This is a genomic window from Streptomyces sp. NPDC002537 (assembly GCF_053594975.1).
Genome location: NZ_JBSFWT010000019.1, coordinates 7,468 through 65,138, shown reverse-complemented (window position 1 = coordinate 65,138; position 57,671 = coordinate 7,468). Strand labels below are relative to the sequence as shown.

48 protein-coding genes (1 of these 48 running past the window's edge) are annotated in these 57,671 nt (G+C 70.4%); 30 read left to right on the top strand and 18 right to left on the bottom strand.

The window, feature by feature from the left end; translation table 11 throughout:
* Positions 1-1,126, top strand: partial view of an ATP-binding cassette domain-containing protein gene (locus tag ACWD4A_RS11750; RefSeq protein WP_451192540.1) — the end only. 1,187 nt of this gene lie to the left of the window's left edge; 1,126 of the gene's 2,313 nt are visible here — the last part of the coding sequence; its start codon lies beyond the left edge, outside the window; it ends in the stop codon at positions 1,124-1,126.
* An 89-nt stretch (positions 1,127-1,215) separates the two neighbouring features.
* On the opposite strand, the gene ACWD4A_RS11745 is transcribed toward ACWD4A_RS11750, so the two are convergent.
* The 3 genes from ACWD4A_RS11745 to ACWD4A_RS11735 form a co-directional block, all read right to left on the bottom strand.
* Positions 1,216-2,043 carry a VOC family protein gene (locus ACWD4A_RS11745; RefSeq protein ID WP_451192538.1) on the bottom strand — a complete coding sequence of 276 codons (828 nt, stop codon included), beginning with the start codon at positions 2,041-2,043 and terminating at the stop codon, positions 1,216-1,218.
* 15 nt (positions 2,044-2,058) lie between these two features.
* Entirely contained in the window at positions 2,059-3,765 is a 1,707-nt protein-coding gene (locus ACWD4A_RS11740; protein WP_451192535.1) for an MFS transporter, read from the bottom strand.
* Positions 3,766-3,839: 74 nt separating this feature from the next.
* A complete protein-coding gene (locus ACWD4A_RS11735) occupies positions 3,840-4,280 on the bottom strand; it encodes a VOC family protein (protein WP_451192531.1) in 441 nt (146 codons plus the stop codon).
* Between the two features lie 212 nt (positions 4,281-4,492).
* Between ACWD4A_RS11735 and ACWD4A_RS11730 the strand changes: the two genes are divergently transcribed.
* Together ACWD4A_RS11730 and ACWD4A_RS11725 are read left to right on the top strand one after the other, a co-directional pair.
* Positions 4,493-5,473, top strand: coding sequence for a helix-turn-helix transcriptional regulator (locus ACWD4A_RS11730; RefSeq protein ID WP_451192528.1), 981 nt, complete (start codon positions 4,493-4,495; stop codon positions 5,471-5,473).
* On the top strand, positions 5,470-6,459 hold the full coding sequence (locus ACWD4A_RS11725; RefSeq protein ID WP_451192525.1) for a radical SAM protein: 990 nt from the start codon (positions 5,470-5,472) through the stop codon (positions 6,457-6,459). The genes ACWD4A_RS11730 and ACWD4A_RS11725 overlap by 4 nt, the downstream gene beginning before the upstream one ends.
* A 29-nt stretch (positions 6,460-6,488) precedes the next feature.
* On the opposite strand, the gene ACWD4A_RS11720 is transcribed toward ACWD4A_RS11725, so the two are convergent.
* A complete protein-coding gene (locus tag ACWD4A_RS11720; RefSeq protein WP_451192521.1) occupies positions 6,489-6,947 on the bottom strand; it encodes a VOC family protein in 459 nt (152 codons plus the stop codon).
* A gap of 810 nt (positions 6,948-7,757) precedes the next feature.
* On the opposite strand from ACWD4A_RS11720, the gene ACWD4A_RS11715 reads away from it, so the two are divergent.
* The 21 genes from ACWD4A_RS11715 (at position 7,758) to ACWD4A_RS11615 (ending at position 35,382) form a co-directional block, all read left to right on the top strand.
* Positions 7,758-9,242, top strand: a complete 1,485-nt coding sequence (locus tag ACWD4A_RS11715) for a sugar transferase (protein WP_451192615.1) — start codon at positions 7,758-7,760, stop codon at positions 9,240-9,242.
* Between the two features lie 73 nt (positions 9,243-9,315).
* Positions 9,316-10,632 (top strand): nucleotide sugar dehydrogenase, encoded by a 1,317-nt coding sequence (locus ACWD4A_RS11710; RefSeq protein WP_451192518.1) that lies wholly within the window; start codon positions 9,316-9,318, stop codon positions 10,630-10,632.
* Positions 10,622-11,887, top strand: a complete 1,266-nt coding sequence (locus ACWD4A_RS11705) for a glycosyltransferase family 4 protein (RefSeq protein ID WP_451192516.1) — start codon at positions 10,622-10,624, stop codon at positions 11,885-11,887. The genes ACWD4A_RS11710 and ACWD4A_RS11705 overlap by 11 nt, the downstream gene beginning before the upstream one ends.
* Positions 11,884-13,251, top strand: a complete 1,368-nt coding sequence (locus ACWD4A_RS11700) for a Wzz/FepE/Etk N-terminal domain-containing protein (protein WP_451192513.1) — start codon at positions 11,884-11,886, stop codon at positions 13,249-13,251. The genes ACWD4A_RS11705 and ACWD4A_RS11700 overlap by 4 nt, the downstream gene beginning before the upstream one ends.
* Positions 13,248-14,774 carry a Wzz/FepE/Etk N-terminal domain-containing protein gene (locus tag ACWD4A_RS11695; protein WP_451192510.1) on the top strand — a complete coding sequence of 509 codons (1,527 nt, stop codon included), beginning with the start codon at positions 13,248-13,250 and terminating at the stop codon, positions 14,772-14,774. The genes ACWD4A_RS11700 and ACWD4A_RS11695 overlap by 4 nt, the downstream gene beginning before the upstream one ends.
* A gap of 3 nt (positions 14,775-14,777) precedes the next feature.
* Positions 14,778-16,700, top strand: a complete 1,923-nt coding sequence (asnB, locus tag ACWD4A_RS11690) for an asparagine synthase (glutamine-hydrolyzing) (protein WP_451192507.1) — start codon at positions 14,778-14,780, stop codon at positions 16,698-16,700.
* 25 nt (positions 16,701-16,725) lie between these two features.
* Entirely contained in the window at positions 16,726-18,912 is a 2,187-nt protein-coding gene (locus ACWD4A_RS11685) for a bi-domain-containing oxidoreductase (protein ID WP_451192504.1), read from the top strand.
* A complete protein-coding gene (locus ACWD4A_RS11680; RefSeq protein WP_451192502.1) occupies positions 18,909-20,885 on the top strand; it encodes an alginate lyase family protein in 1,977 nt (658 codons plus the stop codon). The genes ACWD4A_RS11685 and ACWD4A_RS11680 overlap by 4 nt, the downstream gene beginning before the upstream one ends.
* An 8-nt stretch (positions 20,886-20,893) precedes the next feature.
* Positions 20,894-22,432, top strand: coding sequence for a right-handed parallel beta-helix repeat-containing protein (locus ACWD4A_RS11675; RefSeq protein ID WP_451192499.1), 1,539 nt, complete (start codon positions 20,894-20,896; stop codon positions 22,430-22,432).
* A gap of 121 nt (positions 22,433-22,553) precedes the next feature.
* The gene (locus ACWD4A_RS11670) at positions 22,554-23,753 is read left to right on the top strand and encodes an O-antigen ligase domain-containing protein (protein WP_451192497.1); all 1,200 of its coding nucleotides are present in this window, start codon (positions 22,554-22,556) and stop codon (positions 23,751-23,753) included.
* 2 nt (positions 23,754-23,755) lie between these two features.
* Positions 23,756-25,030: a glycosyltransferase gene (locus ACWD4A_RS11665; RefSeq protein WP_451192494.1), complete on the top strand. Its 1,275-nt coding sequence runs from the start codon at positions 23,756-23,758 to the stop codon at positions 25,028-25,030.
* Positions 25,027-26,301: a class I SAM-dependent methyltransferase gene (locus ACWD4A_RS11660; protein WP_451192492.1), complete on the top strand. Its 1,275-nt coding sequence runs from the start codon at positions 25,027-25,029 to the stop codon at positions 26,299-26,301. The genes ACWD4A_RS11665 and ACWD4A_RS11660 overlap by 4 nt, the downstream gene beginning before the upstream one ends.
* A complete protein-coding gene (locus tag ACWD4A_RS11655; protein WP_451192490.1) occupies positions 26,298-27,092 on the top strand; it encodes a glucose-1-phosphate cytidylyltransferase in 795 nt (264 codons plus the stop codon). Before ACWD4A_RS11660 ends, ACWD4A_RS11655 begins: the two co-directional genes overlap by 4 nt.
* The gene (locus tag ACWD4A_RS11650; protein ID WP_451192488.1) at positions 27,089-27,736 is read left to right on the top strand and encodes a PIG-L deacetylase family protein; all 648 of its coding nucleotides are present in this window, start codon (positions 27,089-27,091) and stop codon (positions 27,734-27,736) included. Before ACWD4A_RS11655 ends, ACWD4A_RS11650 begins: the two co-directional genes overlap by 4 nt.
* 3 nt (positions 27,737-27,739) lie before the next feature.
* Entirely contained in the window at positions 27,740-28,765 is a 1,026-nt protein-coding gene (locus tag ACWD4A_RS11645; RefSeq protein ID WP_451192485.1) for an NAD-dependent epimerase/dehydratase family protein, read from the top strand.
* Positions 28,753-30,036, top strand: a complete 1,284-nt coding sequence (locus ACWD4A_RS11640) for a DUF4910 domain-containing protein (protein WP_451192481.1) — start codon at positions 28,753-28,755, stop codon at positions 30,034-30,036. The genes ACWD4A_RS11645 and ACWD4A_RS11640 overlap by 13 nt, the downstream gene beginning before the upstream one ends.
* Positions 30,037-30,041: 5 nt before the next feature.
* Positions 30,042-31,346, top strand: a complete 1,305-nt coding sequence (locus tag ACWD4A_RS11635; RefSeq protein WP_451192479.1) for a hypothetical protein — start codon at positions 30,042-30,044, stop codon at positions 31,344-31,346.
* The gene (locus ACWD4A_RS11630; protein WP_451192476.1) at positions 31,343-32,290 is read left to right on the top strand and encodes a glycosyltransferase family 2 protein; all 948 of its coding nucleotides are present in this window, start codon (positions 31,343-31,345) and stop codon (positions 32,288-32,290) included. The genes ACWD4A_RS11635 and ACWD4A_RS11630 overlap by 4 nt, the downstream gene beginning before the upstream one ends.
* Positions 32,287-33,501: a polysaccharide pyruvyl transferase family protein gene (locus ACWD4A_RS11625; RefSeq protein WP_451192474.1), complete on the top strand. Its 1,215-nt coding sequence runs from the start codon at positions 32,287-32,289 to the stop codon at positions 33,499-33,501. The genes ACWD4A_RS11630 and ACWD4A_RS11625 overlap by 4 nt, the downstream gene beginning before the upstream one ends.
* The gene (rfbC, locus tag ACWD4A_RS11620) at positions 33,498-34,049 is read left to right on the top strand and encodes a dTDP-4-dehydrorhamnose 3,5-epimerase (RefSeq protein ID WP_451192472.1); all 552 of its coding nucleotides are present in this window, start codon (positions 33,498-33,500) and stop codon (positions 34,047-34,049) included. The genes ACWD4A_RS11625 and rfbC overlap by 4 nt, the downstream gene beginning before the upstream one ends.
* A 7-nt stretch (positions 34,050-34,056) precedes the next feature.
* A complete protein-coding gene (locus ACWD4A_RS11615) occupies positions 34,057-35,382 on the top strand; it encodes a glutamate-1-semialdehyde 2,1-aminomutase (RefSeq protein ID WP_451192469.1) in 1,326 nt (441 codons plus the stop codon).
* Between the two features lie 7 nt (positions 35,383-35,389).
* Here the strand turns inward: ACWD4A_RS11615 and ACWD4A_RS11610 are convergent, their stop codons facing one another.
* From ACWD4A_RS11610 to ACWD4A_RS11565, 10 genes are all read right to left on the bottom strand, one after another.
* Complete coding sequence (locus tag ACWD4A_RS11610) at positions 35,390-36,052, bottom strand: phosphatase PAP2 family protein (RefSeq protein ID WP_451192466.1); 663 nt, start codon at positions 36,050-36,052, stop codon at positions 35,390-35,392.
* Positions 36,053-36,351: 299 nt separating this feature from the next.
* Positions 36,352-37,221 (bottom strand): geranyl diphosphate 2-C-methyltransferase, encoded by an 870-nt coding sequence (locus tag ACWD4A_RS11605; protein WP_451192463.1) that lies wholly within the window; start codon positions 37,219-37,221, stop codon positions 36,352-36,354.
* A gap of 14 nt (positions 37,222-37,235) precedes the next feature.
* Entirely contained in the window at positions 37,236-38,495 is a 1,260-nt protein-coding gene (locus ACWD4A_RS11600; protein ID WP_451192460.1) for a family 2 encapsulin nanocompartment cargo protein terpene cyclase, read from the bottom strand.
* A gap of 38 nt (positions 38,496-38,533) precedes the next feature.
* Positions 38,534-39,955: a family 2B encapsulin nanocompartment shell protein gene (locus ACWD4A_RS11595; RefSeq protein WP_451192457.1), complete on the bottom strand. Its 1,422-nt coding sequence runs from the start codon at positions 39,953-39,955 to the stop codon at positions 38,534-38,536.
* A gap of 349 nt (positions 39,956-40,304) precedes the next feature.
* Complete coding sequence (locus ACWD4A_RS11590; protein WP_451192455.1) at positions 40,305-40,862, bottom strand: hypothetical protein; 558 nt, start codon at positions 40,860-40,862, stop codon at positions 40,305-40,307.
* An 8-nt stretch (positions 40,863-40,870) separates the two neighbouring features.
* Positions 40,871-41,989, bottom strand: coding sequence for an ROK family glucokinase (locus tag ACWD4A_RS11585; protein ID WP_116214548.1), 1,119 nt, complete (start codon positions 41,987-41,989; stop codon positions 40,871-40,873).
* Positions 41,990-42,176: 187 nt separating this feature from the next.
* Positions 42,177-42,965: an ATP-binding cassette domain-containing protein gene (locus ACWD4A_RS11580; RefSeq protein ID WP_451192452.1), complete on the bottom strand. Its 789-nt coding sequence runs from the start codon at positions 42,963-42,965 to the stop codon at positions 42,177-42,179.
* Complete coding sequence (locus ACWD4A_RS11575) at positions 42,966-44,003, bottom strand: ABC transporter permease (protein ID WP_451192449.1); 1,038 nt, start codon at positions 44,001-44,003, stop codon at positions 42,966-42,968.
* Positions 44,000-45,010: a sugar ABC transporter substrate-binding protein gene (locus ACWD4A_RS11570; protein ID WP_451192446.1), complete on the bottom strand. Its 1,011-nt coding sequence runs from the start codon at positions 45,008-45,010 to the stop codon at positions 44,000-44,002. Before ACWD4A_RS11570 ends, ACWD4A_RS11575 begins: the two co-directional genes overlap by 4 nt.
* 208 nt (positions 45,011-45,218) lie before the next feature.
* Positions 45,219-45,938, bottom strand: coding sequence for a GntR family transcriptional regulator (locus ACWD4A_RS11565; protein WP_451192613.1), 720 nt, complete (start codon positions 45,936-45,938; stop codon positions 45,219-45,221).
* Positions 45,939-46,193: 255 nt separating this feature from the next.
* On the opposite strand from ACWD4A_RS11565, the gene ACWD4A_RS11560 reads away from it, so the two are divergent.
* Positions 46,194-46,823 (top strand): LysE family translocator, encoded by a 630-nt coding sequence (locus ACWD4A_RS11560; protein WP_451192444.1) that lies wholly within the window; start codon positions 46,194-46,196, stop codon positions 46,821-46,823.
* A 130-nt stretch (positions 46,824-46,953) separates the two neighbouring features.
* On the top strand, positions 46,954-47,616 hold the full coding sequence (locus tag ACWD4A_RS11555) for a DUF6875 domain-containing protein (RefSeq protein WP_451192442.1): 663 nt from the start codon (positions 46,954-46,956) through the stop codon (positions 47,614-47,616).
* Positions 47,617-47,626: 10 nt separating this feature from the next.
* Here the strand turns inward: ACWD4A_RS11555 and ACWD4A_RS11550 are convergent, their stop codons facing one another.
* Together ACWD4A_RS11550 and ACWD4A_RS11545 are read right to left on the bottom strand one after the other, a co-directional pair.
* Positions 47,627-47,818 (bottom strand): hypothetical protein, encoded by a 192-nt coding sequence (locus tag ACWD4A_RS11550; RefSeq protein ID WP_451192439.1) that lies wholly within the window; start codon positions 47,816-47,818, stop codon positions 47,627-47,629.
* A gap of 11 nt (positions 47,819-47,829) precedes the next feature.
* The gene (locus ACWD4A_RS11545) at positions 47,830-48,681 is read right to left on the bottom strand and encodes a helix-turn-helix domain-containing protein (protein WP_451192436.1); all 852 of its coding nucleotides are present in this window, start codon (positions 48,679-48,681) and stop codon (positions 47,830-47,832) included.
* Between the two features lie 284 nt (positions 48,682-48,965).
* Between ACWD4A_RS11545 and ACWD4A_RS11540 the strand changes: the two genes are divergently transcribed.
* Positions 48,966-49,472: an ATP-binding protein gene (locus ACWD4A_RS11540; protein ID WP_451192433.1), complete on the top strand. Its 507-nt coding sequence runs from the start codon at positions 48,966-48,968 to the stop codon at positions 49,470-49,472.
* 412 nt (positions 49,473-49,884) lie between these two features.
* Here the strand turns inward: ACWD4A_RS11540 and ACWD4A_RS11535 are convergent, their stop codons facing one another.
* Together ACWD4A_RS11535 and ACWD4A_RS11530 are read right to left on the bottom strand one after the other, a co-directional pair.
* Positions 49,885-50,286, bottom strand: coding sequence for an SCO4402 family protein (locus ACWD4A_RS11535; protein WP_451192431.1), 402 nt, complete (start codon positions 50,284-50,286; stop codon positions 49,885-49,887).
* The gene (locus ACWD4A_RS11530; RefSeq protein ID WP_451192611.1) at positions 50,262-53,681 is read right to left on the bottom strand and encodes a colicin E3/pyocin S6 family cytotoxin; all 3,420 of its coding nucleotides are present in this window, start codon (positions 53,679-53,681) and stop codon (positions 50,262-50,264) included. Before ACWD4A_RS11530 ends, ACWD4A_RS11535 begins: the two co-directional genes overlap by 25 nt.
* Positions 53,682-54,185: 504 nt before the next feature.
* Here ACWD4A_RS11530 and ACWD4A_RS11525 point away from each other — a divergent pair.
* The 3 genes from ACWD4A_RS11525 to ACWD4A_RS11515 all read left to right on the top strand — a co-directional run.
* Positions 54,186-54,689, top strand: coding sequence for a hypothetical protein (locus tag ACWD4A_RS11525; RefSeq protein ID WP_451192429.1), 504 nt, complete (start codon positions 54,186-54,188; stop codon positions 54,687-54,689).
* A gap of 83 nt (positions 54,690-54,772) precedes the next feature.
* Positions 54,773-56,362, top strand: a complete 1,590-nt coding sequence (locus ACWD4A_RS11520; RefSeq protein WP_451192426.1) for a S1 family peptidase — start codon at positions 54,773-54,775, stop codon at positions 56,360-56,362.
* Positions 56,363-56,558: 196 nt separating this feature from the next.
* Positions 56,559-57,671 (top strand): GDSL-type esterase/lipase family protein (locus ACWD4A_RS11515; RefSeq protein WP_451192423.1); only part of this gene is annotated, 1,113 nt, incomplete at its 3' end.

Below are 57,671 nucleotides of genomic sequence, written 5' to 3'. Positions count from 1 at the left end.
GGGCAACACGCTGCTGATCGTCGAGCACGACCGGGACGTCATCGCGCTGGCCGACCACGTCGTCGACATGGGGCCCGGCGCGGGGACGCACGGCGGGCGGGTGGTCTTCGAGGGGAGTGTGGCCCGGCTGCGGAGGGCCGGTACGCTCACCGGCCGGCACCTGGGCCGCACGCTGCCGCTGAAGACCGAGGTCCGTACCCCCACCGGGCACCTGTCCGTCACCGGCGCGCGCCGGCACAACCTCAAGGACGTCCGCGTGGACGTTCCCACCGGTGTGCTGGTCGCGGTCACGGGCGTGGCGGGCTCCGGCAAGTCCACCCTGATATCCGAGGTGTTCACCGAACAGCACCCCGAGGCCGTCGTCATCGACCAGAGCGCCATCGGGGCCAACTCCCGTTCCACGCCCGCCACCTGGCTGGGGATCATGGATACGGTGCGCAAGCTCTTCGCCGACGCGGGCGGCGTGCCCGCCGGGCTGTTCAGCTTCAACTCGACCGGCGCGTGCCCCGCGTGCGGCGGGAAGGGCAGCGTCACGGCGGACATGGCCTTCGCCGACCCGGTCACCACGGTGTGCGAGACGTGCCGCGGCCTGCGTTACAGCGCCGAGGCGCTCGCCCACACCCTGCGCGGCAGGACGATCACCGACATCCTCGCACTGACCGCCGAGGAAGCCCGCGAGTTCTTCACCGGACGGGGAGAGAAGAGTGTGCGGGCGGCGCTGGAGACCCTCGTGGAGGTCGGGCTCGGCTACCTCACGCTCGGGCAACCCCTGTCGACCCTGTCCGGAGGCGAACGCCAACGGCTCAAGCTCGCCGGGTGTCTCGGCAGTCGCAGCGCCGTCTACGTCATGGACGAGCCCACCACCGGCCTGCACATGGCGGACATCGAAACCCTTCAACGGCTGCTGGACCGGCTCGTCGACGACGGCAACACGGTCATCGTCATCGAGCACAACCTCGATGTCGTCAAGCGAGCCGACTGGGTCCTCGACATGGGCCCGGAGGGCGGTCGGCACGGCGGGCAGGTCCTGTTCACCGGCACGCCCGCCCAGTTGCTCGGGCACCGCACGTCCCACACCGCGCGGGCGCTGCGGCAGGACCTGCGGGGCCGCACGAGGAACAACTGACGCCTCCGGGGCCCGGCTCAGGGCACGGGACGCCGGGGGCGGGTGGCCCGGTGGTCACCCACCGGGCCACCCGCCCCCGTACGCGGTGGTCAGTCCTGTGCGGGCGCGGCGGGCAGGGCGAAGAGGCCGAAGCGGTTGCCGTCGGGGTCCTTCAGCCGGGCGAAGACGAGGCCGTCGGGGTTGCCGTCCGGGCCGTGCTCGACCGCGGCGCCGCCGGCCGTGGCCCCGGTGACCGTGGCGGGAACATCGGTGACCAGGAAGGACGGCATGACGTAGTCGGCGCCGCCCGGGCCGGAGGAGTGGTCGTACATGCCGCCCGAGGGGAACGGGTTGCCGGTGAAGACGTTGAAGTACGGCTTGTCGCCGGTGCTTTCGTCCCTCTCGAACCGCCAGCCGAACGCGGCCTCGTAGAACTCGCGGGTGGCCTGCGGGTCGGTGGTACCGATCTCGAACCAGGCGAAGCTGCCCGGGGCGGGCGCGTAGGCGGCCTGCTCGATGTGCTCCTCCGTCGACGCCGCTCTCTCTTCCAGTTCCTGCGAGGTGGTACGGGAGAAGAGGGCGAAGGCGTTGCCGAGCGGGTCGCGGAGCCGGGCGAAGACGGTGACGTCGCCGACCGCGGTGGGCGGGACGATGACGGTCGCGCCCAGCTTCTCCAGGCGCTCGACGTCATCGTGGACGTCGGCGGACAGCACGGACAGGTTGATGACCTCGCCGCCGCTGCCGCCCTGTTCGATCGCGCCCATGGGCCACGGTGCGCCGGGGGCGATGATGCGGGTGTAGGTACGTCCGCCGGTGGAGGAGTCGGGGTCGACCTCGAAGTCCCAGCCGAGCAGGGGACCGTAGAAGTCCTGTACGGCGTGGGAGTCGGCGGTGCCGATCTCGAACCAGACGACGGATCCGGGGGACATGAAGCTCATGACGATCTCCTCGATTCAGGCCGTGGTGACGGCGGTCGTGGGGGTGGTCTCCTGTTGGTCCGCCACGGGCTCCGGCGTACGAACCTTGCGGGGCAGGGCGAACATCAGGAGGAGGGCGGCAGCGACGAGTCCGGCGACGTACAGGACGGTCTCGCCGACCGTGTCGGTGTAGGTGTGGGCATTGGCCTGCGCTCCCGCCTTCCGCAGGGCGTCCGCGGCGCGCGGGTCCGGCTGCGCGGAGGCGAGTGCCGCACAACTGGCCGGGTTACTGCCGGGATCGGTCCGGGAGGCGCGGTCCCGGTGGCACACCGAGAACGCGGTCACCGTGCGGTCGGCCCGGTCGGGGGCGAGGGAGGTGGCGGCCAGGTCCTCGCGGAGCCGGTCGGTGACGTCCTCGTTCGTGGTGTGGCCGGGGAGCAGGCCGAAGAAGACGACGGCGACCAGGGCCGCGCCGAAGGCGCTGCCGAGCTGTCCGGCGGTGGCGGTGACGCCGGAGGCGGCGCCCGCGTCGCGGGCGGGGACGTCGGTGAGGACGGTGTCGGTGAGCGGGGCGACGATCATTCCCATGCCGAGGCCGAAAACGGCCATCGGCCAGGCCATCTGCCAGTAGCCGATCGCCGGCCCGGCCGCGCCGGTCTGCCAGGCGAAGAGCAGCAGCCCCGCGACCATCAGGACGGCGCCGGCCTGCAGGACCGTACGGCCGAACCTCGGCACGAGCGCGTCCATCGCCAGCCCGGCACCGATCATGACGGCGGCGGAGAACGGCAGTCCGGCGAGTCCCGCGCGCAGGGCGCTGTACCCGAGGCCGATCTGCAGGTAGAGCATCCAGGCCAGGAAGAACACGCTCAGGCTGAGCGTGATCAGCAGCTGCACGCCGATACCGGCGCTGAAGCTGCGGGCCGCGAACAGGCCGGTGGGCATCAACGGGCTGTCGTCACAGCGGGTCTTGGCCCGCTGGTGCACGACGAAGACGGCGAGCACGGCCGCACCCGCCGCCATCGTCACGAAGCCCCACACCGGCCAGTCCAGCGAACGGCCTTCGGTGAGCGGGTAGATGACCATCAGCAGACCCAGCACGGCCAGGCCCATGCCGACGAGGTCCAGGCGCGGCGCCCGTTCGGCCTTCGACTCGCCCATCGCGCGGGCGGCGACGATCAGGGCGGCCAGGCCGATGGGCAGGTTGATCAGGAAGATCGGCCGCCAGGACAGGCCGAACAGGTCGGCCTGGACGAGGACACCGCCGAGCACCGGGCCCAGGATCGTACCGACGGCGGTGATCGCACCGTGGATGCCGAAGACCTTGGCCCGCTCGCCCTTGGGGAAGGCGACGTGCACGGTGGCCAGGACCTGCGGCACCATCAGCCCCGCCATCGCGCCCTGCGCGACACGGGAGGCGATGAGCATCGGCGCGTTGACAGCAAGGCCGCAGAGCAGCGAGGCCGCGGTGAACCCGGCGATGCCCAGCAGGAACAGACGCTTGCGGCCGAAGATGTCGCCGAGCCGCCCGCCGGTGATCAGCAGCAGGGCGAAGGTCAGCGCGTAGCCGGCGACCGTCCACTGCACGGCGGTGTAGGAGGCGCCGAGGTCCTCCTGGAGGTGCGGGATGGCGACGTTGACGATGGTGACGTCGATGACGTCCATCAGCGTGCCGGCCAGCAGGGCGGTCAGGGCGAGCCAGCGGCGGGGGTCAGGGGGTGCGTGGGTGGTGGCAGGGGAATTCATCGGGGTGCTCCTGAAGGGGTGACGCTGACGGCTGCGCGGGCGCGGGGACCTCACGTCCCCGCGCGTCGACGGGCTCAGCCGGTGCAGCAGTTCATCTCCCAGATCACGCCGAAGCGGTCCTGGACGATGCCGTAGACCGCGCCCCAGGGCTTGGGCTCCAGCGCCTCGTGGACGGTGCCGCCCTCGGCGAGCTTGCCGAACGCCGCCTTCTGCTCGGCGAGTTCGGTGTGCTGGAGGCCGATGTGGAGGTTGTTGCCGGTGACCGGGCCGTTCTTGGCGGTCGGGTCGCCGAAGCGGTCGGCGACGTTCAGGCCGCTGCCGTCGGGGAACCGCAGGGCGGAGTAGACGACGGTGCGGTCCATGCCCGGGACGTCCGCCAGGCCGGGGAGGTGCGCGGCCAGCATGCGGCGCTCGGTGAGCTCCTCGGCACCGAGGGCGTCCACGTAGAAGGCGAGGGCGTCGAGCGCGTTGTCGCAGTAGATCATCGGGGTGGTGAAGAGGGTCTGCTCGGTCATGACGGGCTCCAGGTCGTATCGGGGGGATCCCCCGGGAATCGGTACGGGCCTCAGGGGGCTCTCCGGGGGGCTCCGGGGGGCTCCGGGGGTATGTCACGACCATAGGAAGCCAATAGGTCAATTCATGACCTATTGGGCAAAATGGCTGTTCAGCGGCCCGACTCCGGGTTTTAGGCCAGGAAATGTCCTATTGAGCTGGGATGCTCCCGGGCATGAGTGACACTCCCGGCCGCCTGCTGCGACTGCTCTCCCTGCTGCAGTCCCCGCGCGAATGGCCCGGCCACGAGCTCGCCGAGCGCCTGGGCGTCAGCCCGCGCACCATCCGCCGCGACGTCGACCGGCTGCGCGAACTCGGCTACCCCGTGCACGCCACGCAGGGCAACACCGGCGGCTACCGCCTCACCGCCGGCACCGCCATACCGCCTCTCCTCCTGGACGACGACGAGGCCGTCGCCATCGCGATCGGCCTGCGCACCGCCGCCGCGGGCTCGGTCACCGGCATCGAGGAGACCTCCGTACGTGCCCTGGCCAAACTGGAACAGGTCCTCCCCTCCCGGCTGCGCCGCCGCGTGACCGTCCTCCAGGAGGCCGCGGTCGCCGTCCCGCAGGGCGGGCCGAGCGCCGACGCCGAACACCTCGCCCTCCTCGCGGCCGCCTGCGTCACCCACGAGAAGGTCCGCTTCACCTACCGCGCCGCCGACGGGCAGGAGACCCGCCGCCTGGCCGAGCCCCACAGCCTCGTCGCCGCCGGGCGCCGCTGGTACCTGGTCGCCCACGACTGCGACCGCGCCGACTGGCGCACCTTCCGCCTCGACCGCCTCACCGACCCGCTGCGTACCGGCGCCCGCGTCCCGGCCCGCGAACTGCCCGGCGGCGTGGACGCCGCCACCTGGGTCTCGACCACCCTCAGCGGCACCGCAGGACACCGCGCCCTGCTCCTCGTCCACGCCCCCGCCGAGCAGGTCGCCGACCGCGTCCCCGCCACCCTCGGCGTCATCGAGCCCGTCGACGACCACACCTGCCGCCTGCTCACCGGCGCCGACTCCCTGGAATACCTCGCCTACCGCATCGCCGTCCTCGGCTTCGACTTCGACGTCCTCGACCCGCCCGGACTCGGCCCGCACCTGCGGACGTTGGGAGAGCGCGTCCTGCGCGCCGCGCGCACCGCCGAGCAGGCGGGGGACGCCGGATGAACAGCCAGCCCGGTCTCTTCGACGCGGCCGAGGTGACTCCGCCGCCCGCACCGGTCCCCGGATTCCGGGACATCACCTTCCACGAACAGCGCGCCCGCACCCTGCTCAACAAGATCCCCGGCGCCCGCCCGGGCGGCATGGCCTGGACCCTCAACCCCTACCGCGGCTGCACCCACGCCTGCACCTACTGCTTCGCCCGCGACAGCCACGCCCATCTCGGCCTCGGCACCGGAGAAGGCTTCAACACCCGGATCGTCGTCAAGACCAACGCCGCCGACGTCCTGCGCCGCGAGCTGCGCGGCGGGAAGACCGGCGACGACTGGGTCATGGTCGGCACCTCCACCGACTGCTACCAACGCGCCGAAGGCCACTACCGGTTGATGCCCGGCATCCTGGGCGCGCTCACGGAGTACCGCGTCAACTTCACCACCACGACGAAGAGCGCCCTCCTGCGCCGTGACATCCCCCTCTTCGCCGAAGCCGCCCGCGTCGCGAACGTCCTGGTCATGACCTCGCTCGGCTCCCTCGACGAACGCGTCTGGCGCGCCTTCGAACCCGGCGCCGCACCCCCGCGCGCCCGCCTCGCCACCGTCGCCGCCCTCCGCGCCGCCGGAGTCCCCGCGGGCGTCCTCATCGCCCCCGTCATCCCCCACGCCGGCGACCGGCCCGCCGCCCTGGACGCCCTCGTCGACGCCTGCGCCGAGGCCGGAGCCGTCACCGTCTACCCCGACGTCATGCGCATCAGCCCCGGCGCTCGCGACTGGTTCCTCCGGCAGTCCGCCGCCCACCTGCCGCCCCGCCTCCACGAGCGCCTGGCCGCCTCCTATGCCAACAGCCGCTCCATGCCAGCCCGTTACGTCCGCGAGGTCACCGCCCACCTCCACGCCCGAGCCGCCCACCACGGACTGCCGCGCTGGGAGGACTACATACGCGAGGCCGGCCGCCGCACCCCGGGCAGCGCGAACCCCCGCCTCCGGGACCGCTGAACGGTTCCGGAGGCGGGGGCATCGGTCGGTCAGCCCTGCTTCAGGTAGCAGTTGGACTCCCAGATCACGCCGTAGCGGTCCTGGACGATGCCGAAGACGGTGCCCCAAAACTTCTCCTCCAGCGGCTCCATGACCGTCCCGCCCTCGGCGAGCCTGTCGAACTCCGCCTTCTGGACGGCCGTGTCGGTGTGCTGGAGACCGACGTGGATGTTGTTGCCGACGACCGCGCCGCCGTCCTTCGCGTAGACGCCCTCGTCGGACAGCTCGGCCACGTTCAGACCACTGCCGTCGGCGAACTGCAGCTTGGAGTACACCACCGTACGGTCCGCACCGGGAACCTTGTCCATGCCCGGAACCTGCGACAGCAGCATGGTGCGCTCGGCGATCTCCTCGACACCGAAGACCTCCCCGTAGAACGCGACGGCCTCGTAGCTGCTGTTGACGTACAGCATCGGGGTGAACCGCTGCATCGTTTCCTTCTGGGCCATGACTGGCTCCTTTCCCTTGCCGGTTTCCTTTGCCGGCAAAGCCGTTGATCACGGGATGAGCAGAGAGGCTTCCCTGCGACGTGACCCACGCTAGATGTCCAATAGGCCAATAGATGTCCTATTGGTCGGGGATCGACATAAGGACATCACCAGCCACTGCCGACACATCAACAACTCAGGCAACTAGGGCCCGCCCGGCGGAACTTGCCGGACCCCGCGCCACCCGGCACGCGCCCTCGCCGCGCGATTCCACCGGACAAATGGCTCCGCCACATGCCCTGCGGGCGGCCCGGTCGGCAAATGCCGGGGCACCTCGGGGAGCCGGCGACGGCAGCCCGGTGGGCTCCCGTCGTCACAGGTCACAAGGCACGCCCTCGTCTTCAAGGCACCTGCGGGCAGCCGCCGTTCGGCGGATCCTGCTTCAAAGCTTGAGCACAAGTTGCACACATCCCCCTCTCCAGACGGGCCCCAATGGTCTACATTGACCCTCGCTTCGCACGTTTGAACACGAAGCGAAACAGCGATCTACAAGTCCGGCGTTACGGACGGCCAGCAGCCGCGTCCCCGGCGCCGGACGTGGGGGTGATCAATTCTTGGAGCGAGCCCGCCGCCGCCTGGGCGGGACGTTCACGTAGCACTGCGACAGCCGCTATGCCATTCGCGGGGGCGGGGGCCTCCGGAGGGAGGAACAGCGCGGCGCGGGGGGCGGGGGCCTTCCGAGGCGAAGACAGTGCGGGGGGCGCGGGCCTCCCGGGGGGAGGAACCGTGTGGAGCAGACACGCCGAGTCCACTGACGACCTGGGGGGAGCTGTGCGGCAGGGGGAAGGGGAATTAGCCGGCCCGTTCCTATCGGCGCGCGGGCGTCCGGTGAACGGGGCGACCGACCAGCCCGCGATCGACTGGGAGCAGCGGTACCGCCGTACCGTGATCACCAGCGATACCGTGGCCACCGCCTTCGTGGTGGCGACGATCGGCATCTTCTTCGGGGCCCGGGACTCGGCCAACTGGCACGAGAAGTGGGGAATTCTCGCCTTCGGCACCGAGCTGCTGGTGCTGGGAGCGCTCGCGGTGAGCCGGTCGTGGGCTCCGGCCGTGCTCGGCCAGGGCGCCGAGGAATTCCGCCGGCTCGGACGCTCACTGTTCACGGCGGCCGTCGTACTGGCGCTCGGCGGGATCGCCCTCACCTCGCACAACATCAAGCTCTGGATCTTCGTCGCGATCCCCGCGATCTCGCTCGTCACCATGACCGAGCGGTATCTGCTGCGCCTCTGGCTGCACAGGCAGCGGAAGGAAGGGCGGTGCCTGCGCCCGGTGCTCGCCGCCGGGAGCCCGGCCACCGTGCGCGACCTGATCACCCGGACCCGCAAGTTCCCGCACCTCGGCTGGCGGGTGGAGGCGGTGTGCACGCCGGACGGTCTCGGGCTCGACGGTGACCGGCTGGACGGAGTGCCGGTCGTCGGCCGGCTGACGGACGTCGCGGGCCACGTCCGCCGCGACGGCTACCGTGTCGTCGCGGTCACACCGGACCCGCACTGGTCACCGGACCGGCTGCAGCGGCTGGCCTGGAACCTCGAGGGCAGCGATGCCGAGATGGTCGTGGCCCCCGTGCTGATGGAGGTGGCCGGCCCTCGGCTGCACGTCGACGCGGTGCTCGGGATCCCGCTGCTGCGGGTCAGCATGCCGATCTTCACCGGGGGCCGCCGGGCGGTCAAGGAGGTCGTCGACCGGCTGGGCGCGGCGGTCCTGCTGATGCTGTTCGCGCCGCTGATGGCGCTCGTCGGGCTGCTCGTGCTGGTGGACAGCCGGGGCGGGGCGGTCTACCGCCAGCGCAGAGTCGGCAAGGACGGCCGCGAGTTCACCATTTTCAAGTTCCGCACCATGGTCGCCGGGGCCGACCGGGCACGTGCCGAGCTGGCCGACCGCAACGAGGGCGCCGGCCTGCTGTTCAAGCTCCACCGGGATCCGCGGGTGACCCGGGTGGGATCGGTGCTGCGCCGGTACTCGATCGACGAGCTCCCGCAGCTTTTCAACGTGCTCACCGGATCGATGTCGCTCGTCGGCCCGCGGCCTCCGTTGCCGGAGGAGTCCGCCGCGTACGGCCCGGACATCCGGCGGCGGCTGCTCGTCAAACCCGGGCTCACCGGCCTGTGGCAGATCAGCGGGCGCAGCGACCTGCCGTGGGAGGAAGCGGTCCGGCTGGACCTGCGGTACGTGGAGGACTGGTCGCTCGCCCTGGACACAGTGATCTTGTGGAAGACGCTGCGTGCGGTGCTCCAGGGGCAGGGGGCCTACTGATGTGCGGGGAGCGTCGCCCGGTCGACGTGCGGACGGCAGGCCGGAAGGGCCTGCCCGGGGGGAGGAACGGGTCATGAGGATAAGCGTCCTGGGGCTCGGCTACGTGGGCTGCGTGTCGGCCGCGTGCCTGGCCGGTCTGGGTCACGAGGTCATCGGGGTGGACGTGAACCAGGTGAAGGTCGACCTGGTCAACGACGGCAAGGCCCCGGTGGTCGAGGAGCGGATCGGCGAACTCGTCGCCGAGGTCGTGCGGACCGGGGCGTTACGCGCCACCGGCGACGTCCGCGAGGCGATCATGGACAGCGAGGTCTCGCTGGTCTGCGTGGGCACGCCGTCGGAGCCCAACGGCAGCCTGTGCACGACGTACTTGGAGCGGGTCACCGAGCAGATCGGCGCGGCGCTGGCCGAGCGGGGCGGGCGGCACACCGTCGTGTTCCGCAGCACCATGCTCCCGGGCACCTGCCTGAACCTGCTGGTGCCGATCCTGGAGAAGTACGTCGGCGGCACCGCCGGGGCGGACTTCGGGGTCGCGGTCAACCCGGAGTTCCTGCGCGAGGGCACGAGCGTGCGGGACTTCTTCGACCCGCCCAAGACCGTCATCGGCGAGCTCGACCCGGCGAGCGGCGACGTGGTGGCGGCGCTGTACGACGGCCTGCCCGGCGAGGTGTTCCGGGTGCCGGTCCCGACGGCCGAGGCGATCAAATACGCGGACAACGCGTTCCACGGCCTCAAGATCGGCTTCGCGAACGAGCTGGGCGCGGTGTGCCAGGCGCTCGGGGTGGACTCGCACCAGGTGATGGACGTGTTCCTGGCCGACCGCAAGCTGAACATCAGCCCCGCCTACCTGCGGCCCGGCTTCGCCTTCGGCGGCTCCTGCCTGCCCAAGGATCTGCGCAGCCTGGTCCACGCGGCGCGGCGGGCCGACGTCTCGGTGCCCATCCTCGCCCACGTACTGCCCTCCAACTCCGACCATCTGCAGCGCGCGGTGGACCTGGTCGAGCGCACCGGCAAGCGCCGGGTGGGCCTGTTCGGGCTGTCCTTCAAACCCGGCACCGACGACCTCCGCGAGAGCCCGCTCGTCGAGCTGGCGGAGAGGCTCTTCGGCAAGGGGTACGAACTGCGGATCTACGACCCCAACGTGAACCTCTCCCGGCTGCTCGGCGCGAACCGCGAGTACATCGAGACCCGGCTGCCGCACCTCGCGCAGCTGCTCGCGGAGTCCGTCGACGAGGTGCTCGAGCACGCCGAGGTGTGCCTGGTCGGGACCAAGGACCCGACTGTGCTGTCGGCGCTGCCCCATGGCGACGGCCCGGTGATCGTCGACCTCGTCCGCCTTCCCGACGCCGAGGCGCGCCGGGCCGAACCGGGGTACGTGGGCCTTGCTTGGTGACGCAATCAGTGGTGACCGGCAGGACCGTCGCGCGCTGATCCTGGTGGAGAACCTGTCGGTGCCGTTCGACCGGCGGGTGTGGCAGGAGTGCACGACGCTGCGCGACGCGGGCTGGACGGTGCACGTCATCTGTCCCCGGGGGACGACGCGGGACACGGAGCCGGAGGCGGAGATCGACGGGGTGCGGATCCACCGCTACCCGTTGCGCGCGGCCACCGGAGGACCGGCCGGCTACCTGCGGGAGTACGGATCGGCGCTGTGGCACACGGTCCGGCTGGCCCGCGAGGTCGGCCCGGTCGACGTGGTCCACGCCTGCAATCCGCCGGACCTGCTGTTCCTGCCGGCGCTGTGGCTGAAGCGGCGCGGGGCGCGGTTCGTCTTCGACCAGCACGACCTGGTGCCCGAGCTGTACCTCTCCCGGTTCGGCCGCGGCGAGGACCTGCTCTACCGCGCCGTGCGCGCGCTGGAACGGCGGACCTACCGGGCCGCGGACATCGTGCTCGCCACGAACGAGAGCTACCGGGACGTCGCGCTGCGCCGTGGCGGCCGGCGGCCGGAGGACGTCTTCGTGGTGCGCAGCGCGCCCCAGACCGACCGGTTCCGACCTGTGCCGCCGGAGCCCGAGTTGAAGCGCGGCAAGCCTCATCTGCTGTGCTACCTGGGCGTCATGGGACCGCAGGACGGCGTCGACTACGCCTTGCGGGCCCTCGCGAAGCTGCGCGACGAGCTCGGGCGGACCGACTGGCACGCGGTGTTCGTCGGTGCCGGCGACGCCTTCGACGCGATGGTGGCGCTGTCCCGGCGGCTCGGGCTCTCCGAGCAGGTGCAGTTCACCGGGCGCGTTCCGGACGCCGATCTGGTGCGCTACCTGTCCACCGCGGACGTGTGCCTCTCCCCCGACCCGCGCAATCCGCTCAACGACGTGTCGACCATGAACAAGGTCCTGGAGTACATGGCGATGGGCCGGCCGATCGTCTCGTTCGACCTCCGGGAGGCGCGGGTCTCCGCCGGGGACGCCGCCGTCTACGCGCCTGCCGACGACGAGGCCGAATTCGCCGGGCTCATCGCGCTGTTGCTGGACGATCCGGAGAAGCGGGCCCGGATGGGCAGGATCGGCCAGGAGCGGATCAGCGGGCCGCTCTCCTGGCGGAACTCGCAAGCGTCGCTGCTCGCCGCCTACGCCGCCGCCTGCCGTGACCGCGCTCCGGCGTCGGCGGGCGCCCCGGACAGGGCAGGGAAGAGGCCGCGCCGTTGAGCGATGACACGATACGCCTGGTCACGATCGGGCGGATTCTCCGTCGGCGCTGGCGGATTCTCACCGTCCTCGCCGTGGTGGGCGCGCTCGTCGGCTGCGGCGTCTCGCTGCTGTTCCCGCCGCGTTACACGACGTCGGCATCGGTGCTGCTGCCGGGGGCGTGGCAGGAGCGCGAGCTGCTGACCCAGGCGGAGATCGCGGCCAGTTCGGCGGTGGTCGACCGCGCGGCCGCCGCGCTCGGCTGGACCGGGGTCGGCGGCCGCGAGCTGCGGGGCCGGGTGAGCGCCAAGGCCGCCGACGGGAACATCATCAAGATCTCGGGTACGGCCGACACCCCGGAGCGCGCGCAGCGGCTCTCCGACCAGGTGGCCCAGCAGTTCGTCACCTTCGCCGCGCGGCTCTCGGGCGACAACACCGACCCCGAGGCGGCGGCGCGGCCCGAGGCACTGCGGCAGATGGTGATGCAGACCAGCCGCCGCATCACCGACCTGGCCGACGCGGCCGGTCCGGGGCAGACCGTGGAGAGCGTGCAGACCCGCACCGAGCTCGCGAAGCTGCGCACCGCGCTGCAGGAGGCCGTCAAGAAGCTGGACCGGGCCGACCCGGCCGCCAACAAGGCCAACATGGTCGTCATGGGGCCGGCGGCCCGGCCGGCCGGCGAGGCACCGCCGACGAGGACACAGCTCATCGCCGCCGGGGCGCTGCTGTTCTTCCTGTTCGCGGTCATCGGCCATCTCACCGCCGCACGGATGAGTCGCCGGCTGCGCACCGAACCGGAGATCGCCGCGGCGCTGGGCTCGGCGCTGCTGGGTACCGTCGACGTACCGGGTGAACGGCCCGCGCACCGGCCGGAAAGCCGTGGCCCGCGGGCCCGGATCCGCCGGCTGCTGGGCGTCGACGTCCGGTGGGACACACCGGCCCCGCAGCCCTCCGGCGACGAGGCCGGCAGGCGGATCCGCTACCGGCGGGTGTGCGCCCGCCTCCGGGACCAATTACCCTCCCCCCGGCGGCTGCTGGTCGTCGTCCCGGACGGCGACGAGATCGCCCGCCGGGCCGCCGGGCAGCTCGCCGCCGAGGCGGGGAGCGATCTGCCGCTGCGGGTGGTGGGGGTTCCGGTGTCCCGGCCGCTGGTGCCGGACCGCGACGACGAGTCCGGTGCCCTGGTCGTGCTCAGCGCGGGCAACTGGACCGCGGGGGAGCTCGCCGGCATCGCCGGGGCGTGCGCGGACGCCGGGCACGAGGTCGTCGGCATCGTCCTCGCCGGCACGGTCCGGGCCCGTCCGGCGCGGTCCGCCGGCCGTCCCCCGGAGGGCGCCGCGCCGGCGCTCGCGGTCGGCGACGGCGCGAGGGGAGGTCCGGGGTGACGACGAGCACGGCTTCGGAGTCGGCCGCCGCTCCGCTCCTCGACCTGCAGGCGCTGGTGGTCGCGGTGCGCAGGCGCCGCCGCCTCTGGTGCTCCATGGCGCTGCTGGGGCTGCTGTTCGGCGCGGCGGTGGCGGTCCTGCTGCCGCCACCGCCGGCCGCGGTGACCAAGGTGCTGGTCGCGCACCAGGCGGACCAGCCGAACGACCCCGGAACGCTGATCCGCACCGACGTCGCGCTGCTGCAGACCACGCGGATCGCCGATGAGGCTCTGCGGTCCCTCAAGTCCCCGGAAAAGCCCGAGGACTTCATGCACGACTACGGGGGTAGCGGCTTGACCAACAACCTGCTGCAGATCAATGTGACAGGTGACAGCGACGCGAAAGCGGTGGCCCGGGCCAAGGCACTGGCCGACGCGTTCGTCGCGGACCACGTGAGGCGGATACAGGAAGCCGCGGACGCCGAGGCCAAGGCCCTGCTCGACCAGCGTGGCCGGATGCAGGACGAACTCGCCCAGGTCAACAAGGCGATCGGGGACCGGTCGCCGGGGAGCGACCCGAAGGCGTCGGCGAGCATCGAGTCCCTCTTCGCCCGGCGGGCCGAACTCACCTCGCGGATCACCGATTTCGGCCAGCGCGCCGCGGAGGCGCGCACCGGCACGCCCAAGCTCGTCGCCGGCACACAGATCGTGGACACCCCGCGCGCGGTGCGGCACTCCCTGCCCAAGGCCGCTGCCACCGACGCGGCGATCGGGCTCGTCCTCGGACTCGTCCTCGGACTCGCGGTGGCCGCGGTCGGCACGGTGGTGACGGACCGCCCCGTGCTGCGCCGGGAGATCGCGGCGAACCTCGGCGCCTCGGTCATCGCGGAGCTGCCCCGAGTGCCCCGCCGGAGAGCCGGGCGGTGGCAGCGCCGACGGAGCCGGGCTGCACGCGAACGGCTCACCGCGACCCTGGCCCGCACCGTGCGCGGCTCCGCGGAACCGGTGTCGCTGCTGGAACTGGGCTGTGCGCACAGCACGAGCGTGATCGCCCTGGACCTCGCCGGTGCGCTGGCGGCGGAGGGGCCGGTGGTCGTCGTCGACGGTCTGCCCGGCCCCCAGCTCGCCGACAGCCCCCGGCAGCCGGGAGACCCGGTCGTGGTCGGCGGCGAGCGTGCCGCGGCCGTGCCGCGTGAGACGCGCCGGCTCGGCGTCGGCTCGGTCGCGCCCGGCACGGCGTGGACCGACCTCCGGTACCTCGGCACCCGGACCGTGCTCGTCGTGCGTGCCGGGCACGGCAGCGCCGCATGGCTGCACACCGTGGCGCGGCAACTCGCCGACCAGCGCGTCCCGGTGATCGGTGTGGTGCTGATCGACCCCGATCCGCGCGACCGGACCGACGGCACGCTGTGGGACGGTCCGCACACCGCGCAGCGCGGCCGGAACGAGCGGCCGGCCCGGCAGAGCGGGACGGGCCGGCGGCGGACGGAATGGCTACCGATGCGGGCCGCACGGGTCCCGGACAGCGACCAGGAGGTGCTGTAGGACATGTGTGGCATCGCGGGCACGTACCGATGGCCGGACGGGAAGGCCGTGACCGACCGGCTCACCGATACCCTCGCCCACCGCGGTCCGGACGGGGCGGGCCGGTACAGCCATCCCGCCGGTGACGGCGAAGTGCACCTCGGGCACCGCCGGCTGGCCATCATCGACCTGTCCGGGACCGGCGCCCAGCCGATGGTCTCGGGCGGCCTCGCCCTGACGTACAACGGCGAGCTGTACAACGCGCCCGAGCTGCGTGCCGAACTGGCCGCCGCCGGGGTGCGCTTCCGCGGCACCTCCGACACCGAGGTGCTGCTGGAGGCCTGGCGGCGCTGGGGCACGGACTGCCTGCCCCGGCTGCGCGGCATGTTCGCGTTCGGGATCTTCGACGAGCGGACCGGTGAACTGGTCCTCGCCCGGGACCAGTTGGGCATCAAGCCGCTGTTCCTGCTCCGGCGCGGCGAGGGCCTGGTGTTCGCCTCCGAGCTCAAGGCGCTCGCCGCCACCGGCGGGTCGCTGGAGGTGGACCATGCGGCGCTGGTGGCCTCGCTCCTCTACTACTGGGTGCCGGACTCGCGGTGCGCGTTCCGCGAGGCGGAGAAGCTGCCGCCGGGGAGCTGGCTCCGGTGCCGGCCCGACGGCCGGGTGGAGCGCGGCCGGTACTGGCACCTGAAGGACGTCGCCGCCGAGGGGCGGGACCGGGCCCGCGGCGGCGAACGGCCGGACCTGGCCGCCGTCGTCGAGGAGTCGACCCGGCGTCACCTGCTCTCCGACGTACCCGTGGCGACCTTCCTCTCCGGCGGTCTCGACTCCAGCTACCTGACCGCGCTGGCGGCCCGCGACCGGCCCGGGATCTCCGCTTACACGATCGGGTTCCGCGCCGAGGACGCCAGGTTCGAGGCGATGCCGGACGACCTCCGCTACGCCCGGCAGGTGGCCGGGCGGTTCGGTGTCGACCTGCACGAGATCGAGATCGCTCCGGACGTGCTCGATCTGCTGCCGCGGATGACGTACCACCTGGACGAGCCGATCGGCGACCCCGCCGCGATCAACACGTTCCTGATCTGCGAGGCCGCCCGGGAGGCCGGGGTCAAGGTGATGCTCTCGGGGATGGGCGCCGACGAACTGTTCGCCGGTTACCGCAAGCACCTGGCCAACCTGCTCGCGCTGCGCTACCAGCGCGTCCCGCGGCCCCTGCGGCGCGGCCTGTCCGCGGCCGTGGACCGGCTGCCGGTCGCCACGGCCCGCCGGGGGTACCGGTCGGTGCGGTTCGCGAAGCGGTTCCTCTCCTTCGCCGATCTGCCGGAGGAGACCGCGTTCCGGCGCAGCTACACCATGTACGACCGGGACGAACTGCTCGCCCTGGTCGATCCGGACCTGGCCGGGACCGTCGAGGACGTGCTGACCGAGCACGCGGACATCTACCAGGACAACGACCTCGACGACTTCGTCAACCGCATGTGCCTGGGCGACGCCCGGATGTTCCTGCCGGGCCTGAACCTCGCCTACACGGACCGGTCGAGCATGGCCGCGTCGACCGAGGTGCGGGTGCCGTACGTGGACGTCGAGGTGGTCAAGGCGGCGTTCGCGGTGCCCGGCGATCGCAAGATCGTCGGACGGCAGGGCAAGGCCGTCCTCAAGGAGGCGGCCGCCTCGGTCCTGCCCCGGGAGATCGTGTACCGGCCCAAGGGCCTGTTCAGCGCCCCGCTGCGGGCCTGGATGAGCCGGGACCTGGCACCGCTGGTGCGCGAGGTGGTGCACGACGGCGTGCTCGTCAACTCCGGGCTCCTGCGCCGTGACGCGCTCGCGCGCATGGTCGCCGAGGACGCCGCCGGGCAGCGGGACTTCTCCAAACATCTGTGGCATGTGCTGACCCTCGAGTACTGGTATCGCGGCGCGACCTCCGGGTCCGGCCGGAACGCTCACTGACGGCGTGGAAACAAGGGGACTTCGGGTGAAACAGGTTGTGCAGAACTACAAGAGCGGCGAGCTGGCGGTGCTCGACGTGCCGGTACCGGGGTGCAAGCCGGGCGGGGTGCTGGTCCGCAGCGCCTACTCGCTGATATCCACCGGGACCGAGCTGATGAAGGTGTCCGAGGCCGGCATGTCGATGCTGGGCAAGGCCCGTTCCCGGCCGGACCAGGTGGCCAAGGTCATGCAGAGCGTGGCCACCAACGGGGTGCCCGCCACCTACCGCAAGGTGATGGGCAAGCTGGACTCGTACACGCCGCTGGGCTATTCGCTGTGCGGGGTGGTCGAGCAGGTCGGCACCGGGACCGACGATGTGAAGGTCGGCGACCTCGTGGCCTGCGCCGGCAACGAGCACGCGCTGCACGCCGAGCTGAACTGGGTGCCGAAGAACCTCTACGCCCGGGTTCCGGACGGCCTCGCGGCGCGGCACGCGGCCTTCGGCACCGTCGGGTCGATCGCGATGCAGGGCGTCCGCCGCGGCGAGCCGCAACTCGGCGACGTGGCGCTGGTCATCGGCCTCGGGCTGATCGGGCAGCTGGTGGTGCAGCTGCTGGCCGCCTCGGGGGTCCGCGTCGTCGGGGCCGACCCCGACCCGGTGCGCTGCGAGCTCGCCGAGCGCCTGGGCGCCGCGGCCTGCGGCGATCCCGGGTCCGCGGCCGTGGAGGCCGCCGTCGCCGAGCTCACCGGCGGTCACGGCGTGGACCAGGTGTATCTGGCCGCCGGCGGCGGCAGCAACCAGCCCGTCGAGCTGGCCGCCCGCTTGAGCCGGGACCGCGGCCGGGTCGTCGACATCGGCAAGTGCCGCCTGGACCTGCCGTGGAACGCGTACTACGAGAAGGAGCTCGACGTCCGGTTCTCCCGCAGTTACGGCCCCGGGCGCTACGACCCGGAGTACGAGATCGAGGGGCGGGACTACCCGATCGGCCACGTTCGCTGGACCGAGCGCCGCAACCTGGCGTGCTTCCTCGATCTCCTCGCCCGCGGCCGCGTCGACGTGGAGCCCCTGGTCTCCCACATCGCCGACTTCGACGACGCCGTCGAGACGTACCGGCGCCTGGAGGGCGGCGAACTGAAGGCCGTGGCCGTGCTGTTCCGGTACCCCGGGCACGCGGTGGAAGCCGAGGCCCCGGTGGTCACGGTGCCCACGGTGAACGTACGGCGGAGTCCGGCCCGGTCCGCCAAGGGGCCGGTGCGGCTGGCGTTCGTCGGCGCGGGAAACTACGCGACGTCGATGCTGCTGCCGCACCTGGCGCAGCGCCACGGCGTCGAGTTGTCCGCGGTCGTCACCACGACGGCGCTGTCCGCGGCCAACGCGAAGCGGAAGTTCGGCTTCGCCGGGGCGACCACCGATCTCGACGCCGTGCTCGGCGACCCGGCCGTCGACGCGGTGTTCGTGGTCACCCGCCACAGCTCGCACGCCGAACTGACCCGGAGGGCGCTGCTGGCCGGCAAGGCGGTGTTCGTGGAGAAGCCCCTGGCGCTCACCGAGGACGAGCTGGCCGGTGTGCTCTCGGCGGTGGAGGAGTCCGGCAACGACCGGCTGCAGGTGGGCTTCAACCGCCGGTTCGCACCGCTGCTGCGGGAGGCCAGGAAGCGGTTCGGCGCCCGGACCGGCCCGGCGAGCCTCCGCTACCTGGTCAACGCGGGCCGGCTGGCGCACGGCAGCTGGTATCTCCAGCAGGGCACCGAGGGCTCGCGGTTCGCCGGTGAGGGCGGGCACTTCATCGACACGGCGAGCTGGCTGCTCGGGGCCGACCCGGTATCGGTGTACGCGGTCGCCACGTCCGGCAACGAGGATCTGCAGGCCGTGCTGCGCTACCCGGACGGGTCCACCGCCACCATCAGCTACGTCACCACCGGCGCGTCCGGCTTCCCCAAGGAGACGCTGGACCTGGTCGCGGACGGCAAGGTGCTGAGGCTCGACGACTTCGTCCGTGCCTCGGTGTTCGCGGACGGAGGGGCCGGCCGCGGGCGGTGGGTCAGCTCGCGGCTGCCCAAGGCCCGGGACAAGGGCCAGAACGCCGAACTGGCCGCGTTCGTCAAGGCCGTGCGGACCGGCGGGCCGATGCCGGTGCCGCTGGAGTCGCTGGTCGCCACCACGGCGGCCACCCTCGCCGTGCGGGCCGGCCTGGCCGGCGGTGCGCCGGTGACCTTGGCGAGGGCGCGATGACCATGGACGCGGGCTGGTACCTGCGGCGGTTGTCCCGGATGGGACCGCGGGAGGTCGGCGGCCGGGCGGGCGACGCGGTGCGCAGACGGCGGTGGCGGTCGGCGCCGCCGGACTGCCCGAGCGTGACCGGCGCCCGGTTCACCGCGGTGCTGCCCGCCGGGACGATCGCCGCGATACCCCCGGACGCCGTGAAACGTCTCCTCGCCGAGGCGGACCGGCTGATGTACGGGCACGCCGAGTATTTCGGGGTGGTCCGCGACGACCTGGCCGACCCGGACTGGTGGCGCGACCCGAAGACCGGGCGCCGGGCTCCGTGGGGCTACGCCTTCGACCTGCCGTACCGGAACGAGGACGCGGTCGGGGACATCAAGCAGATCTGGGAGCTGTCCCGGCATCAGTACCTCACCGTGCTCGCCGCCGCCTACGCGGTCACCGGGGACGAGCGGTACGCCGAGCGCGTGGCCGGGCACCTGCGGTCGTGGTGGGCGGCCAACGCGCCGCTGCGCGGCGTGCATTGGATCAGCGGCATCGAGCTGGGGATCCGGCTGCTGTCCTGGGTGTGGATCCGCCGGCTGCTCGACGGCTGGCCGGGCGCGGCCGGGCTGTTCGAGGGCAACCCGGTGGCGCGGAACCAGATCTGGCACCACCAGCGCTGGCTGGCCGCCTTCCCCAGCCGGGGGTCCTCGGCGAACAACCACGTCATCGCCGAGGCCGCCGGGCAGTTCGCCGCGGCCTGCGCGTTCGGGTGGTTCCCCTCCTCGGCGCGCTGGCGGTCCGGCGCGCTGCGCTCGCTGGAGCGGCATTTGCGCGGCAACACCTTCCCCTCCGGCCTCAACCGCGAGCTGGCCACCGAGTACCACGGACTCGTCCTGGAGCTCGGCCTGGCCGCGCTGGCCGAGGCGGATGCCGCCGCCGTGCCGGTCCCCGCGTCGATCCGGCCGGTGCTGCTGCGGATGACCGACGCGCTCGCGGCCGTCGTGGACGGCCGGCTGCGGCCGCCGCGGCAGGGGGACGCGGACGACGGGCACGGTCTGGTCGTGGACGGCGCGGGCACCGACCGCTGGGCCTCGCTGCTGGCCACCGGGGACGCCGTGTTCGGCCGGCTCGCCTGGTGGCCGGCGGTGACCGGCGCCGATGTGCGCACCCCGCTGCTGGCCGCGCTCATCCGGCCGTACCCGAAGAAGAGAACCGCACCGGCCGTGGGCCGCCCGGCGAGCCGGCCGGGCCACTTCGCCGACGCGGGCATGACCATCCTGCGCGCTCCGGAAGGGACGGGAGAGATCTGGTGCCGCTGCGACGGCGGTCCGCACGGGTTCCTGTCCATCGCCGCGCACGCCCACGCGGACGCGCTGTCCGTGGAGGTCCGGCACGACGGGGTCGACGTGCTCGCCGACCCGGGGACGTTCTGCTACCACGGGCAGCCCGAGTGGCGGCGGTACTTCCGGTCGACCCTCGGCCACAACTCCCTGCAACTGGACGGCGGCGACCAGTCCGTCTCCGGCGGCCCGTTCCTGTGGACCCGGCACGCCCGCAGCCGCGTCCTGGTCGCGGACACATCCGGCGCCTCCTACGGCGGGACGGCACGCTGGAGCGCCGAGCACTACGGTTACCAGCGCTCCGTGCACCGCCGCTGCGTGGAACTGACCGCCGCGAGCCGGGAGTTGCGGGTGGTCGACGAGGTGCGCGGCCCGAGCCGGTCCGTACGCCTGGCGTTCCACCTCGGCCCGGCGATCGCCGCGGACCTGGTGGGGAACCGGGCGGTGCTCGCCTGGACCCGGGACGGCGAGGACCGCTCCGCGGTGCTCGACCTGCCTGCCCAACTGTGCTGGCGGGCGCATCGCGGCGAGACGGACCCGCCGCTGGGCTGGTACTCCGCCGGCTTCGGGCGCAAGGAACCCTCCACCACGCTGGTCGGCACCGGCTTCGCCGACGGCGCGGAGGGGTTCACCACCGTACTCAGGTTCCGCGGCTAGGGGGACACGTGGGGATCAAGTGGCGGCACTGGGCGGTGCCGACGGCACCGCTGGCGCTGGTCCTGCTGGCGGCGACCGGCTGTACGAGCACGTCCGGCGCCCCGGCGGAGCCGGCCGGTACGCCCTCCGCGTCCGGGGTGCCCTCCACGTCCGTGGCCCGGGTGTGCGCCAAGCCCGCGGCCGGGCCGGAGAAGGCGCCGGCGGGCGCGGTGACGGTCGACCCTGCTGTGGTCGGCGACCTGGCCGCGAAGACCAAGAGCAGCCCCCCGAAGACCACGTTCTGGCTTCGGCCGGGCACGCACAGGCTCGAACCGGACCGCTACGCCCAGGTCATCCCCAAGGAGGGGGACAGCTTTCTCGGTGCGCCGGGCGCGGTGCTCGACGGCCGGAAGACCAACCAGTACGCGTTCGGCGGCACCGCCCGCGACGTCACCGTCCAGTACCTGACCGTGCAGGGTTTCGTCGCGCCGCAGAACGAGGGCGTGGTCAACCACGACTCGGCCGACGGGTGGGTGATCGAGCACGCGACGGTCCAGAACAACTCCGGTGCCGGGCTGATGGCCGGTGCCCGCCAGCGGGTCCGCGCCAGTTGTCTGCGCGGCAACGGACAGTACGGAATGAACGTGTACAAGGCAGGTGACCCCATCAGCGGCCTGGTGGTCGAGGGCAACGAGATCACGGCCAACAACACCGACGACTGGGAGCGACGGCAGCAGGGCTGCGGCTGCACCGGAGGCGTCAAGTTCTGGGCCGTCAACGGCGCCGACGTACGCGGCAACTGGGTGCACGACAACCGCGGAACCGGGTTGTGGGCGGACACCAACAACAACGATTTCCGCATCGAGGACAACGTGCTCGAGGCCAACGACGGTGCCGCGCTGATCTACGAGACCAGCTACAACGCGGTCATCCGGAACAACACGTTCCGACGGAACAACTGGGTCGAGGGCCGCAAGTACGCCGACCGCGGCGACGACTTCCCGTTCGCGACGATCTATCTGTCCGAGTCGGGCGGCGAACCACGGGTCCGGGCCCGCACGGACAAGATCGAGATCTACCGGAACGTGCTGGAGAACAACTGGTCCGGGATCACCCTGTGGGAGAACGCCGACCGGTTCTGCAACAGCCCGGCCAACACCTCGTCCGGTGACTGCACATTGCTGGTGAAGAGCACCGACCGCTGCGCACAGCCGACGATCGCCGCCGCGCCGCTCTACGCCGACTGCCGGTGGAAGACCCAGCGGGTGGACATCCACGACAACCGCTTCGTGCTGGACACGTCCGTCGTCAAGTGCACGGAGAAGTGCGACCGGATGGCGGTGCTGGCCAACTACGGCACCTATCCGGACTGGTCGCCGTACAAGGGCGAGCCGGTGGCCGAGGCGATCACCGGCAAGCAGCAGAACCGCTGGCACGACAACGTCTACCTCGGACCGTGGAAGTTCGTGGCCCACGACCCGAGCCGGGTGCTCGACTCCGGGCAGTGGCAGGGCACGCCGTACCAGCAGGACGCGGGCAGCACCTTCCGGCCGCAGGCCGGTGGTTGAGGTGGGCCGGGACCTGACGCGCGACGGGCCGCCGGGCGGACCGGACACCTCTGGCACGAACACTGCGGGCACACGGCCCGGCGCCGAGCCGCGCCATGCCGGCACGCCGAGGATCGTCGGCATGGTCTGGGGGCTGCTGGTCCTCGACACGCTCGGCTCCGCCGGGGCGAGGACCATCGTCCCGCTGCCCCGCTCCCTCATCCAGCTGGCCACCATGGGCGCGCTGGTCACCGCGTTCGCGCTGGCGCTCGCCCTCAATCTCCGGCTGCGCATCCGGGCCAGCGCCTTCCTGTTCCTGCTCACCCTGCTGCTGGTGACGAGCGTGATCTCCAGCGCGCACCTGGAGTCCGGGTTCGGCGCGCTGTTCCGCTGCACCCGGCTGGCTCTCTTCGTCGGCACGCTGTGGCTGCTCAGCCGCTGGTGGGACGGCGGCGAGACATTCGTCCGGTACCACATCCGGATGTACTTCGCGGTGCTCGCGTCGGTGGCCGCCGGCCTGCTCGTCTCACCGGGCGCAGCCATGCCCGATCTCTACGGCGGGCGGCTGGTCGGCGCGCTGTGGCCGCTCACCCCGCCGCAGATCGGCCAGTACGCCGCGGTGATCATCGGGCTCACCGTGCTGCTCGTCCTGGGCCGCCGGACCACCAGGGGCAGCGCGGCGGCGGTCATCGTGCCGTCGCTCGTCCTGCTCGCGCTGACCCATACCCGGACGGCCACGCTCGGCCTGTTCATCGGGCTGGCGTTGGCGATCGGCTCGCTCGTCCTGACCAGCGCCGCCGCCCGCCGGTTCTTCGCCTGGACCGTGCTGTGCGCCATCGTGGCCGCGGTGGGGCTGAGCTCCGTGCTGCAGGCGTGGTTCCTGCGCGGGCAGAGCCAGGAGAACTTCTCCAACCTCACCGGCCGGGCCAAGGTCTGGGACGCCCTGCTGGCAGCGCCCCGGTCGACCTCGGAGCAGTTGTTCGGCGTGGGCCTGGGCGACAAGTCGTTCGGCGGGCTGCCGATCGACAACAGCTGGCTGGCCGTCTACCACGAGCAGGGCCTGACCGGCGCCGCCATCGTGGCGGCGGTCATCATCGTGCTGGGCGGCGTCGCGTTGCTGCGGCCACCGTCGCTGTCGAGGGCCTGCGCGATCTTCCTGATCAGCTACTGCGCGATCGCGTCGTACACCGAGGCCGGGCTGGGCGACGCCTCGCCGTATCTGCTGCATCTGACCGTGGCCGCCTCGCTGTTGACGGCACCCGCCACGGCCGCTCCCCTGCCGGCGCCCGACGTCCCCCGGCGACGCGTACCGCGGTGGGCCCAGAGACCGGAGGTGACCTGAGCATGCATGTCCTCGTGGTGCACAACCGCTACTCCTCGGCGCAGCCGAGCGGGGAGAACAAGGTCGTCGACCAGGAGGTGGAGCTGCTGCGCGCGGCCGGCCACCGGGTCGGGGTGTTCGAGCGGCGCAGCGACGACATCGCCGCCCGGTCCCTGCCGGGCAAGGCCGCGGTGCCGCTGCTGGTGCCGTGGAACCCGGCGGTCCGCGCGGAGCTCGCCGCCCGGCTCCGTGCCGAACGGCCGGACGTGGTGCATGTCCACAACGTCTTCCCGCTCCTGTCGCCCGCGGTGCTGGCCGCCTGTGCCGACGCCGGTGTGCCCGCCGTCGCCACGCTGCACAACTACACCCAGGTCTGCCCGCCCGGCACGCTGCAGCGGGACGGCCGGCCGTGCGCCGAGTGCGTCGGGTCGGCGCCGCTGCCCGCCGTCCGGCACGGCTGCTACCGGGGCTCCCGGCTGGCGACGGTGCCGCTCGCGGTCAGCCTGTCGGTCAACCGGCGGCGCTGGTGGTCCGGCGTGGAGCGGTTCTTCTGCATCTCCGCGGCGCAGCGCGACGTCCTGGTGCGGGCCGGCATGCCGGCCGAGCGGCTGGCGGTGAAGCACAACTTCGTGCCGGATCCGGGCGGTTGCCGAACGGGCGGCGGCGAGCATCTGCTCTATCTCGGCAGGCTCGCGGAGGCCAAGGGTGTGCGGCTGCTCATGGCCGCGTGGGACGAGATCGCGGCGGGCGGCGGTGTGGGTGTGCCGCTCGTGATCGCCGGGGCGGGGCCGCTGGAGCGGGAGGTGACCGCCTGGGCGGCGGGCCGGGACGACGTGCGGTACGTCGGCCTGTACGACACGGCACGGTGCCGGCAGGCCGTCGCGCGGTCGGTCGCCGTGGTGGCTCCCTCGACGTGGCTGGAGGCGTTCGGCCTGGTGGTCGTGGAGGCGATGGCGGCGGGGGTCCCGGCCGTCGCCGCCGGTCACGGCGCCTTCGTCGAACTCGTCGAGGACGGGGTGACCGGGCTGCTGCACCGGCCGGGCGAGCCCGCCTCGCTCGCGTCCTGCCTGCGCCGGATCACGGCCGGGCCGGACCGCAACCGGGAGATGGGACAGGCGGCCCGGCGCCGTTACGAGCAGGGGTTCAGCCCGGCCGTCGGGCTCGAGCGCCTGGTGGAGGGATACCGCACCGCGATCGCGGGTCGGTCCGGCGGCGGGGACGGCCCGCCGCCGGCAGAAAACGGAAACGCTGGCTCGCGGCGGGGCACCCGCGCGGGCAGGGATGGGGGCAGTAGATGACACGATGCCGACTCTGCGGCTCGGCGGCGATGGGGAGCGTCGTCGATCTGGGGGCGACCCCGCCGTGCGAGAGCTTCCTCGCCGCGGACCAACTGGACCGGCCGGAACCGGCGTACCCGCTGCACCTGCGGGTCTGCACCGACTGCTGGCTCGCGCAGATCCCTCCGCTGATCACGCCGGAGGACACGTTCAAGGAGTACGCGTACTTCTCCTCCTACTCGACCTCCTGGGTGGAGCACGCGCGCACGTTCGTCGCCGACGCCGTACAGCGGCTGGGTCTCGGCCCCGACGCCTTCGTGGTCGAGGTCGCGAGCAACGACGGGTATCTGCTCCGGCACGTGGTGGACCGGGGGATCCGCTGCCTCGGCATCGAGCCGTCGGTGAACGTCGGTGCCGCGGCACGGGACGCGGGTGTGCCCACGCTCACGGAGTTCCTGTCCCCGGCCACCGGCTCGGCCGTCCGCGCCGAGCACGGCCCGGCGGACCTGGTCGTGGCCAACAACGTGTACGCGCACATCCCCGACGTGGTCGGGTTCACCCAGGGGCTGCGCGCCCTGGTCGCCGACGACGGCTGGGTCTCCATCGAGGTGCAGCACCTGCTGACCCTGATCGAGGAGAACCAGTACGACACGATCTACCACGAGCACTTCCAGTACTACACGGTCGCGTCCGCGATCCGGGCGCTGGCGAGCGGCGGACTGGCGCTCGTGGACGTCGAGTTGCTGCCCACGCACGGCGGCTCCATCCGGCTGTGGGCCCGGCCGGCCGAGGTGGCCGGCGAGCCGAGCATTGGGGTATCCCCTGCTCGAGCGGAGCCGAGAGCTTGGGGAAAGGTGGCCGAGGTGCTGGCCAGGGAGAAGGCCGCCGGGCTGCAGGAGCTGTCCGGGTACACCGAGTTCTCCGCCCGGGTGGCCAAGGTGCGCCGGGACCTCCTGAAGTTCCTTGTCGAGGCGGCCGAGCGCGGCGAGACGGTCGTCGGCTACGGCGCCCCGGGCAAGGGCAACACCCTGCTCAACCACTGCGGCATCCGGCCCGACCTGCTCGCGTACACGGTCGACCGCAACCCCTACAAGCACGGCAGGTTCACCCCGGGCACCCGCATCCCGATCCTGCCGCCCGAGCAGATCGGCATCGACAGACCTGACTACGTCCTCGTCCTCCCGTGGAACCTGCGGGCCGAGCTGGTCGAGCAACTGTCCTTCGTGCACGACTGGGGCGGCCGCCTTGTCTTTCCCATACCTGAATTGAGCATTGTCGAGGTCGAGCGATGAAGGTCGTCCTGTTCTGCGGCGGTTACGGGATGCGGATGCGCAGCGGGGCCTCCGACGACGTGCCCAAGCCGATGGCGATGGTCGGCCCGAGACCGCTGATCTGGCACGTCATGCGCTACTACGCGCACTTCGGGCACACGGAGTTCATCCTGTGCCTCGGGTACGGGGCTCATCACATCAAGGACTTCTTCCTCAACTACGAGGAGACGACGTCCAACGACTTCGTGCTGCGGGGCGGGCGGGCCGAGCTGCTGTCCACCGACATCTCCGACTGGACGATCACCTTCGCGCAGACCGGCGTCGAGTCGCCGATCGGGGAGCGGCTGCGCCGGGTGCGGCACCACCTGGACGGCGACGAGATGTTCCTCGCCAACTACGCCGACGTGCTCACCGACGCCCCGCTGCCGGAGATGATCGACCGGTTCGCCCGGCGTGACGCCGGGGCGTCGATGATGGTGGTGCCGCCGCAGTCCTCGTTCCACTGCGTGGAACTGGGCGAGAACGGCCTGGTCGGGGGCATCACGGCGGTGAGCGACATGCCGCTGTGGGAGAACGGCGGCTACTTCGTGCTCCGCCAGGAGGTCTTCGACCACATCCCGGAGAACGGGGACCTGGTCGCCGACGGATGCGCCCAACTGGCCAAGGAAGGACGGCTGGTGGCGCATCAGCACCGCGGCTTCTGGAAGCCGACCGACACCGTGAAGGAGCGGGCCGCGCTCGACGCCGCCTACGTTCGGGGCGACCGCCCGTGGGCCGTGTGGGAGCGGGACAGCGTGGGAGTGCGGGCGTGATCCGGCTCGGGGCCGGGCCCCTGGACCGGATCGTCGCGGTGGGCGCGCACTGCGACGACATCGCCATCGGCGCCGGCGGCACGCTGCTGACGATGTGCCTCGCGCGGCCGGGTATCCGCGTCGACGCGCTGGTGCTCTCCGGCGGTGGCGGCGAGCGGGAGCAGGAGGAGCGGGCCGCGCTCGCCGCCTTCTGCCCCGGCGCCGAACTGCGGCTGACCGTACTCAAGTTGCCGGACGGCCGGTTTCCCGCGCACTGGGAGGAGGCCAAGGCCGCGGTCGAGGAGCTGCGCGCGCGGACCGAGCCGGATCTGGTGCTCGCGCCGCGTACCGAGGACGCGCACCAGGATCACCGCGGCCTGGCGAAGCTGATGTCCACCGCGTTCCGCGACCACCTGACGCTCGGCTACGAGATCGTCAAGTGGGACGGCGATCTCGGCCGTCCGCCGGCGTACCAGCCGCTGTCGCCGGAGATCGCCGAACAAAAGGTGCGGCTGCTGCAGGAGCACTACCCCTCGCAGCGGCACCGGCCCTGGTACGACCGGGAGGCCTTCCTCGGCCTCGCACGGATCCGGGGCATCGAATGCCACGCGCGCTACGCCGAGGCGTTCGCCGTCACCAAACTCACGCTCGATCTGGGGGACTGAACTTTGCGCGTACTGCTGACCGGACACCAGGGCTACCTGGGCACCGTGATGGCCCCGGTACTGGCGGCCGCCGGGCACGAGGTCGTCGGCCTCGACGCCGGCCTGTTCGCGGACTGCGTGCTGGGCCCGACGCCCGCGGACCCGCAGGGGCACCGGGTGGACCTGCGCGACGTCACGGCCGACCACGTGGCCGGGGTGGACGCCGTGATCCACCTGGCCGCGCTCTCCAACGACCCGCTGGGATCACTGGCACCGGAACTCACCTACGACATCAACCACCATGCCTCCGTACGGCTGGCCCGGCTGGCCCGCGACGCCGGGGTGCGGCGCTTCCTGTACGCGTCGACCTGCTCCGTCTACGGCGCCGCCGGCGGCGCCGACCTGGTGACCGAGGACGCCCCGCTGCGCCCGGTGACACCGTACGCGGAGTCCAAGGTGCGGGTGGAGGACGACCTGCACGCGCTGGCCGACGGCGATTTCAGCCCGGTGTTCATGCGCAACGCCACCGCCTTCGGCTACTCGCCCCGGCTGCGCGCCGACATCGTGCTGAACAACCTGGTGGGCCACGCGCTCCTGTCCGGCGAGGTGCTGGTGCTCTCCGACGGCACCCCCTGGCGCCCGCTGGTGCACGCCGCCGACATCGCACGGGCCTTCGCGGCCGCGCTGACCGCGCCACGGGAAGCGGTGCACGACCGCGCGTTCAACATCGGCAGCGAGACCAACAACGTCACGGTCGCCGAGATCGCCGAGCAGGTCGCCGAGGCGGTGTCCGGCGCGAAGGTGGTGATCACCGGGGAGACCGGTGCCGATCCGCGGTCGTACCGGGTGGACTTCTCCCGGTTCCGCGCCGCGATCCCCGGCTTCGACTGCGAGTGGACGGTGCGGCAGGGCGCGCTCGAACTCGCCGACGCCTACCGGAAGTTCGGGCTGACCCGGGAGGACTTCGAGCGGCGCTTCACCCGGCTGGCCGTGCTGCGCGCGGCGTCCGACGCCGGCGCCGTCGACGACACCCTGCGGTGGCGCCGGTGACCTCGGTCGGCGAACAGATGCACGCGCTGGTGGAGCGGCTGTACCCGCTGTGCCGGAGCATCACCGGCGACGGTGTGCGCGCCACCCTGGAGATCGTCGGCGAGTACGTCCCGCTGCGGGTGCACGAGGTGCCGACCGGGACCCAGGTGCTCGACTGGACGGTGCCGCAGGAGTGGAACATCCGGGACGCGTACATCGCCGACACCGCCGGCAACCGGGTCGTCGACTTCGCCGCGTCCAGCCTGCACGTGCTCGGCTACAGCGTGCCGGTGTCGCGGACCATGCCGCTGTCCGAGCTGCGCGGACACCTGCACACCCTTCCCGACCACCCGAGTTGGGTGCCGTACCGCACCAGCTACTACCGGCCCGAATGGGGGTTCTGCCTGGCGCAGGAGACCTTGGACGCGCTGCCGGACGGCGACTACGAGGTGCGTATCGACTCCACGCTCGCGGACGGCCACCTCACCTACGCCGAGCACGTGGTCCCCGGCCGGGTCCCCGACGAGGTGATCGTCTCCTGCCACGTCTGCCACCCGTCGCTGGCCAACGACAACCTGGCGGGCATCGCGGTGGCGACGTTCCTGGCCCGCGCGCTGGCACGGGAAACGCCGTACTACACCTACCGGTTCCTCTACGCGCCCGGCACCATCGGGGCGATCACCTGGCTGGCCCGCAACGCGGAACGGATCGATCAGGTCAAGCACGGGCTCGTACTGGCCTGCGCGGGCGACTCGGGCCAACTGACGTACAAGCGGAGCAGGCGCGGCGACGCGGAGATCGACCGGGTGATGCGGCATGTGCTGACCGCCTCCGAACGCCCGCACCACGTCGTCGAGTTCACTCCGTACGGCTACGACGAGCGGCAGTTCTGCTCGCCCGGGTTCGATCTCGGCGTGGGCTCGCTCAGCCGGACCCCGTACGCCGGCTACCCCGAGTACCACACCTCGGCGGACAACCCGGGCTTCGTCTCCCCGGAGGCGATGGCGGACACCCTCGCCGTCTGCCGCGAGGCGTTCGCCGTCCTCGACCGCAACCGGCGGTACGTCAACCTCAGCCCCTACGGCGAACCCCAGCTGGGCCGCCGCGGGTTGTACGAATCGCTCGGCGGCCGCAGCGACGCGAAGCAGGCCCAGATGGCCATGCTCTGGGTGCTCAGCCTCTCCGACGGCGAGCACGGCCTGCTGGACGTCGCCGAGCGGTCCGGCCTGCCGTTCGACACCGTCGCCGGCGCGGCCGACGCCCTGCGGGGCGCCGGGCTGATCAAGGCATGACGCCGATGACCACCGAGGGGGCGACGGCACCGGCGGACCCGCCCGGAGCGGCCCGGCGGACCGCCAAGCGGGGTGCCGTCGGACGGCTGTCCTGGGGGCTGGCCGACCAGGCGGTCTCCAGCATGATCAACTTCGCGGTGGGCATCTACGTCGCCCGCGAGTTGGGAGTGCACGCGTTCGGCGTGTTCAGCCTGGCCTGGCTGACCTACGGCGTCGTGCTCAACGTCGCCCGCGGGCTGGCCACCGACCCGCTCATGGTGCGCTTCAGCGGCGTGCCGGAGGCGACCTGGCGCGTGGCGGCGGCCCGGTCGTCGGGCGCCGCGCTCGCCGTCGGCACCACCTTCGGCGCGGTCTGCCTGCTGGTCGGCCTCGGCCTCGGCGGCGACGTGGGGCCCGCGTTCGCCTGCCTCGGCGTCGCCCTGCCGGTGCTGCTGCTCCAGGACTCCCGGCGGTTCGCGTTCTTCGCCGCCGGCACCGGGCGGAAGGCATTCGCCAACGACCTCGTGCAGGGCGTCGCACTCGTCCCGGCCATGGTGGTGGCGGCCAGGGTGGGCACCGTGGCCGCGTTCCTGCTGGCCTGGGGCGCCGCCGCCGCGGCGGCCGCCGGATACGGCTTCCTCCAGTCCGGCATCCGGCCCCGGGTGACCCAGGCCCGCGGGTGGCTCCGCGAGCAGCGCGACCTCGGCTCCCGGTACCTGGTCGAGAACGTCAGCCTCAGCGGCGCCGGCCAGCTGCGGGCGTACGGGCTCGGCGCGATCGCCGGGGTCGGCGCGGTGGGTGCGGTCCGGGGCGCCGAGCTCCTGCTCGGCCCGTTCCTCGCGCTGCTGATGGGGCTGTCGCTGGTCACCGTGGCGGAGGCGGCACGGGTGCTGAAACAGTCACCGCGACGGCTCGGCCGGTTCTGCCTCCTGCTGGGCGGCGGACAGGCCGCCGCCGCACTGCTGTGGGGCTCGGCGCTGCTGCTGATGCCGGACCGGGCCGGCGAGCTCGTCCTCGGCGACGTCTGGCACTCCGCCTCGCGGCTCATCCTGCCTGCCACGCTCGGCGTCGCGGGCGCCGGCCTGGGCAGCGGCGCGGCGGCCGGGCTGCGCGCGCTCGCCGCGGCCCGGCGCAGCCTGCGCTGCCAGTTGTTCGCCTCCGCCTGCTACCTCGGCGGCGGGATCGGCGGTGCGGCCGCCGCCGGCACGGTCGGCTCGGCCTGGGGAGTCGCCGCCGCGACCGCCTGCGGCTCGGCCGTGTGGTGGCTGCAACTGCGGTCCGCCCTGCGCGAGCGCGACCACCACCCCCTTCCCGAAGTGAGGACCTCATGACCACCCGACCCAGGCTGAGCATCGGCCTGCCCGTCTACAACGGCGAGGAGTATCTGGCCGAATCGCTCGACGCCCTGCTCGGCCAGACCTACGAGGACTTCGAGCTGGTCGTCTCCGACAACGCCTCGACCGACGGGACCCGGGACATCTGCCGCCGGTACGCGGAAAAGGACTCGCGTGTCCGGTACCTCCGGCTGCCCCGGAACATCGGCGCCGCGCCGAACCACAACCACGTGTTCACCGAATGCCGCGGCGAGCTGTTCAAGTGGGCCTCGCACGACGACCTGTACGCCCGGGACCTGTTACGGCGCTGTGTGGAGGCGCTGGACGAACGGCCGGACGTGATCCTCGCGCACTCCGGCCAGGCGGTCGTCGACGGCGACGGCCGGGTGAAGGTCCCGTACGAGTACGGGCTCGCCACCGACTCGCCGCACGCGCCGGAGCGCTTCCGCAGTTTCCTGTTCGAGCCCGGTGGCGACGACTTCTACGGGGTGATGCGGGCCGACGTGCTGCGGCGCGTGAAGCCGCACGACAGCTACCACCACGCGGACCGCACGTTCGTCGCCGAGATCGTCCTGAACGGGCCCTTCCATCAGGTGCCGGAGCTGCTGTACTTCCGCCGCGACCACCCCACCCGCGCCGAGCGGGCGAACCCCGACAAGCGCTCCCGGTGCGTCAACCTGGACCCGCGCCGGGCGGGCCCGCTGCACCCGACGCCCCGGCTGCTCGCCGAGTACGTCTGGGGCTTCGTCTCGGCGGTCCGGCGGGCGCCGTTGTCCGCGGCCGACCGGCGCGCGTGCTTCCGTCACCTGGCCGAGTGGATGGCCAGCCGGGTCCGGCCGGGCGCCGGCGAGCGGGTCGAGGACCGCGCGCCCGTCGACCCGGGCCGGCCCGGCGTCTCCGTCGACGATCTGGTGGCCGGCCGTGAGGGGCGGAAGGCATGAGGAGTCCGGTGCGCGTCGGGGTGTTCGGCCTGCTCGGCTCCGGCAACCTCGGCAACGACGGGTCGCTGGAGGCCGTGCTCCGCTATCTCCGCGCCGAGCACCCGGAGGCGGTCGTGGACGCGCTGTGCGGCGGACCCGAGGCCGTCGCGGCCCGGTACGGAATCCCCGCGACGCGGCTGCACTGGTACCGCGGGGAGTACCGGACCGCGTCGCGTGCGGGCGCGGTCGCGGCGAAGGGACTGGGCAAGCTCGTCGACGCCGCCCGCACCGCCGCCTGGGTGCGCCGGCACGACGTGGTGATCGTGCCGGGCATGGGCGTCCTGGAGGCCACGCTGCCGCTGCGGCCGTGGGGCTTCCCGTACGCGCTGTTCCTGCTCTGCGCGACCGGCCGGCTGTTCGGCACCCCGGTCGCGCTGGTCGGCGTCGGCGCCGCCGCGATCGGCAACCGGCCGACCCGGACCCTGGTGCGCTGGTCGGCGCGGCTGGCCGCGTACCGCTCCTACCGGGACGCCCTGTCCCGCGACGCGATGCGGGCGATGGGCGTGGACACCGCGCGCGACGAGGTCTACCCGGACCTCGCGTTCGCCCTGCCGACGCCGCCGCCTGACCCCTCGGGCCAGGTCTGCGTCGGCGTCATGGACTTCCACGGCGGCGACGACGACCGCGCCCGTGCCGAGGAGATCCACCGGCGCTATCTCGACGGGACGACCCGCTTCGTCCGTGCGCTGGTCGAGGACGGCAGGCCGGTCCGGCTGGTCACCGGCGACGAGTGCGACGCGCCGGTGGTCGCCGCGATCCTCGACGCGGTGGACTCGCCGCTGGTCACCGCGGCCGAGGCGGCCTCGCTGGCCGACCTCATGAAGGAGATGGCGGCCGCCGGCACCGTGGTGGCGACCCGGTACCACAACCTGGTCTGCGCGCTGAAGGTCGGCACGCCGACGCTCGCCCTCAGCTACGCGGCGAAGAGCGACGCGCTGATGGCTCAGATGGGTCTTGCCGCGTACTGCCACCCGGCCCGCGAGGTCGACGCCGACCGGCTGCTCGAACAGTTCCGGGCGCTGGAACAGCGATCGGCGGAGCTGCGGCGGACCCTCACCGAGCGGAACCTGATCGCCGACCGGCAACTTCAGCACCAGTTCACCGCCTTGACCACGGCCTTCTTCCCGGCGGCCGACGACGCCAACGCCCACGTACCGCAGGAGACTTCATGAAAGCGACCGCAGTCCCGGAGATCTCCGGCGCGTACCTGTTCGAGCCGACGCCGCACGCCGACGAGCGCGGCTTCTTCTGCCGCACCTTCGACGCCGACGTGGTCCGCTCGGTGGGCCTCGACCCGGATGCCTTCGTCCAGGACAGCGTGTCCCGCTCGGTCCGGGGCGTGCTGCGCGGCCTGCACCTGCGCTCCGGCGCCGGCGAGGCCAAGCTGGTGCGGTGCTCGTACGGACGGATCTTCGACGTCGTCGTCGACCTGCGGCCGGACTCGCCGACGTACCGCAATGCGGCCACCTTCGAGCTGTCCGACGACACGCAGACGACCCTGTACATCCCCGCGGGATGCGCGCACGGCTTCCAGGCCCTGACCGGGACGGCCGACACCTCGTACCGCATCGACCGCCCGCACGATCCGGCCGAGGACGTGACCATCGCCTTCGACGACCCCCAGCTCGCCATCCCCTGGCCGCTGCCGGTCACCTCGATGTCCCGGCGGGACCGGGAGGCGCCGAGCCTCGCCGAGGCCCTGAAGCAGAAGGAGAGCTGAAGTCACCGTGGACACCGAAGAGTTCCTCCTTCCCCGGTCGCGGACGGCGAACGAGCGGCTGCACGCCCTGATCCCCGGCGGCGCGCACACCTACGCCAAAGGCGACGACCAGTACCCCGAGAACCTGGCCCCCGTCATCAGCCACGGGCACGGTGCCCACGTGTGGGACGTCGACGGCAACCGCTACATCGAGTACGGCTCCGGCCTCCGCTCGGTCAGCCTCGGCCACGCCCACCCCCGCGTGATCGAGGCCGTACGCCGGGAACTCGACCGCGGCAGCAACTTCGTCCGGCCGTCCATCGTGGAGGTCGAGGCCGCGGAACGTTTCCTGGCCACGGTGCCGACCGCCGAGATGGTGAAGTTCGCGAAGAACGGCTCCGACGTCACCACCGCCGCGGTGCGGCTCGCCCGCGCCGCCACCGGGCGCCCGCGGGTGGCCATCTGCGGCGACCATCCGTTCTTCTCCGTCGACGACTGGTTCATCGGCACCACGCCGATGTCCGCCGGCATCCCGGCGGCGACCACCGAGCTCACCGTGGCGTTCCCGTACGGGGACTTGGCCGCCACGGAGGAACTGCTCACCCGGTACCGGGACGAAGTCGCCTGCCTGATCCTCGAACCCGCCGGCCACACCGAGCCGGCGCCCGGGTACCTCGCCGGCCTGCGCGAACTGGCCGACCAGCACGGCTGCGTACTGATCTTCGACGAGATGATCACCGGCTTCCGCTGGTCCGAGGCGGGCGCCCAGGGCCTGTACGGCGTCGTCCCCGACCTCTCCACGTTCGGCAAGGCGCTGGGCAACGGGTTCGCCGTCTCCGCGCTGGCCGGACGTCGCGACCTGATGGAGCGGGGCGGACTGCGGCACTCCGGCGACCGGGTGTTCCTGCTGTCCACCACGCACGGTGCGGAGACGCACTCGCTGGCCGCCGCGATGGCCGTGCAGACCGCCTACGTCGAGGAGGGCGTCACCGCGCGGCTGCACGCCCTCGGCGAGCGGTTGGCCGCCGGTGTCCGCGAGGCCGCGGCCGGCATGGGTGTCGGCGACCACCTCGTCGTCCGGGGCCGGGCCAGCAACCTGGTCTTCGCCACCCTCGACGAGAACCGGCAGCCGTCGCAGCGGTACCGCACCCTGTTCCTGCGCCGGCTCCTCGCGGGCGGAGTGCTGGCCCCGTCGTTCGTGGTGAGCAGCGCGCTCGACGACGCCGACATCGACCGCACCGTCGACGTGGTGGCCCAGGCATGTGCGGTGTACCGGAAGGCACTTGACGCCGCCGACCCCACCCCCTGGCTGGCCGGACGACCGGTGAAGCCCGTATTCCGCCGCTTGGCGTGACGTGACGTCAGCGATGCTCCCGCCGACCGGCGTCGGCCACCCGGTCGACCAGCCACGCGGTCGCCGGCACCACCACCAGCGCGGTGCACCAGCCACCGAGGACGTCGGTCGGGTAGTGCGCGCTCAGGGCGACCTCCGCCCAGCCCATGGCGGCACCGGCCACCAGCGCCGCGGCGAGCACGAGTGACGTGCCGGCCGTCCTGCCGAGGCCGAGCCGGCCGGTCGCGAGCAGCGCCACCACGAGGGCGAGCGCGGTGGCGAAGGCGGTGTGCCCGCTCGGGTAGGACAGGTTGTCGGCGCCGTGGATGGTGCGTCCCACCAGGGGCTTGACCAGTGCCGTCGTCGCCACGGCGAGGCCGACGCCGACGACGGCGAGCACCGCCGCGCGAGGACGCCGAAGCAGCAGGCAGCCCGCAGCGGTGACCACGACCAGCGTCGCCGCCCCCATGGGCTCCCCCAAGAAGTCCATGGTCCGGGCGACGTACCGCCACGGTGGCCGCACGCTGTCCGCCGTCGGCCGGACGATCCACCTGTCCACCGTGCCGGGCTCGCCGTGGCCGGCGTACAGGACCCCGAGCGCGACGACCACCAGCCCGGCGAGGGCCGCGATCAGCCCGAGCCACACGCGCAGCGACGGGGGCAGCACCGCGGGCGCCGGCCGGCCGGTCACATGCCCACCGGGCGTCGTGGGATCACGCCGCCGCCCTGCCGCCGCCACGGGACCGCGAGAACTGCCGGGTCCGCTTCCGTCCAGGCGATCCAATGCGAGCCCCCCGTCGTGTCCGACCCACCGTCCAGCGGCCACAACTGCCCTGCGGACACCCGCTCCTGTCCTGTGCAGCCCCCGAACTCGCCGTCCTGGCCGTCGTCCTGGCCGAGGGCATCGGGATCAGCCTCTGCTCGTCACCCTAACCAACAATCCGGTCACGGCAAACAGCCGTCGGACAGTCATGAAGTGTTTCGGCGAGGTCAGATCCGGTCGGCGGCGATCAGCAGGTACTGGAAGCTGCCGTTCTTGTAGGCGGTCATGAACGTTTCCTCGATGCCGGTGGCCAGGGAGGACTTGGCGCGCAGCTCCCAATAGGGAAGGGTCGCCGCGGTGAGGTCCACCACGCCGATCGGCACGAGCCGGTTGTTGGTCATCTCCTTGAAGTAGGCGGAGCGGGGGTGGATATCGCAGATGTAGTGGGCATTGATCGTCGAGACCTCACGGGAGGGCAGCCCGTAGGTGTCGTTGTAGCAACCGGTGATGGTCACGTACCGGCCGCCGCGTGCGAGAAGGCGGGCGTATTCGGTGAACAGCGTCGACAGATCGACGTACATGGTGGACTCGTTGTTCCAGATGGCGCGGAACGAGCCGGTCTCGAAGCCGGTGTCGAGCATGTTCTTGAGGTGGAAGCGCACTTTGTCGTCCACACCGTGTTTCTCGGCCTGCGCGGTGGAGAAGGCCACCTGGGTCTCGGAGATGGAGATCCCGTCGACGTGGCAGTTGAACCGTTTGTTGGCGACGAGGCTGCCGCCGCCCCGGCCGCAGCCGGAATCCAGGAGCCGGTCGTCGGGGGCGACGGCGCCGAGGTGGTCGGCCAGGAAGTCGGCCTGGGCGCACTCCAGGCGGTGCAGTTCGGCGATGATGCGCTCGTCACGGGTGTCCCCGGAGCCCCGCAGGACCGACCAGTCGACATCGCCGATGCCGTAGTGGTGGTGGTAGAAGCCGTCGAGCTCGCCCAGGCGGAGATTGACAGGGTTCCTCTCGCGGTTCCAGTAGTCGGCCACCGACTGCTGGTAGGGGCTGATGGCCGGTGCTGCTTCCGTGGAGGCGCGAGGCGCGGTGATGGTCATGCGGCTGCCTTCTCTCACCAGTAGTTGGGCAGGGAGTAGCGGTGGGTGTTGGTGTGGTGCCATTCGTGGTTGCCGGCGACCCAGGCGGCCAGGCCGGTGGTGTAACGGGCCAGGAGCGGGTTCCCGGCGGCCAGGACGGAGGACTCGTCCTCGAAGGCGTGCATGATCTCGTTGTGGATCTCGACGGCCTTCAGGTAGGCGTTCCTCAGGCCGCGGCCCTCCTCGGCGGCGATCACCACAGGGAGGTTCAGGTGCTGCTCGTCGACGGCCATCTCCTTGGTGAAGGAGTACAGGTCGTTGACGAGCGTGGTGGCGTTGCAGGCCAGCGCGGTGACGCGCTGGACCTCGGGGCGGGAGTAGAGCGGCTCGGGCAGTTCGTAGCCGTCCACGGCGTCCACGATGGACAGGCAGGGGCGGAAGTTGTTGAACTGGCGCATCACCAGGTACTGCCACACCGGTGGGGTGGTGCGGGTCTGTGCCCAGGCGCCTTCGGCGAGATATCCCAGGTGCAGGCGGGCCATGTCGTGGATGAACCGGGTGACCTGGCTGGGGCTGGCGATGTCCCGGAAGGTGCGGATCGCGTCGGCGTAGGAGCGCAGCGAAGCGTCCGCGCCCAGCCCCTCGTGCCACTGCTGCTGGTAGCCGTCCGCGGTGTGCAGGGGGTCCAGGGCGCTCTGCGCGATGATGAGGCGGCCCCCCAGGCCGATGGGGGATCCGCCGTAGTCCTCGCAGTAGCAGTCGTCGACGACGTTCTCCGCGACCAGCAGTTTGCCCGCGGCGACGAGGCGCTCCAGGTCGGCCGCCGCCGGGTGCTGCAGGACGACCGCACGGCCGACCTGGAATCCGGCGAAGTCCCCCGCCCATTCAGGGGGAAACAGGGCGAGTTCATGGGCCCAGGCTTCAAGCCGCCGGTCCACCTCGGCGACCTTGGCCGGGTCGGCCGGCACGGCGGGCGGGCAGTACAGGCCCGGAACCGGGTCACCGGCGCGTGGCGGGGTCGCGGGGGCGGGGTCGGGGTCGGGGTCGGACGGGTCGTGGTCCGCGGGCGGGGGAAGGAGCGCTGTGGCCGCCGATGTGCCCAGGCCGGTCGGGCCGCCGGGCAGCCACACCGCCGCCTCCTTCACCGGGGTGGTGAGCCGCGCGGCCACCGGCTCCGGCGGCGAGGCGGGCGGATTCCGTTTCCCGGGACGCGCCGGGTCGGCGAGCAGGGCGCTCACCAGGCTCGCCATCTCGGGGGTGGTGGGGGCGGCGAGCGCCCGGGACAGCGACGACATCGTTTCAGCCCTCCTTCACCCGCCGGACGACCGGATGCTCAGTCACGCGGTCGTACCTCGACGTTCTCGAGGACGCCGATCGCGTCCGGGACGAGGACGGCCGCGGAGTAGTAGGTGCTGACGAGGTAGGAGATGATCGCCTTCTCGTCGATCCCCATGAACCGGACGTTGAGTCCGGGCTCGACCTCGTCGGGCAGACCGGTCTGGTGGAGACCGATGACGCCCTCGTTGTCCTCGCCGGTGCGCATGGCGATGATCGACGAGGTGTGCTGTTCCGAGATCGGGATCTTGCCGCACGGCAGGATGGGCACGCCGCGCCACGCGGGGATGTGGTGACCGTCGACGTCGGCGCTGCTGAGGGAGATGCCACGCTTGTTGCACTCCTTGCCGAAGGCGGCGATGGCCCGTGGGTGGGCGAAGATGTACCTGGTCCCACGGCGCATGCTCAGCAGGTCGTCGAGGTCGTCCGGGGTGGGCGGGCCGGAATGGGTGGGGATGCGCTGGTCGAAGTCGGCATTGTTGAGCAGCCCGAATTCGGGATTGTTGACCAGCTCCTTCTCCTGACGCTCGCGCAGCGCCTCGATGGTCAGCCGCAACTGCTGCTGCGTCTGGTTCATCGGCTGGTTGTAGAGGTCCGCGACCCGGCTGTGCACCTTCAGCACGGTCTGCGCCACACTCAACTCGTACTCGCGCGGATCGAGTTCGTAGTCCACGAACGTGGTCGGCAGCGTCGGTTCGCCCTCGTGGCCGGACAGGAACTCGATCGCGGCCTCACCGGCCTTGTTCGTCGGCCTCCGCGCATCGGCACTGAGCTGCTGGACGTGCGACCGCAGCGCCTCGTGCTGGCCGGCGACGGCCTTGTACGCGCTGTGCGGCAGCGCCAGCACCGTGGTCGCGGTCACCGCACGGGTCGTGAAGTCCCACTTTCCGTCCGCCCCCGCCAGCACACCGCCGCCGAAACTGTCGCCGTCCGACAGCCGGCCCACGATGGCCTCGCCCTCGTACTTCGCGGGCTGCACCTGTTCGACCTTGCCGTGCACGATCAGGAAGACGTGATCGGCCTTCCGGCCCTGCTGCACGATGACCTGACCGGGGTCGAACTCCTTTTGCACGAACTTGTCGGCCAGCGCCCCCAGCGCCGCTCTGTCGTCGAACCCCCGCAGCAACGGCAGTTCGGCCAGCTCCGCAGGGATGACACGGACCCTGGACCCGTTCTTCTCGAACGTCACCTTCCCGTCCCCGACCGTGAACGACAGGCGCCGGTTCACCCGGTAGGAGCCGCCGGGAACATCGACCCACGGCAGCTTCCGCAGCAGCCACCGCGAGCTGATCCCCTGCATCTGCGGTTCGGACTTGGTGGTGGTCGCGAGGTTCCGCGCCGCCGCGGTGCTGAGGCTGAGCTGCTCCTGTGCTTGTTCCTGCGCGTTCGCGGACTCTGACGGGCGTGTCTCGACAGCCATCGACTACCTCTCCCGATTCATGAGTTGACCCGCCTGACTCCGGCGGGACCGACTTCTCCCGAGACCAGGCGTAATCACGTTCCGCATCAATTCGTAGCGCATCGTGACAGGCGGGTGCCGCAGGCGCGCCTGCCGCACCCGATGGGGTCGGCGGGCCGGGTCAGCCATGCGAGGAACTTGGGTTCGGCACTGGCCAGTTCGGCGATGGTGAGCGCGAAGCCGCGCACTGCGCGAAGAAGTCGCCGAAGCGCTTGGCGGCTGCCCTGACGTAACGTCAAGTCACGGCCCTGGAAGGGCCGGACGCCCTTTCCGCGTCATCCGGCGATACGGAAAGGGCGGATCAATCGGATCAAGGGGTGGTCGTCGAGACGACGAACACCTGAGGATAGTCCGGGTTGTCCAGGTTTGCCGTGATCTCCAGCGACGGCTTGGGCTTGTCCTGCTCCTTGACCGTGCCCGCCCAGCGGTGTCCGGCGCCGAACTTCCAGCCGACCTCCGCCGCCTGGTCGTCGTCGATGGTGACCTCGCCGTTCTTGAGCGCGGAGGCGCTGGTGCCGACGTCGGTCAGCCACTTCGCGAACTTCTCGCGGGTGGTGGTGAACTGCAGGTACAGCGAGCTGGACTTCCACGAGTTGCTCTCGTAGCTGGCCACGTTCTCGGCGCCGGACGGCACCATCACCTCGTAGATGCGGCGCTGGAGCTGGGACGGCCAGCCCTCCTCCAGCCCGGTCCGGGCGGCCTGCTCCTTCTTGGACTCGCTGCCGCCGCGGCTCTGCATCGCGGAGATGTAGAGGTAGCCGGCGGGGATGGCGATGAGCAGGAAGACGATGACGGCCTTGAGCCAGCGGCGGCCGCCGGACGGCCGTTCCGGCCCGTCCGGCGTCGCGGTGCGCTCGGGGAGTTCCATGGTGGCCGTCACCCGCGGCCGGCCTGTGCGTAGCGCTCGTACCGCTCGACGCGGCGGCGGTTGGCACGGCGGAAGCGGCGGGCGACGAGCCGGGCCAGGTCGGCGGCGCCGACCATGCCCGCCTCGGGCCCGAGCTGGGCCTTGACGATACGGGCCTCGGGGCGGTAGCCGCGGCCGGTGAGGTGGCGGCGGAAGGCGTCCCGGGCGGGGCCGATCAGCAGGTCGTCGGCGGCGCTGACGCCACCGCCGATGACGAAGCAGGACGGGTCGAGGGCGGCGGCGAGGTTGGCGATGCCCACGCCCAGCCACTGGCCGATGTCCTGGAGCAGCTCGACGCACATGGCGTCGCCGGAGCGGGCCAGCTCGGTGATGAGCGGGCCGGTGATCTCGGAGATGTTGCCGCCGACGCGGTCGATGATGCCGTACGCGACCGGGGACTCGGCGGCGGCCAGCTCGCGGGCCTCGCGGACGAGGGCGTTGCCGGAGCTGTACTGCTCCCAGCAGCCGCGGTTGCCGCAGGGGCAGCGGTGGCCGCCGGGCACGACCTGCATATGGCCGAACTCGCCCGCGACCCCGTACTTGCCCCGCTTGACCTGCCCGTCCTCCAGGATGGCGCCGCCGATGCCGGTGCCGAGGGTGATCATCACCAGGTGGTCCTCGCCGCGGCCCGCGCCGAAGCGCCACTCCGCCCAGGCGGCGGTGTTGGCGTCGTTGTCGACCATGACGGGGACGGCGAGGCGGCCCGCGAGGCGGTCGCGCAGCGGCTCGTTGCGCCAGGAGAGGTGGGGGGCGAACAGGACGCGGTTGCGGTCGGCGTCGACCCAGCCCGCGGCGCCGATGCCGACGGCGTGCACGTCGTGCCGGTCGGAGAGGTCCAGGACCAGCTCGGTGATGGTGTCCTCGACGACCTTGGGGCTCTTGGACTTGTCCGGCGTCTCGGTGCGGATCTTCTCCAGGATGGTGCCGTCGGCGTCGACGACGCCCGCCATCACCTTGGTGCCGCCGATGTCGATGCCGACCGTGGGGACGCGGGGCGCGGTCAGGTGCGAGCGGCGCTCCCGGGTGCCCACCGTGCGCAGCACGGTCGCTCTGGCCGCACCTCTGTGGAGCTCGCGGTACATGCTCATCGTGCCTCCACTGCGTGGGGCCTGGCGGTACGGGGGCGTGCTCGCACGAGTCGGTGTCCCTGCGCTGGTCTCGGGAGGCCGGGCCTCCATCGGATACGGTCGCTGCGATTGTGCCTCACGGAGGCGCCGGGTACCGCATCGCGGGGTCCGGGCCCCGCCCCACCGGGGGCCCCGGGAGCCTCGGGGCTCAGGCCTCGCCCGACGTGGCCCGCTCCAGCTCATGGCTGAGCTGATCGAGCTCGCTGCCGCCCGCCATCTGCCGGGTCAGCTCGTCGAGCGCGATCTCCGATTTGGCGTGGCTCCCGGCCATCGCTCCCCGCTTCAGCAGGACGAACCGGTCACCGACCAGATATGCGTGGTGCGGGTTGTGCGTGATCAGCACCACGCCCAGCCCGGCGTCGCGCGCCGCGGCCACGTACTTCAGCACCACACCCGACTGCTTGACGCCGAGCGCGGCGGTCGGCTCGTCCAGGACGAGGACCTTGGCGCCGAAGTGGACCGCGCGCGCGATGGCGACGCACTGCCGCTCGCCGCCCGACAGCGTCCCGATGGGCTGGTCGACGTCGCGCAGGTCGATGCCCATGCGCAGCAGCTCCGCCCGGGTGGTCTCGCGCATCTTCGCGACGTCGAGCCGCTTGAAGGGCCCGGTGCCCTTCGTCGGCTCGGAGCCGAGGAAGAAGTTCCGCCAGACCGGCATCAGCGGCACCACGGCGAGGTCCTGGTAGACGGTGGCGATGCCGCGGTCCAGGGCCTCGCGGGGCGAGCTCAGCCGGGTCTCCTCGCCGTCGATCGCGAAGGTGCCCGCGTCGTGCTGGTGCAGCCCCGCGATGATCTTGATGAGGGTGGACTTGCCGGCGCCGTTGTCCCCGAGGACGCAGGTGATCTCGCCCGCGTGCACCTCCAGGGAGACCCCTTCGAGGGCGCGGATGTTCCCGTAGAACTTGCTGACGTCCGTCAGCTCGACCAACGCGGTCACTTACTTCGCCTCCGCACGCTTACGGACCCACGCGTTCAGCAGCGTCGCCAGCAGCAGCATCGCGCCCAGGAAGAACTTGAACCAGTCCGGGTTCCACTGGGCGTAGACGATGCCCTTGCTGGTCATGCCGAAGATGAACGCGCCGACGGCGGACCCGATGGCCGATCCGTAGCCGCCGGTCATCAGGCAGCCGCCGATGACGGCGGCGATGATGTAGAGGAACTCGTTGCCGACGCCCTCGCCGGACTGCACCACGTCGTACGACATCAGCAGGTGCTGGCCGGAGATCCAGGCGCAGAAGGCGACGCCCATATAGAGGCCGATCTTGGTCTTGTTGACCGGGACGCCGACCGCGCGGGCCGCGTCGGAGCCGCCGCCGACCGCGAAGATCCAGTTGCCGACGCGGGTGCGCAGCAGCACCCAGGTGGCCAGGGCCACCAGGGCGAACCACCACAGGATGGTGACCTGGAGGTCGACGTCGCCGATCGACAGGTGCGAGGCGAAGACCGCGCGGGCGGAGTCGAAGCCCTCCATGTCGCCGATGGTCTTGGTGGAGACGGTGCCGCTGATGAGCTTGGTGAAGCCCAGGTTGAGGCCCGTGAGCATCAGGAAGGTACCCAGCGTGATGATGAAGCTGGGCAGCTTGGTGCGGGTGAGCATAAAGCCGTTGAAGAAGCCGATACCCAGGGTGACCAGCAGGGACACCGCGACGCCGACCCAGACGTTGGCCGTCATCTGGTAGCTGAACATCGAGGAGATCAGCGCGGAGCTGGTCACCATCACACCGGTCGACAGGTCGAACTCGCCGCCGATCATCAGCAGCGCCACCGGCACCGCCATGATGCCGATCGTCGAGGACGCGTAGAGCACGGTGGACAGGCTGGACGCCTGCAGGAAGCTGTCGGCGACGAACGAGAAGAAGAGGAAGACCGCCGCCGCGCCGACGACCGCACCGAGCTCGGGCCGGCCCATCATGCGGCGCAGATAACCCTGGCGCACCAGGCGCTCGTCGGCCTCCGCCGTGGTGGCCGCGCTCATCGGGTGCCCCGCTTCGTGAACTCGGCGAGGGTCTTGGCGTCGTCCTTGGTGACGATCTGCGGGCCGGTCAGGACCGGGCGGCCGCCGCCCAGCATGTCGCGGTTGTACCGGTAGAGCCAGAGCAGGTCGACCGCCTCGTAGCCCTGGAGGTACGGGTCCTGGTCGACGGCGAAGCCGAGCGAGCCGTCCTGCAGGGACTCGGCGACCTTGGCGTTGAGGTCGAAGGTGTCGACCTCCGCCTTGCTGCCGGCCTGCTGGGCGGCCTTGACGGCGGTGGGCGCGAAGGGCGCGCCGAGCGTGACGACGGCGTCGATGTCCTTGTCGGACTGCAGCTTCGCCTCGATGGAGGACTGCACGTTGGGCATGTTGGTGCCCTCGACGTAGAGGTTCTGCAGATCGCCCTTGAAGGACTTCTTCACGCCGGCGCAGCGCTGCTCGTGGCCGACGTTGCCCTGCTCGTGCAGGACGCAGACCGCCTTCTTCTTCCCGCGCTTGTTGAGCTCCTCGCCGACGGCCTCGCCCGCGATGGTCTCGTCCTGGCCGATGTGGGTGAGCGCCCCGAACTCCTTGGACTTGTCGGAGCCCGAGTTCACGGTGATCACCGGGATGCCGGCCTTCTGCGCCTTGGCCACGACGTCCTTCATGGCGTCGGGCTTGGCGAGCGTGACGATCAGGCCGTCGACCTTCTGGTCGATCATGGCCTGGACGTTCTGGGCCTGCTTGTTCCCCTCGACGTCGTGCGCGTAGAGGAACTTGATGTTGTCCTTGGCGGCCGCCTGCTTGGCGCCGCTCTGGACGATGTCCCAGAATGTGTCGCCATCACCCGAGTGGGTGACCATCGCGAAAGTCCAGCGGGGCGTGTCGACATTGGCGCGCCCCTGGGAGGCCTTGGCCGCCCGCTCCTCCGCGCGCTTCCCGCCGGTACTGCTGCACCCCGCCAGGGTGGCGCCGAGCACCGCTGCCAGCACGGCGCTCACCGCACGTACGCCTGTCCGAACCCTTGCCACGAGGAGTTGCCCTTCCACTGTCTTTCACGGTGCGGCCGGACCCCGTCGTACGGGCCCAACCGCCCAAGTATCCGTCACCATCCGTCACCGTTGTCCGCCGGGGCTTCCGCGGGACCGTACGGGGCTGCTGCATGTGGGTGGAGTTCTAGTGGCGGACGCCACACCGCGTCAAGACTTTGTCCGAACATTCTGACGGGCTGACGTACCTCTAAGGGCGCACCAGGAGCTGGAAGTCGAAGGCGTAGCGGGAGGCCCGGTAGACATGGGAGCCGAACTCCACCGCGCGCCCGGTGTCGTCGTACGTCGTCCGCTCCATGGTGAGCAGCGGAGCGCCCTCGGGCTCCGTCAGCCGGATGCCCTCCTCCGCGGTGGCCGCGCGGGCGCCGACCGTCTGCCGGGCGCTGTGCAGGGTGATGCCCGCCGCGCGGATCAGCCGGTAGAGGCCGGTCTCGGCGAGCTGCTCGCCGTCGAGGTCGAGCAGGCCTATGGGGAGGTGGTTGCGCAGGTGGGCCATGGGCTCGCCGTGTGCGAGGCGGAGCCGCTCGACGAGGACGACGTCGGCACCCTCGGCGACCCCGAGGGCGACCGCCACCCGCGCCGTGGCGGGCTCGACGAGGTACCGCAGCACCCGGGTGGCGGGCTGCTGCCCGGCGGCCTCCAGGTCGTCGTAGAGGCTGCTCAGCTCCAGGGGCCGCTTGACCTGGCTGTGCACCACCTGGGTACCGACGCCCCGGCGGCGCACGAGCAGACCCTTGTCCACCAGCGACTGGATGGCCTGGCGGACGGTGGGCCGGGACAGCCCCAGCCGGGCGGCGAGGTCGATCTCGTTGCCGAGGAGGCTGCCGGGGGCGAGCGCGCCCTGCTCGATCGCCGCCTCCAGCTGCTGGGACAGCTGGTAGTAGAGCGGTACGGGGCTGCTGCGGTCCAGGCTGAACTGGAGGGGTCGATGGGTCGCCACGGTGGGAGCGTAGCCGGGGGACCGGATGACGGAAAGTTCGGAGGTCAGGTTGTCCGGACATGAGCGGAACCCGGCTCCTTCATTACCGGTACGGGTGACCCCGCCGTCAACTCCGTGGCGACGGCTCGCGTCTTGTGCACTGCGGATGCCACCGTAGATGTCAGTGCATATGCACTGATTTCGCATGTACTCCTGTCATGTCTGATGTGAGGGGATGGCGAGGTCATGGAAGAGCTGGCTCTCGGAGTGGCGCTGGGCTTCAGCGCGGGCATCAGTCCGGGCCCGCTCCTCGCCCTGGTGCTGTCCGGGACGCTGCGCGGCGGGCTGGGCGTGGGCCTGCGGGTGGCGGCGGTACCGCTGCTCACTGATCTGCCGGTGATCGTCCTGTCGGTGACGGTGCTGTCCGTACTGCCGGGGCGCGCGGTCTCGGCGGGCGGGGTGGTCGGCGGGTTGTTCCTGGCCTGGCTGGCCGCGTCGACGATCCGCGAGTCCCGTACCGCCGAGATCCCGGCGGCGAGGGAGCCCGACGCGGTCCGGGCCGAAGGCCGGCGGACGCTGCACCAAGGCGTACTGATCAATCTGCTGAGCCCGCACCCGTGGGTGTTCTGGCTGACGACGGGGGCGCCGCTGCTGGTGGCGGCCTGGCGGGACAGCCCGCCGGGCGCGGGCGGCTTCCTCCTCGGCTTCTACGGGCTGCTCGTCGGCAGCAAGGCGGCGCTCGCCCTCGTCGTCTCGCGCGCCCGCCACCGCATCGGCACCCGCGGCTACCGGCTGCTGCTGGGCGGCTCCGGCGTACTGCTGCTGGCGGCCTCCGCCTTACTGCTCGTCGAGTTCGGCTCCGCCCTGGTGGCGTAGACCACCCTCACCCCGATGAAAGCCCGGTACCCGCCATGACCGAACGAACTTTCCCGCCCGGCTCAACCACTCCCCCGGCCGGGCCCGTTTTCGTGTGTACGCGACACCTTGCCTACGGGGGAACCGAACCATGAACGACCTCACGCGCATCCAGCTGTACGACGAGCGGCAGGCGGCCACCGACGCCCACCTCCGCCCCGTGGCCGACTGGGTCTCCGGACACGTGGCCCGCCCCCACCCCGACCTCGGCCGCCGCGGCGCGGTCTGCCCGTTCGTCCCGCTCTCCCGGCGCCTGGGCCTGATCCGCTTCGCCCTGGCCACTCCGCCGGTCACGGACGAGGCCGGGTTGGAAGCTGCCGCGCTGGCGTTGAAGGCGCACTGGCTGACCATGGAGCCGCGCGGTGGCCCGCACGCGATCGACAAGACAATCGTGCTGGTACTGCCGGGGCTGCCGGAGAACGTCGTGGTCCGCGTCCACGACCGCCTCAAACCGGAGTTCGTCGGGGACGGGATGATGCTGGGCGAATTCTTCCCGGGCCACCCGGGCCCGGGCCTGCACAACCCGGCGTTCCGGCCGCTGCACAGCGACACTCCCCTGCTGGTGGCGCGCAGCATGGTCGCCAACGACCTGCCGTTCCTGACGGAGCGACGGTATCCGGCTGCGCGGCGGGCGGGCTTTGTGGCGGCTTTTCTCGAACACCAGGGGGCGGCGAGCGCGGCGACACGGGAACGGGCGCGGGGTGAACTGGCGCTGGCACGGCGGGAGCTGGGGCAGGGACCGAGCGTTGGCTGAAGCTGTGCCGCTACAGGAGGTGGTCCGCTTTGCCGGCCTTGATGTCCCGGATGAGGGTACGAAGCGCTTCGCGGGTGTCGGTGAGGTAGTGCTCCTCGGCGCCGCTGATGGCGATGTAGGCGTTGCCGACGCTGTCGGTGCCTATGCGGAAGCACGCGCTGGCCTCAGCGCAGAACGGGGCTTCCCAGGTGATCTCGGTCATGGGTTAGTTCCTCAGACTTGTCGAGCAATGTCGTGAATGAACTGACGTGACGCCGCCGGCTCCAAGGCGAGCCGCTCCATCCAGTCCAATTGATCACGATACTTGGACAGTTGCGCTTCGCCATAGACGAATACCGGGCCGTGCGTGCTGTCGATCTGAACGGTGTCGAGGGCCGGTACGGCTCCCTCCGCATACACCAGCGTCTGTCCCGAGCCCGGGAAGGCTCCGCTCGCCACGGGCAACACGCGCAGCGTGATGTGACTGAGCTCCGACATATGGATCAGGTGGTCGAGCTGAGCCCGCACGACAGCCCTGCCGCCGAATTGCATGCGGAGCGCCGCCTCATGCACGACGCAGTGGTACGACGGGGGACTCTCCTGCATGAGAATCCGCTGCCGCTCCACTCGATGAACCATCCTTAGCTCAAACTCGCGTTCAGGCAGGGGCGGGACGGCGACCCCGAAGATGGCACGAGCGTGGTCGACGGTTTGCAGCAGCCCAGGGATGTGCACAGTGTGCGCCGTCCGCAACCGTGCGGCATGGGCTTCCAGTTCAGCAATGTCGAGGAGTCCTCCGGGGAGAACACCCCGGTAGCGCTCCCACCATCCGATACCACCAGGCTGCGCCAGCTTGGCGAGCGCGGCGATGTACGCCTCGTCGGAGCAGTCACAGTGACAAGCCCAACTGCGCAGCCGATCGGCGCTGATGGGACGCAGTCCGCGCTCCATGTTGGAAATCTTGCTGCGGTCGACGCCCAGGAGCGAGGCGACGGATTCAGCACTGACGCCCGACGCGACACGCATCTTGTGCAGCTCGGACCCTACGCGCTTCTGGCGTTCCGTGGGGGACGTCCTCGCGGCCATGGGCTTCCCTTCGTGATCGTGATGGGCGGCAGTCTGCCGCCTCCGGGCGCGCACCATCCACCTTCGAGGGCAATTTTGCCCATCGGCTCGAAATTTGGCCCCAAGCCTCGCTACCTTCGGTATCGCACCACTGACGCACGGCGCCAGCCGGAAGCGCATCGGCGTGAGCATGCCCGCAGACTCCTGCCCTGGGAGAGGCACGTTCGCGCTCAGGGAGACAAGCCACCGGACCGGTCCGTCGCGCGCGCCCCCACACCACAACACCCCACCACTGGAGCTGCCGTATGTCCGTCGGCCTCTGCCCGCTCATCTCCCAGCCCGCGCCCAAGGCGGAGCGTCCGCCGCTGGCGCCCGAGAAGCTCGCCTACAGCTTCACCCTGCCCGGCGGACCCGAAGCCGCCGGCATCGCCCGGGACAACGCCCGCACCTCACTGCGCGCCCACGGACTCCACGGGATCGAAGCCCCCGCACTCCAGATCGTCGGCGAACTCACCGCAGCAGCCTCGCTCTTCGCGCCGGGCCAGGCCCTCTACATCTCACTCGGATGGCGCGAGGACGAATCCCTCCGCACCGTCGTCTGGGACCCCCACCCCCGTACACACGCGGACCCCGACGCCACCACCGTCTGCATCGCCCACCGCAGGAGGCTGCTCCTGCTCCTCGCCTGCGTAGTCCGCGAATGCGACGGCACCTGGGGCTTCGCCGACCCCGCCCCAGCCTCGGAAGGCACCCGAGTGTGGGCCAACCTCCCCCGGACCGGAGCGGCCGCCTACGCGCGGCAGCTCCGCTGAGGAATCCCGTACAACTGCCGCTGGACGAGCCGCTTCTTTCCGCGCTCCCAGCGGCAGCTGTGCGAGGCTGCGCCCCGTGTCTGCCAGACGGCTACGTCGGTCAGCGTCAGCCCCAGCTCCGCCCCCAGAGATATCGGCGGAGCATTGCCCGACCGGGCCCATGCGCCGCCCAGGCTACAGCTATTGCGCGGCAAGGCCCTGCCAGAATCTGTTCTGGCAGGGCCTTAGTTGGACAAATAGCGCCTACAGGACCACGATGGTCCCCTGAAGCGCGGCGAGCAGCGGCTCTGTCGGCTGGCATCCGACGGGGCGTCATGAATCGGAGATATTCTCGGCTCCGCACCTCGAATTTCTATCGGCGCGGAACCGAGACACGAGCCTGCCGTTAGGCAGCGCTACGCTCCAAGCCCCCTCAGCGTGTCAGCACGTCGAGGGCACCCATGGCTGCTGCTACTACCTTCTCCCACAAAGGCGACGCCAGGAAAGTGCCATCAGGGCTCTCGGCACCAACGGCATCGAGAACTTCATCAAGACGGGCCGCAAGCTCTGCCATTGCCCCCGCCTCTTCGTCGGATGCCAGGGTGAACCCAATGGTCGCATAGGGGGCATCAAGAACCGTGGCATCGTCCAGGATGTTCACGTTGAGGGTGAAGTCATCGAAGTACCCTGGACTTGGATACTGTCGATCAATCCAAACTCTTTTCTGATACTCAAGATCCGAGAGCGCTCGTACTGCAGAAATCACTTCTGCTCTCATCTCCGGGAGCTGAACCGACTTAGGCTTGGGGTTCACGGCTGATTCCATGTCTTCCATTTGCGCCATTCTTCGAGCGGAATATGCGCATCTCGAGGGTTTTGCTTGATCGATCCATCGATGGGCTTCCCGTCTCTCCCGATAATTTTACCCCCAGAATTGATGACGACGTGATCGACCTGCTGATATTCCTGAGGATTGCTTGATTCACCTTTATCTATGCGAACCCCGTTACCCTTTCCGTCGTTCCAGCGGATCCCCACGCCCTTCCTATTACGTGCCTCAAATTTCTTGAGGGAATCCGGAACCTTTTCGCGCGCATCCGGACTTAGCCACTCATCACCCTTGCCTGCAGAAGCCCCCTTATCCTGAGCGTTGCGGAACGCCCTACCGAGACCTTTATCGAAACGCCCGACACCATCGCCAATGAGCCCAGCGCCACCGACTATCGCCGTACCGCCAACAGCAACCGCTGGAGCGCCGACAACACAACCGAGTCCGCCCGTCACGATACACACCATGCCGCCTGTAGCAATGGTGCTTCCCCCTTCCCCTATGAGGATGAGGCCAGCAATCGTTTCAGCGCCACCAATCCAGATATCCGGGGTGCCGAAGATCGAACTGACGTAGGAGCTAACCGCGCTACCAGCTGATTCGATCTTGCCTTTCAGCCAGTCGGGGATCCAGCCGTCGTCTTTGCCTCGGACTTCTTCATCCTCACCATAATCCTTCTCCCATGCATCCACTGCCGTTCGCCATGCCGCGTACTCTTGTTGCTGCTTAGCGACGGAGATCTTGTAGGCTTCGTCTGCGGCTTTGCCAGCGGCGTCCGCATCCTTCCCAGCAGCATCGGCCGAGGCACGTGCCTGGGTGGCAGAGGTCCAAGCGTCATTGGCGGAGGCTCGCGCTGAATCAGCAGATTCCTGTGCACGAGTAGCCGACTCGATGGCTTCCGTTGCTGCCTGAATCGCGTCGGCTTCCGCTTGGCGAGCTACCTTCGCTGACTCTCGGGCGTCGACAGCGGAAGCTTCGGCTTCGTTTGCCGATCTGTTAGCGTCAGCGGCGAATTTCTTTGCCAGGTCGGCAGATTCGCTGGCCCTCGTGGCCCAGGTGTCGGCTTCGTCTGAGGCCCTCTTTGCGATTGCTGCGACGTGTTGGGCTAGAGCGGCATTCTTCTGAGCTTCGGCCGAGATTCCGTCGGCACCGGCGATCAGGTGCTTGATGTCTGCGGTGTGCGTGGCAGCGAGCTGATCCTTGCGTTTGGCCATGAACTGGCCGACCGCGATGAACTGGTGCAGCTGCTGCAGCGGAGCTTCGAGGGCGATCTGAGCCGCCGACTTGAGTTCCGGTCCACCATTGCCGACCAGCTGAGTTGCCTGGACTTTTTCATCCGCCGCGCGGGCAGTGTACTGCCCGTCGGTGAGGAACGCGGCCAGCTTGTCGGGGCTGTTGTTCTTGAGCGCGGCTGTGCCCGCCTCCTTCACACCACGCCCGCCATCGGAGACTACCTGGGTGACACGGACGCGATAGTCGTTTGCCGCAGCCTGGTTCGCCCCGGTCTCGAGGAAGGCACGGACCTGCTGGGCATCTCCACCCAATGCCTTGTTGGCTGCCTCGCGGACGACCGGCGACCTGGGCTCCTCCGCCAGACGCTCGACGCGAGCGCGTTCATCCTGCTCGGCTGCCTTCTTCCAACCCGTACGAACGTATTCGGCAACGGCCTTGTCAGAGCCAGCCAGCGCCACCTCGGCAGCAGCCCCACTCCAGGGAGCCAAGGTCTTCATCGTGATGACCGCGAGTCGACGGCCGTCCGCCGCTATCTGCTTGTCATCCGCGCCTGGCTTGGCGGCTTCGGTCGCAAGACGGACTGCTTCGGCCTGGCGGTCCTTGGCCTCCTTGTCCGCCCCGGCTTCCTTGTCTTTGCGGACATCATCCGCGGCCTTGAGGTCCTTGGCCTTCTGGATGCCGGCAGCGGTACGGATTTCGAGCTCTTTAGACTCAGCCTTGCGGGTCAGGCCGAAAACCTTCTTGGCTGTGTCCACAGCCTTCGAAGCGGCGTCAGCTGCACTCTTGGCTGCATCTGCGTGGGTTTTTGACTCATCGGCTGCCTTGGCCGACTCGCCCGCGTGCTTAGCTGACTCATCAGCGAAGGCCGCCGCCTTTTCCGCGTGGTCGGCCGCTCCGTTTGCTGCGTCACGTGCTTCGTAGGCGGCATCCGCCGACTCACGTGCCAGTGACTCCGCAGCATCCGCCGCACGAGAAGCCTCGCGCGCGTGGCGACGTGCCGAGGCTGCTGCTGCGGCCGCCTCATCCGAATGCATGCCAGCTGCGTCGGCGAGATCACTAGCCTCGCCCGCGGCATCTGCAGCGGCATCGGCGTTCGCGCCTGCGGACGCAGCGGACTTGGCCGCACCGATGGCGGCCTCAGCAGCCAATCCGGCCTGTTCGGAGGCTTTAGCTGCCATCCTGGCGTTTTTGGCCGCGTCCCGGGCTACCTCCGCTGCCTTGCGAGCGTTGGCCGCCTGGTTGGCGTCGGTGGCTGCCGCGGACGCGGCACCATTGGCTTGTGATGCAGCCTCGGCTGCGCCAGCTGCCGCCGCTGCCGCCTGGGAAGCGGCAGCGGCTGCCACCCGCGCCGACCGGGTCGCCGCCTGCGCCGCACCAATGGCTTCCTGGGCTGCGGCCGCGGCACCGCGGGCGGCCTCAGCCGCCCGGCCAGCGGCGTTCGCGGCCCGCTTGGAGTCCTTACGGGCCTCCTGCGTCTCCTTCGCAGCCTTCAGCGCAGCTTCCTTCGCCAGCTTCGAGGCCTCGACTGCACGCGCGGATGCCTCCTTGGAGGCGTCTGTCTCACGCTTGGCCTGTTCCCCCGCGGCCTTGGCCTGTTCGGCCAACTGCGCTACAGAAGAGCGTTCTTGGTCTCGGGCACGAGCAATGTACTGACCCACATCGAGGAACTCGCGTACATCGTCAGGGGTGCCGTCGATGGCGACCCTGGCAGCTGCTTGGGTGGCTTTGCCTCCTCTGCCCATGATCTGCGTGAGGGCCACCCGATCATCAGCCTCACGAGCGGTGTACTGACCATCTTCGAGGAACTTCCGGATCTGCTCCGGCCCACCATCGAGTGCGGCCTTGCCTGCCATCTGGATGCCACGTCCGCCTGCGCCCATGATTTGAGTGACGCGTACCCGGAGATCTTGCTCCAGTGGTGCCTTCCAGCCGCCCTTGAGGAACGCACGCAGTTCCTCAGGGCCACCGTTCAATGCGGCCAACGCCGCCTCGCGAACCCCACGGCCGCTGACTTCGATCAACCGGGTCAGAACGATCTGCTGGTCGTGCAGATCGACGATGTCCTTCTCGCTGCCCAGGAATCGGCGCACATCCTCGTCTGTGCCCAAAAGCGCAACTTCCGCCGCCGCCTTAACGCCGGGACCACCTGACTTCCACAACTGGACTATTCGCCCACGATCCGTTGCTGGAATAGGACTCGCAGGAGTGTTGTCATCCGCGAACGCGGGGCTTGCTCCAAGCAATCCCGCGACGAGAGAAAAGGGTAGGAGGATCGAACTGGCAACGCGCGCGCCAGCTGACCGCCTTCGCTTTACTCTCGTCAAGTAGAGGTTTTCTTGCACTACTTGACACTTCCTTGACTGTTGCGATCTGCCGCACTTCGGCGTGGTGAGCATAACCACCGCGATCGACAGCCAGGGGCGCCAACCTAACCAGGATTGACCGACCCAGGGGCGTGAGAGACGTCACAGCAAGCCACTCCACCCGCCCACCATAGGCGTGTCCATGTCATGAGCTACCGGCAGTAGCCCACCAAAGATCAAGTAAAGTCGCCCTGACGGTGGGTCAAGTGCGTGTAAAATCAAGGCAAGTGATAGGTTTCCGCGCATCGGCTTTATTGCATCCTTACGTGCGATCGGGCCATCACTCGACAGACTTGAAAGGCACTGCTGGTGATATCTCGCGCGCGAAATATTCTCCTTGCCGGCGTTCTTGGCGCGGCTTCAGTGATTGCGGGGACCTACACCTTCGGAGTTGCCGTAGCCGCTCCCGTTGCTGCAGATGAGACCACCCTGCCCTCCGCTGTGGAGACGTTCGATTACCCGAACGCGGAGAAGATCCTCAAGGAACAGGGCATCACCCTCCGCAAGGGCGATGGGCACATCATCCTGGTCAACTGCAAGGTTGCCTCGGACATCGTGGTTGGGACCCGCCAAAACGTGACAGGTAGGTACTGCTTCAAGGTCACCGGTAATGGCAAGTCCGGGTATCTGGCCTTGGAGATACCTGAAGCCTTTCACATCAAGACTGAGGACTACGCAGTTCAGGCCAAGCTGATCGCCGAAGGGGAGACACAGACTGTCGACGTCCCGAAGAACGGCTTCAAGGGAGTCGGCGAAGGTACGCCTGTGCCGGGTGCTCCCACGGTCCTGGTCGAGCTCCGCATCAACGGCTGACAGACCCCTGATACCAGGCTGTCAGCATCTGCAGTGACCCAGACGGCTTCACCAGCCCCTGAACTCATGAGAAGTGGAAAGACATGTCCGTCATACGTGCACGCGCCACAGGCATAGGCCTCCTGGTGTCCGCCGTAGCAGCCGGCCTGCTGGCTGGTGCCCCTGCGAATGCTGTCGTCGGCGCAACCGCCAAGGACGGCTCATACACGTTCACCGCGAAGCTCGACATCGGTGGCCAGCGAAGCTGTTCAGCCGCGCTCGTTGAGCAGCAGTGGCTAATCACGGCCGCAAGCTGCTTCGCCGACGACCCCACACAGGGCTTCAAGGTCGCCGCAGGTGCGCCAAAGCTGAAGACCACAGCCACCGTCGGTCGAGCCGACCTGACCCGGGAGACCGGCAGCGTGGTGGACGTCGTGGAGCTCGTCCCCCGCGAGGATCGTGACCTGGTGATGGCCAAGCTGGCCAAGCCAGTCGCTGGTATCGCCCCCGCGAGCCTCGGTTCCAACGCCCCTATCAATGGCGAAGAGCTGTGGCTCACGGGTTACGGTCGCACCAAGGACGAGTGGGTACCTGACCGTCTGCACTACGCCAAGTTCACCCTGGGGGCCGTGAAGGACACCACGGTCAGCCTTGCTGGCAAGTCCGACGGCGCGGTTGTCTGCCAGGGTGACACCGGCGGTCCCGCATTTCGGGACATCGGTGGCCGCTACGAACTGGTTGGCATCAATAGTCGGTCCTGGCAGGGCGGTTGCTTCGGCGCTGACGAGAAGGAAACCCGCACCGACGCCGTCGACACCCGCGTCGACGATATCGCCACCTGGATTCAGACCACTTCCTCCCGCGACCTCCTCCGCGGGAAGACCTGGACCGACGCACAGCACATGGTCCCGGGCTACTTCACCGGTGGCTCGCCCGGCGGCAGCCGGCACATGGATCTGTTCGTCGCCTGGAAGGACGGGTCGGCCAGCATCTTCCAGGGCGCCGACCACAACGACCCGAAGTATCCCTTCTCCGCCGAGTACAAGGTCGCGGGAAGCGGATGGCAGTACGCCGTGTCCGTCGCGGGCGGCAACTTCACAGGCAGCGGTACCGACGGCCTGGTCGTCCGCTGGCGCACAGGTGAGGTGACGCGGTTCTCCCATGTCGACCAGAACGGGTTCAGCAAGGAAGAGCAGCTCAGGCCCGCCAACGACACCTGGGTGAAGTACGCCAAGCTGATGACGGTCGGCAGGTACACCGCCAACTCCTTGCGGGACGACCTGCTTGTCGTCTGGGTCGACGGCTCCATATCGCTCTTCGAAGACCTCGGCACCAACGGGCTCAAGCAGGAGAAGCAGCTGCAGAAGGCGATGCAGGCCGGGACCTACATCGAGCAGATCAGCGCTGGGGAATTCACCGGCAAGGAGACCGCCGATCTGCTGATTCGCTGGGCCAACGGCTCGGCCAGCATCTTCCCGGGTGTCAACACCACCAAGGCATTCCACGACGAGATCCAGTTCCGCGCCGCGAATTCCGCGTGGCGGAACACTCTGTCGGTCACGGCCGGAGCCTTCTCCGCCAATGCCCGCCCCAGCGACGTCCTCGTCCGATGGTCCGACGGCAACGTCAGTCTGTACCCCGCCGTGGACGCCAACGGCACGCATGAAGAGAAGGACCTCCTCAAGCAGCCCTGATCAGCAGTAGGGCTGTGGGGCTCGCCGCGAGCAGGTCACGGCGAGCCCCGCGAGGAGACTGGCGCATCTCCTCGGGCCGGAGTTCGCGGCCCGTGACATCGAAGTGTCGGGCGGTCCATGTGGGCCGCCCCAAAAGCATATGTGACAGAGAGTCATTGTTTTGAAGAGACAACCTCATAGGTTCATCGCGCGAACGTTGACCACAGCACTGACAGCGGGCCTGTTGACTGCCGGAACCCTCGCCGGCGGAGCGCAGCTCGCGTTCGCCCCCGTGGGCAATCAATCGGCACTGCCACAGGGTGACGGGCCGAAGCCGATCCCCGTGGTCGCCTCCGCGGCCGTTTCCAAGAACTGGAAGGTGCCACGGCTCAGCGTCATGCCCCTGGGAGACTCGATCACCCATGGCGCCGGCAGCTCGAATGGGTCCGGCTACCGCGCCGAACTGTGGAACCGGTTGGCCCCGCACACGGACAACCTGGATTTCGTGGGTTCCCAGCGGAACGGCAAACTGCCCGACCCCGATCACGAGGGACACTGGGGCTGGAAGATCGGCGGACTGTCCGCCAACATCGACAGATGGCTGCCGGCGGCGAAGCCCAATGTGGTGCTGCTGCACATAGGCACCAACGATATGCACGACAATTACCAGGTCGACACGGCTCCCCAGCGTCTCGGTGACCTGATAGACAAGATCACATCAGCCGCCCCCGACATGACGGTGCTGGTCTCCTCCCTGGTTCCCTCCGGAGACACCGGAACCCAGAAACGTATCGAGCGATTCAACGCCGTGGTGCCACAGCTGGTATCGGAGCGGCAGGGCAAGGGCTTCCATGTCGGGTACGTCGACATGAGCGCGGTCACCACGCAGGATCTCGCGGACGATCTCCACCCCAAGGACAGCGGTTACGCCAAGATGGCAGAGGCCTTCTACGGTGGCCTGGCTCGTGTGGCCACCGACGGCTGGATCCGGCAACGGGTGGACATCAAGCCCGCCCCTCCCATCCCCAAGACGCCCCTTGGTGACTACCGGGTCGACATCAACGGCGACGGCAAGGCCGACTACCTCGTCGTCCACGACAACGGCTCAGTCGACGCCTGGATCAACAACGGCGGCACCGGCCACGGCGGCTGGACCGAACAAGGAACCTTCGCCACCGGCGTCGGCCAGCCCGGCGACAAGGTCCGCTTCGCCGACATCAACGGCGACGGCAAAGCCGACTACCTCGTCGTCCACGACAACGGCTCAGTCGACGCCTGGATCAACAACGGCGGCACCGGCCACGGCGGCTGGACCGAACAAGGAACCTTC

Bases quoted from the DNA above. Each gene is read 5' to 3' on its own strand.
- ACWD4A_RS11745 (WP_451192538.1), bottom strand. From the start codon at position 2,043: ATGAGCTTCATGTCCCCCGGATCCGTCGTCTGGTTCGAGATCGGCACC.
- ACWD4A_RS11740 (WP_451192535.1), bottom strand. From the start codon at position 3,765: ATGAATTCCCCTGCCACCACCCACGCACCCCCTGACCCCCGCCGCTGG.
- ACWD4A_RS11735 (WP_451192531.1), bottom strand. From the start codon at position 4,280: ATGACCGAGCAGACCCTCTTCACCACCCCGATGATCTACTGCGACAAC.
- ACWD4A_RS11730 (WP_451192528.1), top strand. From the start codon at position 4,493: ATGAGTGACACTCCCGGCCGCCTGCTGCGACTGCTCTCCCTGCTGCAG.
- ACWD4A_RS11725 (WP_451192525.1), top strand. From the start codon at position 5,470: ATGAACAGCCAGCCCGGTCTCTTCGACGCGGCCGAGGTGACTCCGCCG.
- ACWD4A_RS11720 (WP_451192521.1), bottom strand. From the start codon at position 6,947: ATGGCCCAGAAGGAAACGATGCAGCGGTTCACCCCGATGCTGTACGTC.
- ACWD4A_RS11710 (WP_451192518.1), top strand. From the start codon at position 9,316: ATGAGGATAAGCGTCCTGGGGCTCGGCTACGTGGGCTGCGTGTCGGCC.
- asnB (WP_451192507.1), top strand. From the start codon at position 14,778: ATGTGTGGCATCGCGGGCACGTACCGATGGCCGGACGGGAAGGCCGTG.
- ACWD4A_RS11680 (WP_451192502.1), top strand. From the start codon at position 18,909: ATGACCATGGACGCGGGCTGGTACCTGCGGCGGTTGTCCCGGATGGGA.
- ACWD4A_RS11670 (WP_451192497.1), top strand. From the start codon at position 22,554: ATGGTCTGGGGGCTGCTGGTCCTCGACACGCTCGGCTCCGCCGGGGCG.
- ACWD4A_RS11665 (WP_451192494.1), top strand. From the start codon at position 23,756: ATGCATGTCCTCGTGGTGCACAACCGCTACTCCTCGGCGCAGCCGAGC.
- ACWD4A_RS11660 (WP_451192492.1), top strand. From the start codon at position 25,027: ATGACACGATGCCGACTCTGCGGCTCGGCGGCGATGGGGAGCGTCGTC.
- ACWD4A_RS11655 (WP_451192490.1), top strand. From the start codon at position 26,298: ATGAAGGTCGTCCTGTTCTGCGGCGGTTACGGGATGCGGATGCGCAGC.
- ACWD4A_RS11635 (WP_451192479.1), top strand. From the start codon at position 30,042: ATGACCACCGAGGGGGCGACGGCACCGGCGGACCCGCCCGGAGCGGCC.
- ACWD4A_RS11630 (WP_451192476.1), top strand. From the start codon at position 31,343: ATGACCACCCGACCCAGGCTGAGCATCGGCCTGCCCGTCTACAACGGC.
- ACWD4A_RS11625 (WP_451192474.1), top strand. From the start codon at position 32,287: ATGAGGAGTCCGGTGCGCGTCGGGGTGTTCGGCCTGCTCGGCTCCGGC.
- rfbC (WP_451192472.1), top strand. From the start codon at position 33,498: ATGAAAGCGACCGCAGTCCCGGAGATCTCCGGCGCGTACCTGTTCGAG.
- ACWD4A_RS11605 (WP_451192463.1), bottom strand. From the start codon at position 37,221: ATGACCATCACCGCGCCTCGCGCCTCCACGGAAGCAGCACCGGCCATC.
- ACWD4A_RS11600 (WP_451192460.1), bottom strand. From the start codon at position 38,495: ATGTCGTCGCTGTCCCGGGCGCTCGCCGCCCCCACCACCCCCGAGATG.
- ACWD4A_RS11595 (WP_451192457.1), bottom strand. From the start codon at position 39,955: ATGGCTGTCGAGACACGCCCGTCAGAGTCCGCGAACGCGCAGGAACAA.
- ACWD4A_RS11590 (WP_451192455.1), bottom strand. From the start codon at position 40,862: ATGGAACTCCCCGAGCGCACCGCGACGCCGGACGGGCCGGAACGGCCG.
- ACWD4A_RS11585 (WP_116214548.1), bottom strand. From the start codon at position 41,989: ATGAGCATGTACCGCGAGCTCCACAGAGGTGCGGCCAGAGCGACCGTG.
- ACWD4A_RS11575 (WP_451192449.1), bottom strand. From the start codon at position 44,003: ATGAGCGCGGCCACCACGGCGGAGGCCGACGAGCGCCTGGTGCGCCAG.
- ACWD4A_RS11560 (WP_451192444.1), top strand. From the start codon at position 46,194: ATGGAAGAGCTGGCTCTCGGAGTGGCGCTGGGCTTCAGCGCGGGCATC.
- ACWD4A_RS11555 (WP_451192442.1), top strand. From the start codon at position 46,954: ATGAACGACCTCACGCGCATCCAGCTGTACGACGAGCGGCAGGCGGCC.
- ACWD4A_RS11550 (WP_451192439.1), bottom strand. From the start codon at position 47,818: ATGACCGAGATCACCTGGGAAGCCCCGTTCTGCGCTGAGGCCAGCGCG.
- ACWD4A_RS11545 (WP_451192436.1), bottom strand. From the start codon at position 48,681: ATGGCCGCGAGGACGTCCCCCACGGAACGCCAGAAGCGCGTAGGGTCC.
- ACWD4A_RS11540 (WP_451192433.1), top strand. From the start codon at position 48,966: ATGTCCGTCGGCCTCTGCCCGCTCATCTCCCAGCCCGCGCCCAAGGCG.
- ACWD4A_RS11535 (WP_451192431.1), bottom strand. From the start codon at position 50,286: ATGGAAGACATGGAATCAGCCGTGAACCCCAAGCCTAAGTCGGTTCAG.
- ACWD4A_RS11520 (WP_451192426.1), top strand. From the start codon at position 54,773: ATGTCCGTCATACGTGCACGCGCCACAGGCATAGGCCTCCTGGTGTCC.